The following is a 57,671-nucleotide window of genomic DNA, read 5'->3' as shown; positions in this document are numbered from 1 at the left end:
TAATGGGCCAATAAATTCAAAAGAAACAGCAATACCCAAAGGTAGACGTTTAATCGATAAATAAAATAGGACATTCATTCCAGCTAAAGCGATGCCATAACTGATAATCGCTGCCCATCTCACTTGTTTAAAATTGGCCTGCCAAATTTTGAAAATAACAGCCAAAATCAATGAACCTAGTAAAAGACGCATAGCGGAAATGGTCAATACAGGAAAATGATCAAAGAGGGTTTTGGCAAGCGCACCGCTACTCTGGATACTGATCATCGCAATGAAAAGTAAAATTAAAGCTTGAAGATGAGGTGCAACTTTTAAATTTGGCATTCTTTCAGCAATTTAGAGTAAGGACTTGTAGAAAAATATTGGCAATGGACTTTATTTTATAAAACAATTTTAGTGAAAAGTCATGTGATTTTGATGCCGTTCAGCTTTAGACTCTACATTGTTTTATATAGGAGCACGGGTGAAGATGTTTAAATCGATTATTTATTAACAAGTTCTAATTTAACTGAAAAATATGATATTTGAAGGAAGCTGACTATATTGTTAAACCCAATAAAAAACCACAGGCATATGCCTGTGGTTTTTCAAATCAGAAATGCTTAGAACAATACACGAACGCGGATTGTACCTTCAACATCGCTAAGCGTATCAAGTGCTTCTTTAGATGCAGTTGCATCAACATCCATCACTAAATAGCCAACATCGCCTTTGGTCATTAAAGACTGACCAGAAATGTTGATGCCATGTTCAGCGAACAAGTTGTTGATCTTAGAAAGAACACCTGGCACGTTTTTATGAATGTGAAGTAAACGATGTTTACCTTCAGTCAATGGAAGTGCGATTTCAGGGAAGTTTACAGCAGATAAAGTCATGCCTTTATCTGAGTAAGCAACGAATTTCTCAGCAACTTCTAAACCAATGTTGGCTTGCGCTTCCATGGTAGAACCACCCACGTGAGGCGTTAAGATCACGTTGTCTAAACCACGAAGTGCAGAAACAAATTCTTCACCATTGGCTTTAGGTTCTTTCGGGAATACGTCAACCGCAGCACCCGCGATGTGACCAGATTTGATCGCATCAGCAAGGTCTTCAATGATCACACATGTACCACGTGCAGCATTGATGAAGATTGAACCTTCTTTCATTTTCGCAAATTGTTCTTTAGTGAAGAAATTACGCGTAGAAGGAACATCTGGAACGTGTAAACTTACAACATCAGCATTGGCAAGAAGTTCATCTAAAGAACCGACTTGACGTGCATTACCCATCGGTAATTTAGTTACTGCATCATAATAAATGACGTGCATACCCAAGCTTTCAGCTAAAACTGAAAGTTGAGAACCGATTGAGCCATAACCCACGATACCTAGCGTTTTACCACGTGTTTCAAACGAACCTACAGCAGATTTGTTCCAACCACCACGGTGAGTAGAAGCAGATTTAGCAGGTACGCCACGAAGTAAAAGAATAGCTTCAGCAAGTACAAGTTCAGCAACTGAACGCGTATTTGAGTAAGGTGCGTTAAATACAGGAATACCACGAATCATCGCTGCATTTAAATTCACTTGGTTTGTCCCGATACAGAAACAACCCACTGCGATCAATTTATTCGCAGCTTCAAAGATTTCTTCAGTTAATTGTGTACGGGAACGAATACCAATGAAGTGCGCATCTTTAACCGCTTCTTTCAACGCTTCACCCTCAAGCGCAGTTTTACGGGAATCGATATTGGTATATCCAGCAGCATTTAGAGTGTCGATCGCGTTTTGATGAACGCCTTCTAACAACAAGAAACGAATTTTATCTTTAGGTAGTGAAAGATGTTGGCTCATTACGGCTCCGCTACAAAGGCCAAATTTAGTCGCAGTATGATACCATAGACACTGTTCTATAGATATTTCGTTTGTCATAGTAAAGCGGATATTTTATCTACGATTTCTGATAAGCATTATATATAAATCAAATAGATCGCTAATTTATTGATTTTTATAGTGCTTGAATAATGCTTTGGATATGACGTATGGGTCACGCAATGTAAAACTATGCTTTATCCATCGCCATCAACTCGGTAAAATACTGCTGAAATCAGGATTATTGATGATTTTGGTATTGAAAAAATGCTGAAAAATTTTCACTGACTGATTTAAAATTTTGCATGTTGTAGTACCACAACCTTATTTTCTACTTGCTAGGCCCGCAAAACGATGAATGCTCCAGTAACGATAGCACCTGAATTATTGACCCAATTGACGGAAATTGTTGGTGAAAACCGCATTAAAACCGATGCTGATAGCTTAGAAAATTGGGGTAAAGACCATACTAAGCATTTCGACCCAAATCCGTCAGTGATTGTTTTTCCATCGTCTACTGAACAAGTACAAGCGATTGTGAAACTTGCCAATCAGTTTAATGTGGCGATTACCCCATCTGGTGGTCGTACAGGTTTATCTGCGGGTGCTGTGGCTGCCGATGGTGAAATTGTCATTAGCTTCGACAAAATGAATCAAATTTTAGAGTTCTATCCTGCTGACCGTATGGTACGTATTCAAGCAGGTGTAGTGACTGAGCAACTACAAAATTATGCCGAAGAACAAGGCATGTATTATCCAGTCGATTTTGCCTCTTCTGGTTCGTCACAAATGGGCGGCAACATTGGTACCAATGCTGGTGGTATTAAAGTCATTAAGTACGGCATGACACGTAACTGGGTGTTGGGTCTGACTGTTGTGACAGGTAAAGGTGATGTACTGCGTTTAAACAAAGGCATGATTAAAAATGCGACTGGTTATGCGCTGCAACATTTATTTATCGGTGGTGAAGGGACATTAGGTCTCGTGACTGAAGCTGAAATTAAGCTTGAACGTCAACCGCACGATTTACAAGTATTGGTCTTGGGCGTTCCTGATTTTGATGCGATTATGCCTGTATTACATGCTTTCCAAAGTAAAATTGATCTGACTGCATTTGAGTTCTTTGGTGAATTGGCAATGCAGAAAGTCTTGGCTCGTGGACATGTACCACGTCCATTTGAAACAGAATGTCCGTTCTATGTATTGCTTGAATTTGAAGCGCCGTATGAACCAATCATTGATGCTGCGATGGAAATCTTCGAGCATTGTATGGAGCAAGGCTGGGTACTTGATGGTGTGATGAGCCAAAGTCTTGAGCAAGTACAGAGCTTATGGCGTTTACGTGAAGATATTTCTGAAACGATTGCTCCATTCACACCGTATAAAAATGATATCTCAGTATTGATCACGCACGTTCCAGCTTTTATTAAAGAAATTGATAGTATTGTTGCTGAAAACTATCCTGATTTTGAAATTTGCTGGTTTGGTCATATTGGTGACGGTAATTTACATTTAAATATTTTAAAACCTGAAAATTTATCTAAAGATGAATTCTTTGCAAAATGTCAGGTTGTAAATAAGTATGTATTTGAAACTGTGAAGAAATATGATGGTTCGATTTCAGCCGAGCATGGTGTAGGCATGACGAAAAAGCCTTATCTTGAATACACACGTACTGCCGAAGAAATTGAATATATGAAAGCGTTGAAAAAAGTGTTCGATCCAAACGGTATTATGAACCCGGGTAAATTGTTTGATTTGTAAAATTTAATCTGTCATAGAAACATAGTTTCAATAGTGTAAAGCGAAAAGGTATTGCATGATATGTGTAATACCTTTTTCTTGTTATAGGGGAATAATAACAATGAATCGTTTGATTTTAACTTCTGCTTTATGTGTAGCAGTATTGTCAGGTTGTGCAACGACACAGAATTTAGTGAGTAAAGTGAGTGGTGGTTCTGAAACGCCTTTGGCTCAAGTGTTAAGTGAGCGTAGTGATCTGCGCAAAGATTTGTCTACTTTAGAAATTCGTCAGTATTTTAATAATGTTGAATCACCGACTGTGGCAGAAGTGAAGTTGACTGAAACAGGTTTAATGGATGATTCTGTAAAGTCGATTCGCACCGTATATAGTTTTAAAAAGGTTGATGATGATTGGAAGCGTGTCGATACGCAAAAAGAATATCAATGTTTACGTGGTAAAAATACCAAGGCTTTTCAGAAGGCAATGTGTCCTTGATCAAACTTTGATTTTGAGTTGAAAAATAAAGAAAAATGCTTCATAAAACGTATCATACTTGGTGCGTTTTTTATTTGGGAAATAACAATAAATGAATATTTTAATTGTAGGTAATGGATTTGATCTTTCACATTATTTACCGACAAAGTATGACCATTTTATGGATGTCATGAAGGCAATAGAAGAAAAGCAAACAGGAGGTAAAATAAATGATTTATCTATTCATACAGTTGATGAATGGATTTTTGAATTAGATAAAATGTTTGAGAAAAGAAAAGAACATAATGAACCAAATTATCAGATGAATTTTGATGAGTTATTTTCTAGAACACGAGATCCCAACTTCATTGAAAAAACTAAAGAATTTTATTTGACTGAGCAAATACAATTATCTGCAAAGGATGTTCTCAAATTACAATATCGTTTAGAACTGAATTGTTGGTATCAGTATTTTAAAAAGCATGTAAATGATGTTAAAACGTGGATTGATTTTGAACAAAAAATTGAAAATGCTCTAACTTTGGCTTTTAAAGTTATCAAGAAAATTCATTTAAAATTTGAGAAATATGGAAAAATAGATACAACAGTTAGAAACCTAACAAAAACAACGTCTGATAAAGAAGATGAAAAGATTTATATTTCAGAATTAGATATAGATCTACTTATTAAATTGGGCTTATTCAAGCTAAACAATGATTATGGAAAAGTTGCAAATTCTGATTTTGGGAGTATAGCTGATAGTAGAAAAGGTTTTATAAATGATAACTGGTTTTATGTTAAAGGAAAAACTGAGTATGGTTTTTCTAGTGAAAAATATATTTCTTATTTAAATGGGCAACTTGATGAATTTATTGAGATTTTTAATCAATATTTAGAATTGATTGTAAGCCAGCTTGAATCTAAAAATCAATTTAAAATTGATGCTGATGATTGGATATTTCCTAAAATAATTTATTCTTTTAATTATACCAATACCTACAAAAAAGTTTATCAGCATAAAAAAGCTGAAATTGAATTTTTACATGGTAGTCATGGCGATAAACAAAATATTGTTTTAGGTATATCAGACATAGAGGATAATTCGCTTAAAAACTTAAAAGCCTATGGTTTTACTAAATATCATCAGAAACTTTTCAAAGATACGGATTATTTATTTTTAGATAATTTTATTAAAGAGTCTAAAATACGTCATGAAAATTATGATATTAAAAAAGATTTACCTGACAGTGAATTTCAGCCGTCAAATGGCTTTAGTTCTACTGCCAAGAAAGATGCATTGAGTAAATTGCGTTCAGAGTTAAATCCAGAAATGAATATTAGCATTTGGGGACATTCACTAGATGTTTCAGATAAAGACTATATTAAAGATTTATTTTCTTTAAATGATGATATAGATCGAAATGTTCGAGTAGTGATTTATTTTTTTGATAAAAATGCAAAATTTGCCTTATTAAACAATTTATTGGCAATTTTAGGTAAAAATAAAGTTGAAGACTGGATGAAGAGTAAATGGCTCAAATTTAAAGAAAATCCAAAAATTGTAATGGAAAATGCTATAACTCTAGAAGATTTACCGAAAATGTGAACACAATGAACATTCAACAAGAAATTCAAAACTTATTTAAAGATCGAGATGACCATCCACTGTTTTATATCGAAAGTGGCAGTCGTTTATGGGGTATGGCAAGTCCAGACAGCGACTACGATGTACGTGGCTTTCACCTACCTTCAAAAGCACAATATTATGACTATCGAAAACACCGTGATTTAATTGAAATCATGGATGGTGATTTCGACTTTGTATCCTTTGACTTGAATAAAATGTTTGGATTACTTGCGAAAAGCAATCCTACTGTTTTGGAATGGGTTCGTGCGCATATCGTCTATTTAAATGAATTTCCTGAATGGGAAAAATTTAGAGATGGTTTGTTGGAACGAATAGATTATAAAGCATTGTATTATCATTACTTATCACTTGCGAAAGGCGGTATGGATGTCATGCAAACCGCTGATAATTTTACCTATAAAAAAGTGTTTTATTCGATTCGTGGTTTGATGTCAGCAGAATTGGCAACACAGCAAATCATGCCTGAATTACTGATTACGCAGCTATTTGAACAAATCAATGCCAATGATCCATTACGACATTGGGCAGAAGATTATTTAGAAATTAAAAAACGACAGAAAGAAAAAGCACAATTGCCTGAAATTGAACAAGCTAAGATTTTAAAATTATTGAATGATAAAATTGAAGCTTTAAATTTACGAGCGATTCAACCGACCAACGATATTGAAAAGTTACAGCGTTATTTAACAGAATATAGTTTTAGCCTAAAACAACATTTTTATGGTTAATATTTTTCTGAGTAAGAGAATAAGTTCAGTATGAAAACCCTCGCCTTTATCCACCGAAATGACACATTGTTTTCTGTTGGGGATTTTCATCCTGTAAAAACCATTTTTTCACATCATGAGTTAGGAAATACGGTTTCACCTTTTTTACTGCTCGATCATTTAGGCCCAGGAATTTTAAAACCGACTAACTTACGTAAAGGTGTGACAGAGCATCCGCATCGAGGTTTTGAAACTGTCACGATGATGTTTAAAGGTGAATTGGAACATCGTGATTCTACTGGCGGAGGTGGCATCATTGCTGAAGGTGATGTGCAATGGATGACGGCTGCATCAGGTGTGATGCATAAAGAACTGTTTAGTGAGGAGTTTTCTAAACAAGGCGGTGCTTTTGAAATTGTACAGTTGTGGGTCAATTTACCTGCAAAAGATAAACTCAAGCCTGCCCGTTATCAAAGCTTAAAAAAAGCGACTATTCCAACGGTTCAGCTAGAACATGACGTAGGTTCTGTTCGAGTCATTGCAGGTGAATATGCAGGACAGATAGGACCAGCTAAAACGCATAGCCCAATTTTGCTGTTAGATATTCATTTAAAAGCAGGGCAAAGCGCTGTATTTCCTGCCAAAGAAGCTGACAGTACTTTAATTTTCTTACGCACAGGACGTTTACAATTTACTCCTGAAGATGAACAACTCGATGACCAAGCGCTTGCAGTGATGTCGAGTCATGGTGATCAAGTTGAAATCACAGCACTTCGAGAAAGTCATTTTTTATTCATGAGCGCTGCGCCACTGAATGAGCCGATCAATGCCAAAGGTTTCTTTGTGATGAATACTTATGCTGAAATTTTACAAGCCTATGAGGATTTAAAGGCTGGAAAATTTATTCAGCCTGTCGAATCTGATTAAGTAAAATCGTTCTTTTTGTTTAAATTTGCTTATATTATGATCTTTGCAAATCCTTACTCGTCTTTGTAATTAAACTTTGTTAGAATCTCGCCAATCAGCAAGATGGGTGTATTTTGCTGAACTTAAAATCTCACAAATATTGTTTTATTATCGCTTTTTATTCATTGATTTAGACACCTTGTGAATACGGTGTTGAACGTTTTATTTCAAAGCAAATCCCACAACTTATTATTTAAAATCTCAGTGCTTGTCATTGGGCTGTCGCTTATCTCCCAAAACAGGGTGTATTGGTATTTTATAAAATGAATGATCAATAACCCTAAGTGACGGCCAAACAAGCCAAAAAATATATGTAGAAAACAATGCAAAATTTAATGCAAAAAGAACAGACTACGACACTCAGTCGTGCCACGCTGATGTTTCCATTAGCTTTGGTATTGTTCGAATTTTCAGTTTATATCGGCAATGACTTGGTACAACCTGCCATGCTTGCGATTACCAAAGACTTTGGTGTAAGCAGTGTTTGGGCGCCGTCTTCCATGTCCTTCTATTTATTGGGAGGGGCGTGTGTTGCATGGCTCATGGGCCCATTGTCTGACCGATTCGGTCGTAAAAAAGTTCTATTAACAGGCGTAGCATTCTTTGTCATCACCTGTTTATTGATTCTATTCACACACACCATTGAAAGCTTCTTGGCTTTAAGATTTTTACAAGGCTTTGGTTTATCGGTGATTTCTGCTGTTGGTTATGCTGCAATTCAAGAAACTTTTGAAGAGCGTGATGCCATTAAAGTCATGGCGCTGATGGCCAATATTTCCTTACTTGCGCCCTTATTAGGGCCTGTATTAGGGGCATTCCTCATCGACCATGTGTCATGGCATTGGGGCTTTATTGGGATTGCATTTCTAGCTTTTCTCAGTTGGTTTGGGCTAAAAGCCAAAATGCCAGATCGTAAAGTGAGTATTCCCAAACAACCTTTAAGTTATATTTGGGATGACTATAAACAAGTCTTTAAGAATAAGACCTTTATTGGGATGACTTTCGGTTTACCGATGCTCGCCATGCCTTTAATGCTATGGATTGCATTATCGCCTGTGATGTTAGTAGAGGAATTAGGGTTAAGCAGCGTGCAATATGGATTGGCACAATTTCCAGTTTTAGGTGGGTTGATTGTCGGTAATATCGTGCTCATCAAAGTGATTGATCGCTATGCCTTAGGTAAAACCGTGTCGATCGGTCTACCACTGATGTTATTGGGTACGCTGATTGTGTTTTTAGGTGTGATTTGGCGAGAATACTTTCTACACTGTGTCATTCTTGGGATGACTTTAGTCAGTTTTGGTGAAGGAATTAGTTTTTCTGTACTGTACCGTTTTGCATTGATGTCTTCTGAAATATCGAAAGGCACAGTTGCCGCAGCTGTTTCAGTATTGATGATGTTTACTTTTTTCTTTGTAATTGAGTTGGTTCGTGTGTTGTATGAGCATTTTCATCTTTGGGCTTATGCGTTGTCATGCTTAACACTGATTGTTCTATGGTTTACCTTCCCACGAGCAACCTTGAAAAAAATTATGCTGGGTAGAAAGGAACGAGGTGAGTTCTAAGTTTTTAGATGCTTGCTTCATTCCTATAGCATATTTGCTGTTAAAACAGAGGGAGATATTTATCTCCCTTTGTTTCACGATCATATTCAAAAATAAAACTTTATAGGCGACAAAATTGAATTTTAATTTTGTGCAAACTTCTTCAATTTATGATCAAAAACAAATGGCCCAAACGGCAAAATGGATGCAATTAGACCGAGGATAAACATTTTAATCGACCATTTCTGTTTTTCACACACCACAAATAAAACAGCAAGAAATGCAATAAAAAGTACGCCGTGTCCCATGCCGACATATTTGACTAAAATAGGATTGCCCCAAATGTATTTCATTGGCATAGCAACAAACAGGAGAAGAAGGAAGGAAATACCTTCGAGAAAACCAACAATACGTAAAGATTTGATATTCATGGTCACTATTTAAAAATGAGAATGAGTTGCGAGTGTAACGTAATTCGATGAAAAGTTGGGCGAAATTATAAAAATTGCTGAAACTGAATGCTCCACAAACCCAAATAAAAACCGATTGTGAACTACTTAATTTCTAGTTCAAGTAATATCGTTTTCAACCTTAACAACTCTGGTAAGGTTTCCAATAACAAACTGATTTGTTTTAAAGCCAGTAATAAATCATCAGACAAATTTTCTTGCTCACTCAACTGTTTAATTTCCAATAACTTGTGTTGAATCGATGCTTCATCTAAAGACACATGGTGGAGTAAAACATTGTTCAGTGTTTGTTTACACCACAGCATTAAATCTAAAATCTGCTGATCATGTACGTGCTGACGATGGCTGCCCAAAGCAGACACATAGCTGAGTTGACTGTGGCTATAGACCAAATAGCGAAAAGCATGATGAATTAAATCCTGTTGAGGGTTGGGTTCAGTACTTAAACTTGAAATCATGCTCGACAATTCAATTTGCGCATTATGTGCCGAACGACGAGCCTTGCGATAATCAACACTGTTGTTTTTGCCGTGTTGATATTGCTCAACAATTGCATCGAAATAATCCAAAGTGGCTTGTGTGCTTTTACGAATATTGTTGGAAATGTTGCGAAAGTTCCAATCAGGCCAAATAAAACTCACGGCAAATAGGGCAATTAAACAGCCTAAAATCGTATCAATAATTCGAGGTAAAATAATGGCATAACCTGCACCTTTTAAATTAAAGATCAATAAAACCACTAAGGTAGCCATCAGCGTTGCCATGGCATATTTTTTTGAGCGTAAATAGAAAAAGCACACCCCAAAAATAATGGTCAAGACCAACTGACCTTCTACGTTGGGTACAAAGTAGAGAATAGGAATCCCTAAAACCACTCCTAAAATCGTTCCTAAAGTTCGTAACTTTAAGCGGCTCTTGGTTGCAAAATAACTGATTTGGCAGACAAATAAACTGGTGAGTAATATCCAATACCCATTTTTAGCAAAGGGCAATAGCGAGATGCTATAGCCCACCGCAAATACAAAGGCAATCCGTACAGCATGGCGGAATAATGCAGATTTAGGCGTTAAATGTTGTTTGATTTTAAGCCATAAGTCCTGCACACCATGAATATCGTCATCCAACAGATTCAAATTATCATGATGTTGACTATAACTTTGTTGATAGCTGTCTTGTTCGATACTGAGGTTAATAAATTGTTGTTGTACATTTTTTAGATTATTTAAAACCAATAATAAATTCTTCACTTCTAAATTATAGGGGTTCTGTTGAATCCACGCTTGCATCGAGTGTTCTAAATTTTCTAGGACTGCTGAATTCTCTGGATTGGTTTGAAAAGTATGTTGTTTTAAAATACTTTCAGCGAGTTTTTGACAATTGATGGCTTGTAAGCGCACATTTTTTTGAATGCGATAAATTAAATCTGTACGACTAAAATTTTTATGAATATTTTCATAATGTAAGTAATTTGAAGTGACTTGTTCGTGAATGTCTTGGGCTAAGAAGTATAAATTTAGCCAGTAAATCGTATTTTTATTGGCACGAGATGCCTTTAAGCGCGTCAGTAAAGACGCTTTAGTGGTATTTAAAGTTTGTACGACAGCACTGTTTTGTAAAGATAATTCATATAAAAGTCGTTCGACATTATCGGTATTGTCAGGGTCAAAGAGTCGTGCTTTGCTCATTAATAATTGTGCTAATGAATCAAAACTTTGCGATAAATTGTCTTGAACGGCTTGAGTTGGTTTAAGTACATAGAACAGAATTGAAGTGAGGCCATACCACAGTGTGCCCATAACGAAATATGTGGGTTGTTGGTACCAATCACTGTATTCACCCAAACCAAACATGGTGTAAATAGACAACAATACTGTGCCGAATGAAATCGTGGCATAACGCTGCCCAAGTGCGCCCATTAAAATAAAGGCAGCGCTTGAAAGTGATAAATAGATTAAAAATAATAACTTATAAGGATAGAGGAATTCTAGAATGCTACTTACACTGAAAAATAACACACAAACAAAGGCAAGATTACGCAAACGAATGGTCAGTCGATCATCAAAATCTGTCAGTGCTGTTGCAATTGCACCTAAGGTGATCGGGACAATTAAGTATTCATAATCAAGAAAATAAAGCCCCAGTGTCGTTCCAGTCAGAACGATAAAAATTTGTAAGCAATAGATCAGTGTCGAATTGGATTTGAAACTCAGAAACAGATCTTTGAAACTATTCACAGAGATTCTCTAGGTTGAAAAATCAACCAATTATAGCTTGATCAATAGATAAGTGAATGAGCAAATAGGCAGTTTTGAAAATAAAAATGTGGATAAGTCTTTTCTTATCCACATCAAATAAATCCTTCAATTCAGCGCTGTTTTAAGCATATTGAGTGATGTTGTTCTACTTAAAGTACATCCACAATACAATCACTGATTAAATAACGCCACAGGCAATACGGTCACCGCCACCGCCCAACGGTTTTGGATGATCTGAATAATTATCACCACCTGCATGGATCATAATGGCAAGTCCTTGAACATCTGAAAGTTTAAGGCGAGGGGCGATCACAGTGGTATTGGCATTGCCATTCGAGTCGACATTCAACACAGGCAAATCACCCATGTGTCCTTCATTTGGTGTGCCATGTCCCGTATGATTTGGATTGAAATGGCTTCCTGCTGCTAAAGCTGCCCCCATTTTTCCATCTTTTTCAGCAGGATCGCATGAGCCTTTTTCATGGATATGGAAACCATGAAAACCTGAAGGTAATTCCGATAATTTTGAAGTGATACTTAAACCTTTCGCCGTATCTTGAAAACTAATAGTTCCAATTTTATTGCCAATTCCTTGTGCTGAGACGCTACGAATGTCTACAACCTGTTGTGGTGATTTTGAGGATTCGGTATTGTTTGGATTAGAAGTACAACCCACTGAAATTAAAGCGAACAAAGAACAAAATATAGACGTTTTAAAAAGTTTAGATGACATTTGAAGCATCCTAATCATTTTGAAATTATTGCGTCTATTGCAACAAAACTTAGACTACGAAACAATGTGCTTTAAATATTTGATTGTATAAGTTTATTAAATAAGTTTTATTTTATTAAAATAAGTCTTTATTAAAACTTACCAATTCATGTGAATTGATAAGTTTTTAAATTGAGTAAACTGAGAATTAACTGACATTTAAAACATCAAACTTAATGTTTTAAAGCTGTTTTGATTCATCATCAATATCATATGCCATGGTTGTTTTAGGCATAGGTTCAGGATCAAAGGTTTCATGCAACCATTCACGCCAGATGGCGAGTAGAATAGCCAAGATCACTGGGCCGATAAATAAACCGACCAATCCAAAACTTGCTAAACCCCCTAAAACTCCGAACATGATCAATAAGAACGGAATCTTAGTCGCACCTGAAATCACCAATGGACGAATCACATTATCCGCAGTGCTGACAATACAAACGCCCCACGCCATAACGCCAATCGCTTCCACAGTTTGACCTTGTGAAAATAGCCACAGTGAAATAGCAGTATAGGCAACAGGAGGGCCGAAGGGGATTAATGCCATGAGGAAGGTGATAATGGTCAACACCATTGGATTGGGTACGCCTGCCACAAAATAACTCACGCCTGCAAGAAAAGCTTGAGCCACAGCAGTTAATCCAACACCATAAACAACAGCACGAGTCGTTTCTGAAATGGTGTCTAAATAATGATGAATACGTGGGCCAATCAGCATTTCTAAGGCTTTACTGACTTGCCCTAAAATGGTTTGTCCATCACGATAGAAAAAGAACAATGACATGACTGCAAAACATAGCTTAATGATATTTTTAGTAATTTCATTGAGAACCAATTTGCCGTAATTTAAATGCCCCTGAATCCAATTGCCAATGTTTTGGGAAAGACTGGTTGGGTCTGTGTTTATTTCACGAACAGTACGGCTAATTTCTTTACCAATAATCGGTAATTCACGAATAAAATCTGGAACAGTTAAATGACCAGAAGACAATTGACGTTGTAAGTCAAAATAAAGGTTTCGACCTTCATGTTGTAAAATAAAAATCGCAAATGTTAAGGGAACGCCAACCACTAACACGACGAGCGTAATCATAATAGATGCACTAAGCGTAGGGCGATGTGTTCCGAATATTCTTAAGATGCGTTTATACATTGGCCAAGTCATATAGGCGATAATACAGGCCCATAAAACAGGAACAATAAAGTATTTTAGAATATCATAACCCAAGAAAATCAGGATGAATAATAAACTAAACAATAAGATACGTTGTATGTTCGAAGAAAATTCTTGCACTAATTACTCTGAATAAAATGCTGAGTTAATCACCCAATATTAACTGAAAAATGTAATGTGGCAAATTCTAAGCGACATTCACATGATCTTTTATAAAAACAGTTTTAAAACCAATCGCTTGGGTCATCGATTAAGGCATCTAAAAGTGGCTGCCATTGTTGTTGAATGGAGATGAAATTCTTTTGAGTTTTATCGAAAATGGTTAAACCGTGCATTGCCAATTGACCATAGGCACTGCGTTCAGATATCCATGCGACAGGCTTCTGCTCAATTTTATCAAAAAACTGTTGAATATCTTTAGCACTGGCACTATTCGGTTTCATACGGTTTGCAACTAAATGTACAGCAACTTTGCCTTTGCGTATCTTCTTAATATCTTGAATATGTTTGAGAAAACGTTTGGTACTGTCGATATCGAAAAATGAAGGTTGTAATGGGGTAACAACAGCATGACATTCACTAATCAATTGTTCCGCATGCTCACCAGTCAATGCGCCAGGTGCATCAATCACTAAATAATCTAAATTTTTAGGTGCATCACCTATCGATTTCTCATGTCGCCAATCTAAACTTTGAATTCGAGCAGCATCTTCAGGACGATGTTTTACCCATTGCATTGCTGATTTTTGTGTATCGGCATCGGCTAGAGCGACTTTATAACCTTTCTGTGCAAGTGCAGAAGCCAATGTTATTGCTGTAATTGTTTTACCGCAGCCACCTTTCAAATTTGCAATGAGGATCGTTTTCATGATTAGACAATTTTTAAGCAAGTGATCGTTTGCCCTAGCTTAGCATTAATTTGTCATGTGTAGGTTACACATGACAAAAGTCTAGTAGTTGTTTACATTGTGCAGTGTGTTGTTTTTGGAAGAAAAGCATGTCCATTTGGATGGCAATGTTAATTGGTGCATGTATAGGCATCGTTTTAACCACAATTGTTTTGTCGAGTACACGTAACGGCAAAATTAAAGCTGAATATGAGCAATATATTGCTGAATTAGAGCTAGAGCATCAGCAGACGTTGGCCAGTGCGCAAAAGCGCAGTGTAAATACCAGTCGTGCAGTTCTAAAAGGCAAAATGGCAGAGCAAATGGCACCGATCATGCCTGAATTTCGCTATTTACCCAGTGATGCTAAGTTTTTAGGCGATCCTATTGATTATGTTGTCTTTGATGGCTACACCGATTTTCGTGATGGTGACGGCTTGGCAGAGGATATTGAAGTGGTGTTAATCGATATTAAAAGTGGTGGTGCACGTTTAACCAAAGGTCAGCAAGCGATTGCTCAGGCGATTCATGAAGGGCGAGTGCGCTTTGAAACTATTCGAATCGATTTTGAGGGGTAGGGTTGCTAGGGATGTATTGATTTGAGAAATTCGTTGTCTAAAAAGGTTCACCAGTTTCAGTGCTAGACAGTATTTTATAAAAATTGAAAAGCCCCTTATTCAAAGGTAATGCTGATCAGTTAAGTCATTTAAAATCCTCCCCTTACGGAGCATGCTCCTCACCTTTGATAAAGGAGGGATAAGCAGCACAGCAGTGCAAGAGAATCTAAAATTAGTTTAAATTCTCGATAGTCCCCCTCTTTTTCCTTGCGCCATATGTGGCTCAGGGTTAGGGGGGATTCTTAGATGAGTAACGACTAAATTGCTCTTAACTGACTAGCATTACTTATCTAAAAGGGCTCAAATTGATTTAATGCTATGTTTAGACGGTCATTTCAACCTTTTGCGCTCTTGCCATAAACATTCGTCGAGCGACTTTGGGAAGATCCTCGGCATCAAAATAGTATTTTTCAGAAAATTTGAAATTTGCATTCAATAGCTCAAGTTCAATATTTCGATTGAGGTGGCAACCATCTGCAATCACTTTTTGTACAGGGGTGAGTACATCCTGTAACTTTTTCAATAACTTATTGTCTTGATATTGCACATGCTCAATCAAATGCAATGTACCATTGGGCTTTAAAACACGATGGATTTCTTGAAGGGCTTTGCCTAATTCGGCAATACTACACAGCGTCCATGTGCTGACAATACTATCCACTGAATTGTCCGCAAAGGGCAGTTTTTCAGCACTGGCTTGAATATGTTGCACATGAAAGGGTGCATCTAAAACACGTTTTTTAGCCAAATCATAAACATCACGATTAGGTTCAAGTGCATAAATTTGATCAACTTCTTGATAAAAAGGCAGATTAAGCCCCGTTCCAAAACCAATTTCGAGCACATCACCACGAACTTTGCTGAGTAATTCTGCGCGACCTTGCATCAAACTTGGTGTTTGCATGATTTGATTGAGTAGATGTGGAAAAACCCGTTGTTGATAAAATTTATAAATCATATTTCTAGGCTGTTGTTTTGCTATTGCTTTGATTTTAACGAAAGTGAGTACTAAACATAAGACAAAAATATGACGAAATATCTGTATTTTGTTACTGAAACTCGATTTTTATTTCATCCAGTATTGTTAATAATAAACATGAATATTGAGCCTATTTGATGTGTGATTTGTTCAAGGTTTACATTTAAAGTGATAACAGAGAAGGGCATGTGATGACCAAAAAATTTATTTATGCCGCAGCGTTGATTCTGAGTGCATTTCAGGTCAATGCTACTCAATTTACTGATCTATCTCCAGAATTCAATATTGCCAAGGGTTTAGCACCTATTGATCAACATCAAACAATTTCCGTCTTAGAGCCATTTAATGGTGAGTTTCGGATTTTAGGTTCTAAAGAATACAGTCATGATGAACAGGCAAAATTTTCTCCAATTGATTATGCAGTGACACGAGGTTTATTTACTGCACCTGATATTGCTCGCCAAATTTCGATTAATCAGTATGATCGTTATTTAAATTGGCAAATGGCAAAACCACCGATTCCTGCTCAATATGCCACTCAATTAGTCAGTAATATGCATATTATCCCTGCTAATCCAGATATTGCCAAAGCCATCAAAAAAGTGAAACGTGGTGATTTGGTACGCTTAAAAGGTGATTTGGTTCAGGTGAACGATAAAAACCTAGTTTGGAAATCTGCTTTGGATTGGAATGGTGTCGGTGATGGCGCATGTAAACTTATTCGAGTGAGTTCGATTCAATGGATCGAAAAGCAAAACATCTAAATTCACATTTGAGCCTTGTATAAGAAGGTGGTATGGTGTTTGCTGAAATGATAAGCAAATACTGTCAAAAAGAGTGGATAAATGAAAGGTTTAGTGTGCTTTGGCTTGGTTTTTTTGAGTTTGGGAATGAGTGCTTGTCATGCGCCTTCAGCTCCCGTTGTTCAAACACATGAATACACCATAAAGCAAAAGTGCCCCACTCTAAAGAATATGAAGGTAGGTGAAGTATTAATATTTAATGCCCCTGAGAATCCAAGTACAGGTTATCAGTGGCAATTACTACAACCTCTAAAAATTTTTAAAACAGAAGAAACATATTTACAAAACCACGCCGATGAAAAAGCAGTTGGTGTTGCTGGAACTAAAACCTTCCGCTTTACTGCTGAAAAGCCTGGACAGGACTATATTCAATTGGTTCATGTTCGTGCTTGGGAATCATCTAAAGAACCTGATCAAAAATGGTTATGTCGTATACGTGTGTCTTAATCAATAATCGGTTTGTGAATGTGAAAAGTACCTTGCTGATCAGGTACTTTTTTATTTGGAATGTATAAAAGATGAATCCGCTAAAATTATTTTTTCGGCTGAGTCCCTTTCCAATGCTCAAGCTGCTCATCCGCAGTGAGCATATCGCCCATCCCTTTTAAAGTATCACTCGGATGATCTCGCTCAGGGGTGGTCGGTGTAGTCGATGGTTTTTTCTCATCATAGATTTTGGCTTGGTTTTCCCAGTATTGATAATACAAACCTTGAATATAGCGACCTTGTTCAGTTTTTAAATCCAATTCTTTTAACATGGTTAATGCCGACTCAATACCATCTCGTTTAAGTTGATGATTAATTTCGGCTGTTAAATTACCCTCAACGCTACGTTTCTTTAAATCAGCTTCAAGCGCATTGTTATTCTCAGCCAACTTTTGCTGATATTCTTCCAATACGGCAATGTCATGAGCATCATCTGGAGTGTTTGGAAATGCTTTAATGGGCTTGGTTTTCAGTTGATCCATCACTTCTTGTGAAGTATTTTTTGTTTCTGAATCATTATTTTGTTGCACATCATTTTTTGGTGTACAAGCCGTAGTCAAAATAAGTGTAGCCAACAATCCAGAGAGGAGTATTGGGCGGAAAAATGGATTGATCATATTATTCACCATATCGCTTTCAAATTATGGGTTAAGGTTCTAACTTTTTAAAGTTGTATGCATAGGTGACATAAGGAAAGTCAATTTCATCTTGAGGTCGTTTGCCAGTATATTCAAAAATAATCTGTTCAAACTGCTGTTTTAATTTGAGCTGTTCAGTTTCAGGCAGCGCAGCAATAAAACTGATCGAAAGGAATCGTTTACTCACCACATTTTCTACTGTACCTGTTTGTACTTGTGAGAAAATCTGAGTGTTTTCCAGTTGGAACAAGAATTGGTTTTCAAAGACCTGTTTCCATTGTCCACTGTGATAACGAGGAGTGTCTCCTTCAATCGGTAAGAGCACATTGGTCAATGCTTTGACCCAATCGGTCTGCTCATCTCTTTGATTCCAAATCAGTCCTAAATGTCCATTTGGTTTTAAGATTTGATGGATTTCATTCAAGGTTTCAATGTTGGCAAACCAGTGGAAAGATTGGGCGCATAGAACTGCATCAATACTTGCGGAATTTAGTGGAATTTGGTCACTCTTGGCTTGTACTGTTTGTACGTCAGGATGTACTATTTTCAATTGTTCCAACATTTCTGTGACAGGTTCGACAGCTGTGATATGTGGCGTAATTTGTTTTAAATAAGGTAGGAATTTTCCAGTACCCGCGCCCAAGTCAACGACATTGGAATGGGCATTGAGTTCTAAATCTTCTTTGAGCCAGTTGACCACGTCTTGTGGATAATCGGGACGCGCTTGTTGATAAAGTTCAGCGGCAGAACTGAAACCTTTTTGAGCAGCAGGATGTAAGGAATGTGTCATATTTTGCGCTTTTTAATCTGCTTAGATTCTATAAAATATGACACTTGATGCAATGAATAGGCAAGTCGTCTGTTTATTTAATTTTAGCTAAAATCAGAGAGCCTAAGCTCGGTGTTGCGAATGGATAAGCAAATAATTTTTGAAGATGATCATATTAGAGCGATCTATTTACAAGGCAATTCAAATACTTTAGTTCTCTCATTTGGTGATTTGATCACGCGTGCCAAAGGGCTTTCGATCAATGCTGAAAAGTCATTGATGAAATATGACTACGCTGTGGTTGGTATTATGCCAAAACAAAAGTCATGGTTTCCTGCTGCGAGTATGGCTGGATTGCTAGAACAGCTACAGCCGATCTTAACTCAATTTAAAAATATTGTGGGCTATGGCGGTTCAATGGGTGGTTATGCTGCCATTAAATACGCTAAATCTTTGCAAATGAATCGTGTCGTGGCAATGGTTCCTCAGTATTCGATCGATCCTACTGAGGTTGAAGATAAACGCTATACCGATTTTTATGATGCTGAACTGAATGCAGAGATGCGTATTCAGGCGCAGGATATCGTTGCAGATTGTGAATATATTATTGTTTATGATCCTTATTTTGAAAATGACAAAGAACATTATTTAAAAATTAAGCCATTGATTCCCCAATTACATACTTTGCATTTGCCTTATACAGGACATGATGCAATTGCAGTTTTAGCTAACTCCGCTTTATTACATGATTTTATTGAACGTCCTTATGAGCAAACTTATTTTTATAAGCAAATTCGTGAGGTAAAGAAAAACAGTAAATTCTACTATCGTAGTGTGATTGCGCATTTGCTTGGAACACATAACGAGGCACTTGGAAAAATACTGAAAGGGATTGATATTCAACTGGATAGTACCTTTTTTGATGCCAGTTTAAAGCAGACTATTACCCGAATTTTATTGACCAATAAACGCGTGGATGAACAAGATTTACAGAAATTAGGTATTCAAGTTAACTTTGCTTTTGAAGATAAAAATCAACTCAAAGACTATTATGGAAATATCTTAGTTTTTAATGTGATTACGCAAAAGTTAGAAAGTTATGATCAACAAGTCATTGATGTGAATGGAAAATACATTATCCCATTGCATATTGAAAATAGTGGCTTGGCACAGGTTGAAATTAAAAAACAAACCTATTTGATTTGTATGAATGACCGCCGTGTGACCAAGCTATTTAAGCAAGATGATGCTTTATCTTTAGATATGAACCCGATTGTGATTCGAAAATGTACGGACTTTTATGTACTTTCTTATAAAGACTTATATATGAGTTGTGATGTACAAGGGCAGGTCGCATTTGATGATGAAAGTTTAAATGAATTTTGCCATTTTAAAATTTCTTAAAGTGATCAAACCGATGCTTTAAGAAATTTTTATATTAAATACATCGGTTTAAATAAGTTGATGGGAATAAGGCTTTATAGTTTTTAAAGTCTTGTTGAACTTGAGAATCATCTAATTTCAATACATGACTTGCATCTTGATAGATATCGGTGACATGCAATAATGAACCTTTTTCACCCTTTTTATAGTGATATTTAAATATTTTATGGCTTGCTTTATACAACTTTCCATAAGTAAAAAAGTAATGATATAAATGATTTTGATTGGATAAATAGAAACGAGCATCTATACGACAGCCCTGATCTAATTGGACAAGTTTAAAATAATTGCCATCATGTGATGAATATTCTTCAATATTTTCAATAGACTGTAATAGGGTTTCTTTTGCAGAAATCTGTGTATTGAAAATCGTTAGGCTTATTGCCAGTATGAATATTGTTATTTTTTGCATAGTGTTACCAAAGGAGTCTCAGTCAATACTCGAGATTTAAAGTGTGAATTTTTAAATTAAAATAAACAATGTTTTGATCTCATTTTAAGTGAAAAGTTATTTCTTTTAATTAATATCAGTTATGATGATAAAGATAAGGATATCATTTTATAAGGCTTGTCAGCATTCGTAGGATTTTATAATGCAAAAAAAAATGACGAAAAAGGTCAATCAGCCAAAACAAGAACGTACTCAAAAACGTATGGAAAAGGTGATTGCGACCACACAAGAGTTGCTTTTAACGATAGGAATTGAACAGATTTCTATTCCTGAAATTGCCAATGCATCTGGTGTTCCTCGTACCAGTATTTATCAGTTTTTTCCGAGTAAATACGATATCTTGCGTCACATTGCGCTGATGCATTTAAATGTTTTGATTAAACAACTAGGGCAAGCAGCAGTACGTGTATTAACTGAAAACCCCAAAGCCTCAGTTGAAGAAAATGGCAAACTATTAACAGCCAGTTTGATTCGAACAACAGCCAATTATTTTAATGAATCAGACGTTGCGAGTCTTATTATTCTGAGTGGGCCATTTACTCGACAAGCTTATTTAGAATATCAAGTCGAATTACAAAAGCTGAGTGAGGGTGTTCGTAAAGCTTTGGAAATGATCAAAGTAGAGAGTTATGTACCTGAGAGTCCGGATATTTTAACCATTATCATGGAGCTGATTTTCACTTATATGAAGCATGGTTATTACAATGATAATTATATTTCTGAAGACATTATTCAAGAGGCATATCGGATGGCGATCGCTTACTTGGGAGCATTAAAAAACAACTCATATCCTATTTCACAAGTGTGATATTTACGGTAATTTTACTATAAATGAAAAGTAGTAAACTGAAATCAACCCTTCATATTGCAAATGGATAAGTGAGTATATAGATGAAAGCTGTATTTTTAGATTATGAATCTTTAGATAAAAATGACTTGGATTTTTCTCAGTTAAAAACTGCTTTTGACGAACTTATTCTTTTTCCATCGACAACACCTGAGCAAGTTGCAGAACGTGTTCAAAATGCTGATGTTGTCATCACCAATAAAGTGATGATCGATGCAAACATCATTAAGCAGTGTCATCGTTTGAAGCTGATCCTGATTTCTGCAACAGGTACCAATAATGTCGATTTAGAGCAAGCTAAATCCAGTGGTGTCGTGGTGTGTAATTGTCAAGGTTATGGCACTTCAGCAGTTGCACAGCATACGATTTCGTTAATGCTAGCATTATCCACATCCTTGTTAAAATATGATCAAGCTGTAAGGCAAGGGCAGTGGAACAAGTCGCCAATTTTCTGTTTATTGGACTTTCCAATTATTGAATTGTCTGGAAAAACACTGGGTATTATTGGTTATGGTGAGTTAGGCAGAGCCGTTGCTAAACTTGCCGAAGCTTTTGGTATGAAGATACTTATCGGTGCTTTACCAAACCGTGCAAGTGATGAAAAACGCGTACCATTTGTCGAGCTACTTTCTCAAGTGGATTTTCTAAGCTTACATTGTCCATTAACAGCAGAAACCAAAGATTTAATCAGCATTCCGCAATTTGATTTGATGAAAAATTCTGCATTTTTAATCAATTGCGCACGGGGCGGTATTGTCAATGAGCAGGCTTTAGCAGATGCATTAAGACAAGGTAAAATCGCAGGTGCAGCAACAGATGTGCTTTCTGTAGAACCGCCAAAAGAGGGCAATGTGCTATTGGCTGAGGATATTCCCAATTTAATTATTACCCCACATAGTGCATGGGGCAGTGTGGAAGCACGGCAACGTATGGTCGATCAGTTGTTCGAAAATGCTGTAGCCTTTAAAAATGGACAAGTCATTCGCCAAGTGAATGGTTAAAATAGGCTTTTAAAAAACCAATCACTCATTGGACAATGACGAATCTATTCTGATTAACGTGGAATGCCTGTTTCATCATTTGATGGATTATTTGCCTTTGAATTATTCGGGCTATTTGAATTGCTGCTGTTTGAATTGGTAGAACTTGAATTATTTTCGATCGGTAAGGATTGTGTCTTTATTTCAGGTTCTTCTGGCGCTGTATTTTGAACTTGTTGAGCTGTTTGTTGAACAGGCTGAGCAATGATTTGAGCTTCAGCAACGACCGGAGCTGTTGCAACATTGGCATTATTCACGACATTGGCGTTATTCACAACATTTGCATTATTCATCGTGCTGCTTGGCACAGTTGAAGATTGGCTTAAGCGACCTTGTTCAATGGGTACGTTTGTCGTAGTTTTACCCATCACTCTATCCTTGGTTTGCTCCACTTTTTTGACTGCCGTATCAATACCTTGGCGAGTATTATCACGTGCAGTAATGGCTTTTTCCGTGGTATAGGTTTTGGTATCTTCTATCGTTTCATCAAACTGTGGTTTGATTTTCTGAATACCTTTTTCAGTGGCATTCCCAACTTTTTCAGCAGTATTTTGAACGGCTGTACCTGTTTTATGTGCCAATACTTTGAAAATATTAGGGTTATCACCATAAGGTTGAGTTTGATTGGTATTTTCTGCCTGTGCGTATAATGATGGCGCCGTTAAAATAGCAGTGGCTACACATATACCCTTGATTATATTCATTAACACACTCATCTCTCGGTGCTGATTTTGGTTGAGTCAGCAAAATTAAAAATATTCTAAATATCCTATCGTTTTATTAATTCAATAGATTGATTATTAAGAAAATTCCTACAGAAAAACACATATTTCTACATTGGAAAGATTAAAAAATTCATTTTGCATAAAAGCCCACCGAAGTGAGCTTTTCTGTATATAAATTCAATGAGACGACGCTTATTTTGTTGCTACTTTTGCTTCAGTAGATACGCCAACTTTGGCATTACCTACAGGTGTTTTTACTTGAGCTTGTGAATTCACGTTAACATTTGCAGGTTTCGGCTTCACAACATCTTTGGTTTTTTGCCAAGTTTTGCTTGTTGCTGCTTTGGTTTTGTCTTTGGCTTTCACTGCTGTTTCTTTGGTGTTTTTAGCAGCTTTAGAACTCAATTCCTTGGTGTTTTTCCAAGCACCTTTTGTCGCTGTTTTACCTTTATCTACACCGTTTTCGATACCATCACCTACTTTGTCGGCAGCATTTTTAGTACCATCCCATGCATCTTTTGACACTTCACGAGTTTTATCTACACCTTTTTCAATGCCATGACCTGCTTTATCAGCAACATTTTTAGTGCCGTCCCATGCGTCTTTAGATACATCAACAGTTTTATCTACACCTTTTTCAATGCCATTGCCTACTTTACCCGCAACATTTTTTGTACCGTCCCATGCATTTTTAGATACATCAACGGTTTTATCGGCGCCTTTTTCAATGCCATTACCGACTTTGTCTGCAACATTTTTAGTGCCATCCCAAGCATCTTTAGACACATCACGGGTTTTATCAACGCCTTTTTCAATACCACTACCCACTTTATTGGCAGTATTTTGAATACCTTGACCAAGATTATGTATAAGACCGCCTTGTGCATTGGTATTCGCTTCAGCAGAAGCACTCACACTGCCATTTACGGCTGTGTTGGCAAAAAGAGGAGAACTCGCAATCAGTGCGGTTGCGATAACTGTTGTTTTAAGCATTTTCATAATTGCTTTTATCCTGTGCTTGAATCACATCTAGTTTGAGTTAGCGCCATCTTAATCGGAAATGTTGTGGAAAACAGGTTTTGAGATAAAACATCAACAGCTTATCTACAGAGTTTTAACAAAAATGAAAGAATTGTGAATGAAATTTACACAGTGAGCATTTTTAACTCATTGATTTATAGGTTTTCAATTCATTTTATTCTTTTTTAAAGTTACAACGATCGAAGAGGTTGTTTAGAAATTCTTGAATGAATAGGTGGTACGTGAATAGTCAGAGTCCAAAAGAATCACTTAATCATGGTGATCATGTCTAAGTGATTCTTGCTGTTTTTAATTACATTTTTCTAAATTTGGCATCTTAAAATTATTTTTTAGTGAATTGAAATTTTTGATCTTTTCAGGGTTTTGTACATCAAACACAGTTTGTTTATTTTCGATTTCAGCTTTTACATTGGAGAATGCTGAAATCAGTTGATCACCTTTGAAGATCCAGTATTCAGTGGCTGTGCCTGTTTCAAAGTTACCTGTAAATTCAATGAGGCAGTTGTCTTTTTGTTTAATGAGACGAGCTAAGTTGTGTTTTGTTGCAGGTTCAGCAGAGATGTTTTTATGCTGCTCTAAAACTATGGGGGCGTTGGGATTGGTCGGTGTAGTTGAGCAAGCGGTGAGGGTGATGATAGTCACACAAATAGGTAAAAGTACTTTTAAAAACATTGATATCATCTTTTTCGGAAAATTTTATTAAAAATAACATTTAGTTAATTGGATTAATGTAAAAAATTATTGGTCTAACGGTAATAAATCTGATAATTCATTTACAATTTCTTCAATACTCAGAATAGCTGTATTTAATGCAACTTTATCTGCAAGATTTGGACTAAAATTAAGAATGTCATCTTTTGTGACACCATGCCAAATTGGTAATATTTTTTTACTACCATCATTCATTTCACGAGCTACTAAACTCTTTAATTCATAGTTAGTCCAGTTTTTAATTAAAAAGGTTTTTGATAACACAACTATTCCAAACCTAGAGTGAATTAATCCTTCATTAATTTTAGCCATTAGACTATCGCCAACTTTAAGGGTCATCTCATCAAACCAAACTTTATATCCTCGACTAACTAAAACGTCATAAAGAGTTCTTACTAATTCTTCTTTATCTTCAGATGCATGAGAAATAAAAAAGTCAAATTCTTGAGGAGTAGATTTTAGTTTATTGTCTATTCCAACATTAGTAATTATCTGAGTTAATGATGTTTTATATTGGCTTTGTTGAGCAGCTAATTTTTTTTCTAATAGCATGGTTTTTTTAAAATCGGCTTCTTGTTCCTTTGCTAATTTTTGTTTTTCACGCAAAAGATAATTTTCTGAATTCGTAAGTTTTTTTTGTAATTCAGCTTTTCTTTGCTGACATTTAGCTATATCAGTTTGCTTTCGAGCTATATCAGCCATTTTGCTATTCAGAGTGGAGAGGCTGAGGTTACTTGAATTTAAAGTCTTTTGAATTTGATTTATCTTAGTTGATAATTCAGCCTCTTTTTTTGTTTCGAGGCTAATCTTCAAATGCAAGTCTGCGACTTCTTTGTTATAGCGATTAATATTTTGGATAATTGTATTACTAACCATAAATTATTCTGCGTTAAAGTTTAATATTTAGCCGATGATACCGCTATTAAAGCTAATTTTTTAATATTTTTCCAATAAAAAAAACCGGCATTTAACGGTTTTTTATTTTAATTAAAACTTAATGCTGCAATATCAAAATACGTACAACACTTGAAAACAAGCCACGTAATTAAGCCAGTAAACACAAACAATTTAATTTTACTGTTTTGTTCGTTATAGAAAATCGAATATTTACAGCGAAATTATTGAACTCTTACAATTTTTTCGACACGGTCTAAAGAATCATATGTAACTTCAAAGGCCATTTTATCCCCTCTAACTGCTGAGTTTGAAACTTTCTCTTTCTTTGAAGAATCGGATGGAGTGTAACTTGCTACTATACCTTTAAATAAAGCTTGCCCAAATATTTTGGCCATATTACCTTTTTGGTAGAAGAAAAAAGTATCTATCCTTTTATCACCGAGGAATCTGCTTGAAGCAGGGCCATTGACCTTCGCTAGAAAGTCACTTCGAGGCATTCCAACGACACTAGAGCTTTGAGTTTTTTGCTGGTTCACTGTTGTTGATTGTGAAGTGGAAGTTGGACTTGAAGAACAACCAAATTGCATCATTGATGAAGTACAAATAAAAAATACGAATAAACTTTTTTTCATGCTTTTGTAGCTCTAGATAGAGTTTTTATTAAAAAACCCCGCTATTACTAGCAGGGTTCTCATTTTATTTCAAATATTTACTTAATGCTGTAACACAGAAATATCCGCAATACTTGTAAACAAGTCACGTAACTGAGCCAGTAAACGTAAACGGTTTGCTTTCAATTCAGCATCTTCTGCCATGACCATTACACCTTCAAAGAAGGCATCAATTGGTGCACGTAGCGCAGCCAACTTAGAAAGTGCTTCTGTGTAGTCTTTTGCGGCCAAAAGCGGTTGAACTACAGGCAGAATAGCTTGAATTTCTGCATAAAGTGCTTTTTCAGCATCTTCAAGCAATTTAGATTCAATAATCTCACCCGTAGGCGCAGCTTCTTTCGCTAAAATATTGGCAACACGTTTATTCGCAGCAGCCAAAGCAGCAGCTTCAGGCAAACTACGGAAATGATTCACCGCAGTTACACGCTTATCAAAATCAAGAGGTGATTTTGGAGAAAGTGCTTGAACCGCTTGAATCACATCAACAGCAACGCCTTGGTCTTCATATTTCGCACGGTAACGACCTTCAAGAAACGCAACAGCATCTGCCAAAGTTTTGTCATGGTCTTTCAATACATCACCGTAGGCAGCCAAAGCAAGCTTGATTAGTTCTTCAATTGAAACATCAAGATTATTTTCAGTGACTAAACGCAAGATACCAATCGCAGAACGACGTAAAGCAAACGGGTCTTTCGAACCTGTAGGCGCTTGACCAATACCGAAAATACCTGTCAGCGTATCTAAACGATCTGCAAGGGCAATCGTTGTACCTGTCTTGGTTTGCGGTAAAACATCACCTGCAAATTTAGGTAAATATTGCTCACCTAAAGCTTCAGCAACTTCATCATTTTCGCCTTCAATACGTGCATAGTAAGTGCCCGCAATACCTTGAAGTTCAGGGAATTCACCGACCAATTCAGAGGTTAAATCACATTTTGCAAGCAGTGCTGCTTTTTCAGCATCCGCAGGGTTTGCACCTGTGATAGCAGATAAAGCCACAGCCAATTTAGCAATACGTTCAGATTTATTCCAAAGCGTACCCAACTGTGCTTGGAAAACCATATTGGCGAGTTTTTCTTTACGAGATGCAAGCGGTTGCTTTTGATCTTGTAAGAAGAAGAATTCTGCATCAGACAAACGAGGACGTACAACTTTCTCATTCCCTTCAATAATTTGAGTCGGATCTTTCGACTCAATATTTGAAACAGTAATGAAATAAGGTTGAAGTTTATTGTCAGCATTCACCAAACAGAAATATTTCTGATTGTCTTGCATGGTGGTGATTAACGCTTCTTGAGGCACAGCAAGGAAGCGTTCTTCAAAGCTTGCACGAAGCGCAACAGGCCATTCAACCAATGCAGTCACTTCATCACGAAGGTCGCTTGGGACGATGGCAATTGCATTCACTTCATCAGCAAGTGCTTTAACTTGTTGGTCAATGATGGCTTGACGTTCTTCAAAATTTGCGACAACTTTTGCAGCACGAAGCGCATCTAAGTAAGCATCTGCATTGGCTAATGTAATCGCTTCAGGTGCATGGAAACGATGACCATAAGTCACATTGCCTGCTTTGTGATCCTGAATGGTTGCATCAACAACATCATTGTCTTTTAACAATACAACCCATTTTACAGGACGTACAAATTCAGTACGGCTTGCCGCAGAACGCATACGTTTTGCAATTGGAAGGTTATCCAAAGCAGTTTGTAAAATTTGTGGTAATAAAACGTCAAGGCTTTGACCTTTCACATCTTTTAGGTAGCAAACTTTTTCAACTTTACCCGCTTGGAAAGTTGAAACTTGATCCGCAGTAATGCCTTGACCACGCATAAAGCCTTCAAGTGCTTTGGTTGGCTTACCTTCTGCATCATAAGCAGCTTGTACAGCAGGGCCATCAAAACGTTTTTGAGTATCTGCTTGTGCAGCATCTACATTGATGATTTTCAATGCCAAACGACGTGGTGCTGCATAAGCTTCAATGGCTTCAAAAGCCAAACCTGCATCTTTTAAGCCTTTTACGGTTTCAGCTTGTAATGCATCACGTAAAGTTTTTAAGCTTTTTGGAGGAAGTTCTTCACAGCCAAGTTCAAATAAAACGGTATGTTTAGACATTATTTGTTCTCCGCTGATTTTTCTGCTTGAGCCGCTTCCGCTTCAACCTGAGCTTTCAGTTGCGCTAAAACTTCATCACGTAAATGCGGTTCTGCCATTGGGAAACCAAGCTTGGCACGAGCAGCCACATAACTTTGCGCAATTGAACGTGCCAAAGTACGTACACGTAAAATATAGCGTTGACGCTCAGTCACAGAAATCGCACCACGTGCATCGAGCAAGTTAAAGCTGTGTGATGCTTTAATCACTTGTTCATACGCAGGCAGTGGAAGTTCAGCTTCAATTAAGCGAGTTGCTTCAGCTTCATAGAAATCGAATAATTCAAACATTTTTTCAACGTTGGCATATTCAAAGTTATAGGTCGATTGCTCCACTTCATTTTGATGGAATACATCACCATAAGTCACTGTACCAAACTGACCTTTGGTCCAAACAAGATCGTAAACAGAGTCGACACCTTGTAGGTACATTGCCAAACGTTCAAGACCGTAAGTGATTTCACCTGTTACTGGGTAACATTCAACACCACCGACTTGTTGGAAGTAAGTAAACTGAGTCACTTCCATACCGTTTAACCAAACTTCCCAACCTAAGCCCCAAGCACCGAGTGTTGGAGATTCCCAGTTGTCTTCTACGAAACGAATATCGTGAGTGAGGGTATCGATACCAATCGCTTCTAATGAGTCTAGGTAAAGTTGTTGGATATTGTCTGGGTTTGGTTTGAGTACCACTTGGAACTGGTAGTAGTGCTGTAAACGGTTTGGGTTTTCACCATAACGACCATCTTTAGGACGGCGTGAGGGTTGAACGTATGCTGCGTTCCAAGTTTCAGGCCCAAGTGCGCGTAAGAATGTTGCAGTGTGGAATGTCCCTGCACCCATTTCCATATCGTAAGGTTGTAAAATGACACAACCTTGTTCAGCCCAGTAGTTTTGTAAGGCAAGAATTAAGCCTTGGAATGTATCAATATGCGATATGGCGCGACTCATGCAGCATCCATTATAAATATAAGAAAAAATTGGTTCTAAGTATAAGGATTTTGCGAGTGAGTGGCAAAGGAGTTATGAGAATATCTTTTATTGTTTTCTATAACTTTGTAACGATGATTTATCAACTAGCTCGATCATTAATATATCTGAATTTTTTAAGTAATCTTGTTTTGCTAAATTTACTTTTGGAATTTTTGCAATTAGGCATACCCTTTGATGTGTATTCGTATAATTTACTTCACCAATAACGGTTGATCTTGTCGTGGTTTGAGGCGGGATGTACAACGAATATTGTCCATAATAATCTAAGTCAAAAATTAAGTCGTATGGATTATCTTTGATTTTTTCCATGCCAAACACATAGTGAGTAGCAACTTGCTGACCGCAAATTTTTTTAAATATAAATTCATAATTGGAATCAATATATTCTATATCCAGAAGATCATTAATTCTATTTGGGTTATATATGTTGACGTTCACATGTAAGCAAACGGGTTGGTTATTTTTTAAGGTATTTAAATTCAAATATTTAGAGCTTTCGAATTTGTAGTGGATCATTTTAGTATCGTTAATATAATAACTATATGTTCCATATCCATCTAATAAAAAATTGAATTTATAACGGCCTTTTCCTCTTGTTGATGGTTCGTAAATGTTATTTTGATATATTCCACAAATTTTTTTATAGCTATTAATATTAGGTAGTTGATTTTTAATAAGATGATGACAAGTTACAGACATTAAACAAAAACTTAAAAAGATTAGAAATAAGCCTAGTTTAAGAGTTTTTGGTTTGCTCAATAGAACGATAAGAAAAATACACCAAAATGTTATGAGAGAAGCGAAAATTTCAGATTGGTATTCTATGCCGAGTTGAGCAAACATATTTGTTATTTATAAATTTATTCGTTTTGAAGTTTAACAAGCATTCCCCAATAACAACACCCTGCAAATGCAATTTTGTTTTTCTGTAAATGTTATGTTATAACATTTCAATTATAAGAATGATCATTCTATAGGAGAATTAAAATGATGATTCCTCAAAAATTGTTGATGGGGCTACTGTTTAGCAGCGTTTTACTGGCAGGGTGTGGGGATGATGATTCCGATACTCAGCGTTCCGTCACTCAGCCATCCGTTCCTAAAACAGAGCATCAAGGACGTTTGGTGATTGCAAATGCCGATACTGAAAGGCCATTGCTTTCTGTATATGATTTAAATGATAAAAAGAATATCAATACAATCGCACTCAGCACAGCACCTGTGGCGATGTATAGCAGTCCACAATCGCGTTTTGCTGTTTTATTAAGTCGTAATGAAGGTATTGTACAGTTTGCAGATAGTGGTATTTTCCTCAAAGATAATAAGTTGCAGATCAATACGCCTAATTTACTGACCTATCAGTTTAAAGGCGCTAAACCTACACATTTCCGTAGTTTTAATGGGCAAGCTGCGATTTTTTATGATGGTAGTGAAACAGAAACTTCTAAATTTGATTATTTTAATGATCTTGCCATTGAGAAACAGTCAATCGCCACTCAGCAACTGCCTGTAAAACATCACGGTGTTGCAGAGCCTCGTGGGAATTATGTTTTAAGTACATATTTACCCAAAGATTCTAATATTTTAAGTATGGTCAAAAGCTATGAACTGCATGGAGACCATTTTCATGAAGAACAAACTTTGCTTAATCCATGTGACAAATTACATGGTGCAGGATCAATTGCAAATTATACGGCCTTTGGGTGTCTAGATGGCGTATTGGTGGTTGAGCAAAATGGTAATCGATTTAACGACAAAAAAATCTCAATCGATCAACGTATTACAACGATCGTTGGACATGAAAAGCTAAATCAATTGGTTGGATTTGCGACGGGCACAGGGGATATGTTTATCATTGACCCTAAAAATTTAAATGCAATGAATTTTGACTGGGCTAAAGGTACTAAAGAAAGTGATGGCATAACACCAGTTAAGCGTCTACAGCATGTGATGAATGCGACTGGGAAATATTTTGTTATTTTAGATAGTGCAGGAACATTACATATTATAGATACAGGGAATTGGAGTGTGGTTGGGAAACTCAATGTGATTGAAAACCCAGTCGCTACTGAGTTAGTCAAAAGCCGTTTGGTGGTCAATGCTGCCTCTGAAAGCATTTTTATTAATGATACAAATGCAAAGAAAATTCTTGAAATTGATTTGAAAACACCAAAAATCCTACAAAGCATTCAACTCACAGATGTCCCCAATACATTCACTTGGGTTGGTAATCCAAGCAAGTAAAATAACCTTGTTGAGTTAAATGATGATTTAAAAACCTATGAAATTTCGTAGGTTTTTATTTTATTGCTTGGTCTTTATTGTTTGGTAGAATAGGGCGTGAAAATAATTTTAAACTTGACCAATAACAACAGCCTACAAATACTGCAAAGCCATACAAATACCAAGCTGAAACAAGTGCCGATATTGAGGGAGGAAATGAGCCAGTAAAAACGAAATAAGCAATCAGCATAACTATGAGCCACATCAATAGTGAACCGATCATAATTGTAAAAAAGTTGAGCCAATATCGGCGTGAAAGTAAGACTGAAATAGCATAAGCAATTGGAATCACAATCACACAATAAAGCATATAAATGATCAGGCTAATCCCACACACAGTGAGGATAGATTGCATACTATATACATGATTTATCAAAATAAATAAAATGGCGAGGAAGAGCTGAATAAAAATCGGTGCAAAAAATAAGGCTTTTAAAATGATTTTGTTATTATATTGACGCATGGCTTAAAACAACAAAGAGATAAAACATGATGAAAGCATGCATGACAACGATTATTTTAGCTACACTTATTTGTTCCACATTTGCTTATGCAGATCCTCAAAATAGTTCACCTGATGCTTATAGCCAATGTGTTGACCAAACCATTCAAAAATTAGATTTGGGCAATATTAATAATGCGGTGGTGGAATTTTGCAGTCAGAAAACCAAAGCCACGTATGAAAAACAGATAGTCGCTTTGTTAGATCAAATCAAGCAACACAGTGAAAAGTATCAACAGCCTGAACGCTACAAAGATATTATGAAATCACAACAACTTTGGAAAAACTATGTTGATCAAGAGTGCAAAAATGCAGGTACTTATATTGGTTCTCCGATGTATGCATTTTGTCCAATGAAAGAATATGGTACAAGAGTAGAACAATTGACTGAATATGCGCAGTAAAAATCAATAGATGAGAAATTTAGTAGAAATACTTATACATTTAAGATGGATAATAAATACACCTTACTAGAACAACATCGTATAATTGCGCACTTCAAAAGTGCAAAAGCGAAGGACTGTCGTGTTTCATACGCAACTTGAATGGTTAAATACCTTAAAGCCAAATTTTAAAGTTTTACCCCTAAAAGACCGTTTACTTTGTGGTATTGGGGCTTTACTTGGTTTAGCAATATCATCATTAATCAGCTGGTATGTTCTCGGTGATTTAAATGCATGGTATATCGCACCAATGGGCGCTTCATCTGTCTTGCTATTTGCAGTGCCAGCCAGTCCTTTAGCACAGCCGTGGAATATGGTGGTTGGAAATACAATTGCAGGCATTATTGGTGTTACCTGTGCCATGTATATCCCTAATTTAACCGAAGCGTTTAGTGTTGCTGTTGCATTGGCAATCTTTTTGATGATGACCACTGACTCATTGCATCCACCTAGTGGTGCTGTGGCGATTACAGCGGTACTGGGTGGGGAATCTGTTCATCAACTGGGTTATCACTTTATTTTTTATCCAGTGCTTTTAAACTCAGTCTTACTTTTAGTGATTGCGATTATTTTTAACCGCTTATTGGGTAAACAGTATCCACAAGTTGCACAGCTGAATACGCGTTCTAAAGATCCAACGCCTACACAGAAAGTCACGATCCAACCACAAGATATTCACGATGTTTTAGAGCATCAAACAGAGTTGTTAGATATCAGTGAATATGACTTACAAAAAATCATTTTAGAAGCGCAAGAAAAGGCCAATGCGAGAGCAGTGAACCAATATCTTTGCCAAGACATTATGACTAAGGATGTGATTTGCTTACAAGAACAAGAAGAAATTCAGGATGCATTGGTTAAATTTAAGCATGTCAATTTAATGAGTCTCCCCGTGATCAATACAGAGCATCAATTGGTGGGCACACTGGCACTTTATGAAGTAGTGGAGTGGTTTAAGCGAGCAGCAGACCCGAGAGCTTCATGGGAACATCTTGTGAAACAAATTATGGATCGTAAAGTCGTAACGGCACAGCCTACTCAACCGATACAGGATTTGGTGCCTTACTTTGTTGAGCGTTCATTTAATTATATTCCAGTGGTTGAAAACCAAAAACTGGTGGGAATTATTAGTCGAGCAGACATGATTGCGGTGATGCAACAACAGCTCAATCGAGCAACGCATCCGATTTAATTTTTAGTTTATTTCATACATAGAAAACATAAAAAATTCAAACATAAAAAAAGCTACGTCAGTTTGGGGGAACTGGCGTAGCAGAAAAAGAAAAGCTAAATTGGTGTTAAATCAGTTATCTTATTTTTTCATCAATCACTGTTCGAACCTGATGTTGCTGATAGCTTTGTGGGCCATCTAATCGAAGCTCTTGCTTTGGAATAAGTAACCAAAGCACTAAATACACAATAATTCCAGGGAAAGCGGCACTCAAACACGATACCAAAATGAAGATGATACGTAATAATGTGACATTCCAACCAAAACGTTCAGCAATACCGCCCATTACACCGGCGATCATGTTATGTCGGCTAGAACGATATAAACCAGCATTGGCCATCAAAGTCTCCTTAAGCATTAAAAATAAGCTGTAACATCATTATTGATGTTTATCGCATATTTATTAAATGGTGATCGTGTGAATTTATTAAAGGGGAATCCGCTATTTATTTGTAAATATTGTGTAAACTTTTGTGAATTCATGGGCTTGTTTAAAACATTAATCTTCAATATAGGCTGTACTTTTTTATACTTTTGTAAAAAATGAATTGAGATGATTTCGTCAATTGAAACAACACAATAATATACTCATATTCACAATCAAAATTTGATATGTATTTACTCAGTATAATGTGGTTTTTGATTCATGTACTTAAATTTAAATAAAGTAGGATTTTGCAGAATACTAAGCATGAGTATTTGTTTGGTATTGGGTGCGTGTGATTCACAAAGTTCTATGGATCAAGAAGAGTCTGCGATGAGTCAGCGTTCAGCAAATGAAGCAGAGCAAGATCATCCTTCACAACGTACAAATACAGCAAAAAAACTGACTGAGGTCGCAGGACAAGCGACTTTACCTGTTACTTCAGACCCTAAAGATGTAGACCAACAAGCAAAACAGCTCCCGACAAAAGCAGAATCATTTGTTGGGCGTTACTATACTCAAATTAGTTGTGAGGATCGTTTTGTACATTGTACAAAGGGCAATGCAGAATTTATTGTCAATCTACTTCCAGATGGAACTGCACACCGCAACATTATTCATATGGGTAAAATGACTTATGAAAATAATGTCATCAAACCAAATCGTGCGTATCAAAAAAATACATGGGTTTATGATGAGGTGAATCATCAAATTATTATCAACCGTATAGAGGGGGTGCAATTTTTCTATAAAATTGATGCAGATCATAATTTGGTTATGGATTTGGACAAAATTTTAAATAGTAGTGAAAGCAATAGACGTTATTTTAACCAAAATAATCCTGCACCAGCGAAAGCTTATGTTTTGAAAAAATTGGATAATTAGGTTTTCTGTTTAGATTGATCTAACACATATTATAGAAGTTAATTATTCTTGAGTTTCTATTTTCCTTATGATTTCGCGCTTTGTTCTTTGGGGTTATGTAAGCAGATTCGAAGTACTGTTGTAATTGAACTATAAAAACAATTAAAAATGAATAAATTATGGTTTTTTATTGGTTTCAGCAAATCACTCATTTCTGGTGCTAGTATCACTTCAATTTTACTCATGTGATTTTACTGTATGCAAAATCAGACGCCTGAGAAGGCAAGTACTTCAGTATTGACTCTAGCCGCATTGGGTGTGGTTTTTGGTGATATTGGAACGAGTCCACTCTATGCACTCAAAGAAAGTTTTCATGCAACACATGGTATGCCTATTAATGAAATCAATATCTTGGGGATTTTGTCATTAATTTTTTGGACCATTACGCTTATTGTTTCGCTTAAATATGTCATGGTGATCATGCGAGCGGACAATAATGGCGAAGGTGGAATCATGGCATTGCTGGCTTTGAATCTTCGTCAAAAAGGCTTATCGAATAGAACAAAAATAATTATTACCGCTTTAGGATTTATCGGAGCATCTTTGTTTTTTGGAGATGGAATCATTACTCCAGCAATGTCAGTGTTATCTGCAGTTGAAGGTCTGTCTGTTGCTACGCCAACCCTTTCAAAATTTATTCTGCCCATTAGTATTGGTATTTTAACGGCTTTGTTTTTAGTGCAAAGACATGGCTCTGCCATCATGGGGAAATTTTTCGGTCCAGTTACTTTAGTGTGGTTTTTAGCTATAGGTGGTTTAGGGGTAATGAGTATTATCCAAAGCCCTTCAATTTTGGCCTTCTTAAGTCCACATTGGGGACTTTCGTTTATTCTTACAAATCCGATCATTTCTTTTTTTGTGATGGGTGCTGTTGTATTGACAGTCACAGGCGGTGAGGCGCTTTATGCGGATATGGGGCATTTTGGTGTCCTGCCGATTCGTCTGGGTTGGTTTTTTATAGTGTTGCCTTGTTTGGTTTTAAATTATGCAGGGCAGGGTGCTTTACTCCTCAGAGATCCTTCTGCGATTTCTAACCCATTTTATTTATTGGTTCCTGCATTATTACTCTACCCAATGATTGTACTTGCGACTGCTGCTGCAGTGATCGCATCACAAGCGTTAATCAGTGGTGTGTTCTCAATGGCAAAGCAAGCCATTCAATTGGGATATTTACCGCGTTTAACGGTGCTACATACCTCCGAATCAGAAGTGGGGCAAATTTATATTCCACTACTCAACTGGCTGTTATTTATCTCGATTATCGTGGTGGTTCTACTCTTTAAAACCAGTAGTCATTTAGCTGGAGCATATGGGTTGGCTGTTACGGTTACGATGTTCTGTGACACGCTTTTAGTCGGTTTTCTGGCTTATAGTTATTGGAAATGGCAGACATGGAAACTGGTCTTATTTATTGTCCCATTCATTTTAATTGACTTGGTGCTTTTAAGCTCTAACATGCTCAAATTCTTTATTGGCGGATGGATGCCAGTATTGGTTGCGACTGTCGTCTTCACTTTGATGATGATTTGGAAGAATGGTAAAGCAGCATTACAAGAGAAATTGCAAAGTGATACATTGCAGTTAGAGACTTTTATTCAATATTTGGGTGATGATTTAAATAAAGTTGCTGGAACAGCCGTATTCCTGACAGGCTCACCAAATGTTGTACCTCATGCGCTTCTACATAATTTAAAACACAATAAAATTCTTCACGAACGTAACATATTGGTTACGGTTGATGTGCAAGACATACCTTATGTGCCTAGTGAAGCAAGATATGATGTAGAAATACTCGATAAAAATTTCTATCGTATTCATCTGAAATATGGTTTTAAAGAACAACCCAATATTCCAGCTGTACTTGAAACCATTTTTAATGCATATGGTTATGAATTTAATTTGATGGAAATTAGCTTCTTTGTTTCACGTGAAAGAATCATTTCTAAACAGCAAAAGCTTTTAGCAAAATGGAGAGAGCAGGTATTTTCGACTATGCATAAGAATACCAGTCCGATTAGTGATTTTTATCAAATTCCTTCCAATCGGGTGGTTGAAATTGGTAGCCAAATAGAAATTTAAAAATGTAGTTTTGAAATGAAAAATGTCGGATTTAATACTCCGACATTAAATTTGAGTTTATATTTTGGTTATATGGAATTTGAGTGTAAATTTAGAAAAATAGATTAATTTCAGTATTTCAAATATATGGTGGGTTGTGTGGGGTTCGAACCCACGACCAATAGATTAAGAGCCTACTGCTCTCCCAACTGAGCTAACAACCCACAACAGGCTTCAGATATTAAAAAAGCATTTAAATAGGTATAAGATTTAGCAAAATTTTGAGAATGGAGAATTATCTAAAATTAGATGTTTAGTTTTGGTCGGAACATTTACAGATACGCTTCTATTATAGTACGAATAGTGAACATAAAGAAGGTTTAAGAATAAATGGTGGGTCGTCCGCGATTCGAACGCGGGACCAACGGATTAAAAGTCCGCTGCTCTACCAGCTGAGCTAACGACCCTGAGCGAGGTATAACGAAAAATATTCGCTGAAGTTTTAAAAAAGGGATTTTCTAAAACGTTCGACCTGTGCAGGTATGTAAAATTAGATTTTACAAAATGATGGTGGGTCGTCCGCGATTCGAACGCGGGACCAACGGATTAAAAGTCCGCTGCTCTACCAGCTGAGCTAACGACCCATCAAGGAATCAAAATAAGTGGTGGGTCGTCCGCGATTCGAACGCGGGACCAACGGATTAAAAGTCCGCTGCTCTACCAGCTGAGCTAACGACCCACATATATTTAAGCTTTCACTTAAATACGCAGTGTAAAAAGACTTTAAACACTACTTTGTTTTGATGGAGCGTATTTTAGCAAGTTATTGATAGAGCGCAAGCAAAAATTCATAAAGTTTGCAACGTTCGGTTATAAATAACACAATTCAAGCCATTTCTCAGGTGAAATGGCTTGAATCTGCCTTAGAAACGGTATTGATAAGTTTCAATATTGGCAATAATTTCAGCATTAACATCACAATAAGCTGTTTTGCTTGGTAATAGAACCAATAAGCGATCAGTGGTTTTATTTGGGTCGAAAGCTTGCTCTTTCAACTTATTTTTCTGATATTTAAAAGTACCTGTAGTTTCAACAGTTTGTTGTACCCGTAAAAAGACTGGGACAGCATAAGCAGGTAAGTGCTTTTTAAACTCTGCGACCATTTGCTGTAAGTCTTCACTCGTTAAATTTTCACCGTCATGCAATGTAATCGCAGCCATACCCGCGCGACCATTGGTATTTGGGATCTCAACGCCATAGACGACCGCTTCTGTGATCTTTGAATATTCGCTGACAATATTTTCAACTTCTGTAGTCGAGACATTTTCACCTTTCCAGCGGAAAGTATCACCTAGGCGATCGATAAATTGTGCATGGCGGAAGCCAATATCTCGAACTAAATCACCCGTGATAAAGTAAGAATCTCCTTTTTGGAAGACATCTTTCATGATCACGGATTTATTTTTTTCAGGATCAGTATAGCCATCAAAAGGAGAGCGGCTGGTAATTTTACCAATTAACAGACCGACGTCGCCTTTTTTAACTTTACAACAGTTGCCTTTTAGATCACGAATAGCTTCATTTTTATCTTTATCAAATTGAATAATTGCATACGGCGTTGGAGAGAAGCCGACAGTATTATCAAAGTTAAAAATATTACTAAAGCCTACATTGCCTTCACTAGATGCATAGAGCTCTAAAATTTCTTTTACACCAAAACGTTGTTTGAATTTGCCCCAAATATTTGGGCGCATACCATTTCCGATCATTTTGGTGACACGGTGAGAGCGATCCAGCTCTGATGGTGGGGCATCGATCAAATAACGACACAGCTCGCCGACATAGCCAATTGCAGATGCATTGAATTTTTTAACATCTGACCAGAATGATGAGGTTGAGAATTTGCGACGAATAGCAAGTGCAGAGCCACCTGCGATTACACCACACCAACACACCACCATGCCAGTGGCATGATAAAGCGGTAGGGTGCAATACATTACATCATCTTCACCAAGGTTTAAAATATGGCCGTATGTTCCATAAGCGAGTGTCCAGCGGCTATTGGTGAAGATCACGGCTTTAGGTAACCCCGTTGTTCCAGAGGTATAAATATAAAATAAACCGTCTTTGCCTTTTACACTTTGAGTTGTAGGCGGGTTAAATTTAGGAAATTGATCCGTTTGTTCTGCAAGATTAATAAAACCTTGTGGCGCAGTCCCAGGTTGCTTGAAAGTGTCTTGATCAGCGAACCAATGAAAGCGATCTTGGGCAATATTTAAATCTTGGCGTATTTCATCAACAGCAGCACGACATTCTTCACCAGTAATAATGGCAACAGGTTTAACCAGGTTAATGCTATGCGTTAGCACTTTGCCTGTTTGTGATGTATTGACTAATGCTGTCGTTACACCAATTTTTGCAAGAGCAATAACCGAAACAATAAGCTCAGGGCGGTTTTCGATCATAACGGTGATGACATCACCTTTCTTAACACCTTTAGCTAGGTAAAAGTGAGCAATTTGGTTTGCCCAGTTGTTCAGTTCTTGATAGCTGTAACGTTGATTTTCAAATAATAACGCATCTCCATATGGATTACGTTTTACAGCACGTTCAAAAGCTAAACCTAGACCTGTTGGTGTTTTGGGTGTCCTGATATACGCTTGTTTAAGGCCGGTCAGTATGTTGGGAAGTTTGCTTATTAACTGTGGTAAACGTTCTGCTACATCAGCAAATCCGATGAGGTCGGTCTGTGTTGTTTGACTCATATCAATCCTATTTATTTTTCGTAATCCGATACAATTTTTAGAGCATTATAAACTCAATGTGCTTATTTCATATTTTACGGTTAAGTAAAATATGGAAATAAAATAATCCAATTTACATGTGTCTTTTTAATGGTTTTGGTCTAGTGCAATCAACCTAATCTGACAAATGTATTTATAATTCTTCCAAAATAACAAAAAAACCTAGCCATCGAAATGACTAGGTTCTTTTTTCTAGCTATATTTTATGCAAATTATAGCCAATTACTCTGCTGTCGGTGGCGTAATTTTCTTTGGTGGACGTCCACGAGGGCGACGAGGGCGAGCTGGTTTCTCATCAGTTGAAACTTCTGACTCATCTTTGTCGTCTGCTTTTTCTTTTGTGTCCAAAGCTAAAGATTGTTGAGCTTCTTCTTTTGGACTCGAAGTTTCAGCTTGAACATCTACTTCTTCTGGCTGTACTTCGATCGCTGTCGCTTGAACTTCAACAATTTCAACAGGTGCTATTTCAGCTGGTGTTTGAATTGTTGTTTCAGCAATTACAGTTTCAGCTTGAACTTCAACTACAGTACTTTCTGTTTGAGGTGCTTTCGCTTCATCTGCAATGACTTCAACAGACTCTGCTTGAGCTTGGCTATTGTCTAGTTCAGCTTGATGCTCTTGCTTTGCTTGTACCGCAGCTTGTTTTGCTAAACGGCGACGTTCACGTGGATCATTTGCAACACGTTGATCGTTCACAGCTTTAGGCGGTGTTAAATCAAGTATTTCAGCAGGTTGTGCTTCAGGAGCGGCCTTGGTAATGGCAACATCACGTGTCACAGGTTGCTTTTCTTGCACGTCAGGGCTTGCAGCAACAGTCAACGTTGCAGCATATTCTTCAGTGAATTTAAGCAATGCACGGTTGAATGTTGGAATTAAACCAAATTGCTCGATAAGAACTGCACAATCATCGCCGTAAACAGCACGGATTAGTGTGCCCACAGTGTACTGATTTAACGTCGGTACTTGTGAAGGGGTGATTTTAGGCGTTTCAGCTTTTGCTTGAGCGGCAGCACGTTGTTCACGACGTTTCTGACGTGGATCATTGCTTGCACGTTTTACAGGCTCTTGAACATGTTCAACTTGCTCAACAACAACGGGTTCAATTTTAGCTTCAACAACAACCGGTGCAGTGACTTCAACTGTTTTATCAGTTTTAGTTTCTACTGACGCAGGTTTTTTCGTTTTTGCAGGTGCTTTAGGCTGTGGTTGATTCAGCGCTAAAATTTCACTTTGGGCTTGATCAACATTTACCACTAACGCTGTTGTTAATGGCGCATGTTGTGGAGCATCAATCACTTCAACCTTTAGCTGTTTTTCAGCAGGTGCTTTGATTGGTTCAGCCACTACATTTGTATTTGCAGATACAGCTTGCTGCTCATCATTAAAGACATTGTGATCGCGATGGCGATTTGGTCGGTTCGGTCGTTGATTATTGTGACGATCACGACGAGGAACAGACTGTTCTGCATTTACTTCAGGTTGTTGATCATGCTGTGTACGTTGCTTTTGCTGACGTCTTTGATCACGTTGTTCCTGACGCTGTTCTTGGCGTTGCTCTTGATGTGATACTTGAACAACTTCTTCAATCAACTGATTTTGTTCAGGAGATTGTTCACGCGGCTCTTTGTGCTTATTGCGTTTTTTATTGTTGTTATTATTGCGCTGTGTTTTTTCTTCTTTCTCAGCTGACTTTTCATATTCACGCTGTTCTTGTTTTTGAACAGGGTTTTGTGAAAGGTAAGCATTGGTTTCAGGAACAACACGAGTTTCAATAACATTGGTCGATGTATTAACTTGACCAAATTGACCACGACTTACTGCTCCGCCATTCACCATTTGCTCAATTGCAGCAGCGGCATTGTTTGCAGAACGTGATTGATCAACAGTAGAAGCTTGTTTTTGTACAAACAAGTTTTCTAACCAAGCACATGGGCTTGATGATGCTTGTGCAACTTGAGCTTGAACAGCGGTTTGTTTAGCTTGCTGTTGTTGGTTTTGAGGCTTTCTTTGAGGCTTGTTATTTTGAGCTGGAGCGCCTTGAGTTGAAGCACCAATTTGTTGCGTTGGTTCTTCTTCTAAATGCCATTCAGATGACTCATAACCCAATTCTTTTTCACTTGAACGTGTTGCTTCAGTACGTTCATAGCTCGTTGGAGCAAAACCTTCTGGATTATAAGAAATTTCGTAATGTGGTGTTTCCAAATGTGGATGTGGCAATACAGTCACACGTACATTTGAAGTTTGTTCTAAGTAAACAAGACTGTGACGCTTTTCATTCAATAAGAATGCAGCGATTTCAACAGGAACTTCAACTTGAACTTCACCTTGACGTTCACGAAGTGCAATCTCTTCCACTTTACGCATAATTGAAAGTGATAAAGAGCGTAAGTCACGTACCATACCTGTGCCATGACAGCGAGGGCAGACATAACCTGTTGCTTCTTCAAGAGATGGACGTAAGCGTTGACGACTCATTTCCATTAAACCAAAACGAGACAGTTGTCCAAATTGGATACGTGCACGGTCACTTTGCGTTGATTCACGAAGTTTTGCTTCAACCATACGCTGGTTGCGCTCTTTGGTCATATCGATGAAGTCGATGACCACTAAGCCGCCAATATCACGTAAACGTAATTGGCGTGAAATTTCTTCTGCAGCTTCTAAGTTCGTACTTAAAGCCGTTTCTTCTACATCATGACCACGAGTTGATTTTGCAGAGTTAATATCAATTGACACTAACGCTTCAGTTTGGTCAATGACAATAGAACCACCAGAAGGAAGTTTTACTTCACGTTCATAAGCCGTTTGAATTTGGCTTTCGATACCAAAATGAGCAAAAAGTGGTTCATTTAAAGTATAGGTTTTAAGCTTATCAACTTGATTCGGCATCACTGCTTTTACGAAGTTATAGGCTTCGTTATACGCTTGTTCAGAATCAATTAAAATTTCAGTCACGTCATCACGTAAATAATCACGGATAGCACGAGTAACTACACCCGCTTCTTGATGTACAAGCATTGGCGATGGGCCAGAGCTTGCAGTATTTTGGATTTGAGCCCAAAGGTCTAACAAATGCTGTAAATCAAGTTGTAATTCTTCTTGAGAACGACCAATACCCGCAGTACGGACAATAACGCTCATACCACGTGGTGTGTTTAATGACGCCAACATTTCTTTCAATTCTTCACGAACTGAGCCTGAAATTTGACGACTAATACCACCACCTTTAGGGTTGTTTGGCATTAAAACTAAATAGCGACCTGCTAAAGAAATATAAGTAGAAAGGGCTGCGCCTTTATTACCGCGTTCTTCTTTTTCAACTTGAACTAAAAGTTCAGTGCCTTCAGTGATTAACTCACGGATATTTGAAGTTTGGCGAGGGTCAGCTTTGTAATAGGTATTGGCAATTTCACGCATCGACAAGAAACCTTGGCGACCTGCTCCATATTCTACAAATACTGCTTCTAATGAAGGTTCAACACGCGTAACGTGACCTTTATAGATGTTGGCTTTCTTTTGCTCACGCGTACGATTTTCTAAGTCAAAATCGTAAAGGCGGTGACCAGTGATGAGTGCAACGCGAACTTCTTCGGCATGTGTTGCATTGATCAACATACGTTTCATGGGTGTAACACCTAGTAGTGATTCACACCAACAACTCGCTATCTTTAAGTGATGCGAACATCTAAAAGCTTGGATCAATATTCAAAAACATGGATACATCTACATGTCTTGAGTATTTACCAACCTGTTTTCAAAAGGCTTGGATTTAATACCTATTTGATGTTGCAATACTTCTTTAATCTTTGCACAATTAAAGTTTTGAGCTTTTCACTGGCACTTAAAGTGGTGCATTGGATGACTTATTTTGTTCGTCTTTCACCGTCATATTGCTCGAAGATCAACTCTACTCATGGGTAGGAGCGTCTTGATACGGAATGATCATCGTATCTTTACAAACTATGCAGTTCCAATGCCTCAAACACTTATGTCCTGAATAATACTCTAAAAGCGACTTGTCTGGCGTGTATCAGTTTATGTTTAAAAACCAACGTCTCGGTTGGCGACATATATTTTTAAACAAACCGATTTCTGTACTTTAAGTACAATTAAACGCAACAGTTTGTCTTTTTGCCGATATAATAAAGCCTTCGGCGTCGGCATATTCTTTTGGGACCTTTCCGAGCTAGTGGTGAATTTTTACAATGTATTTTGCTTTTCAAGTTTTTGAAAAGTGCACAGTAAATTTCACTTACGGCGGTATCCGTGCGCTGACTATAGCAAACCTTGCATCATCTGCCTATGGGCTATACGCTTATTTTGTATGAAAAGCATAGTCTAAATGATCAGTTTTTAATCAAATTTTCGTTTTTTATTGGATCACGTAACTGTATGAATTCTACGCAACAATGGCAAAGTGTAACTTGGTTTGAAGTTGATGAGCATCAAGAAGGTCAACGTATTGATAACTTCTTATTTACTCGCTTAAAAGGCGTGCCTAAAAGTCGTATCTATCGTCTGATCCGAGAAGGTCAAGTTCGTGTCAATAAAAAGCGCATTAAGGCCGAAACTAAATTGGCAATTGGTGATCAAATTCGTGTTGCGCCAATTCGCTTTGAGCAAAAAGATGAAAGCGATGCACCTGTATCCGATAAAGTTGCACAAAGCTTGCTTAGCCGTGTGGTCTATGAAGATGAAGGCTTAATGGTTGTGAATAAACCTTCGGGGATCGCAGTGCATGGTGGTAGTGGTGTCGCCTATGGTCTGATCGAAGGTTTACGTGCTGCTACTGGTAAAAAATATTTAGAATTAATTCACCGTATTGACCGTGATACTTCTGGTCTAGTGATGATCAGTAAAAAACGTAGCGTTTTAAAAACATTACAAGATTTATTGCGTGAACATAAAATTCGTAAAACTTACGCCGCTATTGTCAAAGGGCAGGTGAGTTTGGATCAACAGTTAATTGATCAACCTTTGTTGCGTTATGAATTGTCCAATGGTGAACGACGTGTTCGTGTGTCAAATGAAGGTAAAGAATCTAAGACACAATGGAAAGTCGCAGAGCGTTTTATGCATGCAACATTGGTGTATGCATCGCCACTTTCAGGGCGTACTCATCAAATTCGTGTGCATGGTTTAAGTATTGGTCATCCGCTTGTTGGTGATGATAAATACGGTCATGAAACCGAGTATAGAGGGCCAAACCCACGTCGTTTATGTTTACATGCGATGCGTTTGGAAATCCCTGGTTATGCGATGATTGAAGCGCCTTTGCCTGAGGATATGCAAAGTTTGGTCGCGCAGTTAAGAGCGCAGAAGAAAGATTGAGTTTTTTTACCTCTCCCTAACCCTCTCCTGAAAGGAGAGGGAATTATGAAAAGATAGAATTTAATTTTTGAATCTTTCCCTTGGGACGAAGGTTTGAATGATTTGAATGAGAGGGTATTTACTAAAAACCTCTCCCTAACCCTCTGCTGAAAGGAGAGAGGATCTTATAGAGGAAATTCATGCAAAAGCCTGTAGAACTGATTGTCTTTGATTGGGATGGAACATTATTTGATTCTGTGGGACAAATCGTAACGAGTTTATTGTTTGCAGCAGAACGGTATGAACAACCTTTAACTTCAGAAACTGCAAAAAGTATTATTGGATTAGGCTTACCTGAAGTCGCGCAAGTTTTATTTCCAAATGTTCCAGAGTTACATACAGATATTCTAAAATGCTATGGTGATCATTATGTTGAGCATTCAAAAGATGATCAGTGGTTTTCAGGTATTGCAGATATGTTGTATGGTTTGAAAAATCAGAACGTTAAGCTGGCTGTTGCAACAGGGAAAAGTCGTAGAGGTTTAGATCGTGTTTTAGCTCAAACCAACAGTCGTGATTTATTTGAAATTACACGAGCTGCGAGTGAAACAAAGTCTAAACCTGATCCGCTCATGCTTGCAGAAATTTTAGATTTTACAGGTGTAAATGCTGAACGTGCGATTATGGTCGGTGATACATCGTATGATTTAGAAATGGCGCAAAATATTGCGATGCCACGTGTAGGCGTGAGTTATGGTGTGCATAGTGTGGATGTATTGCAACGCTTTAGTCCGTTAACCATAGCCAATGATGTAAACACCTTGCATCAGTTCTTAAATGCGCAGATCAATACATCTGAAGTTGCTTGAATAACTAGAGGTGTATAAGGATATATACCTCACTTAAAATACGAATCGTAATCGTGCAAACAATTACATAATAAGAATATACCTTATGAGCCGTTCTATTCGATTGTTAAATTTATTACAACTTTTACGTGAACAACGTTATCCAATCACAGCGCAACATTTAGCTGAACATTTAGAGATAAGTGTGCGAAGTGTTTACCGAGATATTGAAAGCTTACGTGAACAAGGTGTGAATATTGAAGGCAGTGCAGGACTAGGTTTTCAACTGAAAGAAAACTTTCTATTGCCGCCTATGAGTTTGAATGAGACTGAGGTTGAAGCTGTATATTTGGCTTTGCAATGGGTGAAATCGATACCAGACCAAGCGTTGCAACATGCTTCACATTCGGTATTGTCCAAACTTAAAGCTGTGATGCCACAGCAGAAACAAGCATTTTTAAACAATACCTATTTAAGGTCGATTCACTCTTGGGTAGAGGTGGATCAATCTATTGTGCAGCAAGTTCGTATTGCGATTCGTATGCAATTTAAGCTACAAATTGATTATGTAGATGAACAGCAACAGGTTTCGAAACGGCAATTATGGCCGTTTGCACTGGGGTACTTTAACGACAAAATGTTAGTGGCTGCATGGTGTGAATTACGTGAAGATTTTCGTAACTTTCGTTTAGATCGAATCCAAAAAATAGATTTAACAGAACAGCATTATCCACAATTTAAACGCCATCTTTATGAACAATGGTGTCAAAAAGAAAATTTAACAATGGTCAATACTGAGGATCACGAAAAAGAAAACACTACTGACAAAAACTGACACAGCATCGCTCTACACTCGGTTTAGAACAAAACAACAGAGGGTAAAACAATGGCTTTAACATTATATACAAATATGCAATCTCGTGGTGTTGTCGTGGATTGGCTCGTTTTAGATTTAGGGATTGAGCTTGAGCGTATAGAAGTGGCTTATGGTGCAGAGATGAAATCGGCAGAATTTCTAAAATTGAATCCTTTCGGTAAAGTTCCTGTTTTAGTGGATGATGATGTCGTTATTTATGAGCTTGATGCAATTTGCACTTATTTAGCAGATAAATTTTTTGAAAAAGGCTTAGCGCCTGCGCTTGATGATCCTAAACGTGGTTTGTACTATCGTTGGTTATTCTTTGGTGCAGGGCCTTTGGCAGCTGCTTCAGATAATGAATATTTAAATATTAAAGTTACGCCAGAGCAAAAAATGCATGTGGGTTATGGTGATTATGCAGATGTGTATAACGCTTTGATTCAGGGCTTAGAACAAGCTAACCCTTATTTATGTGGTGAGCAGTTTACAGTCGCAGATATCAGTGTGGGAGCGATGATTTTGTGGCAATTGAAAATGGGTAAATTGCAATCACATCCAACCATTGAACGTTATGTCACCGCATTGCAACAGCGAGAAAGTTTGCAAAAACATCAGGCAATTTTTGCATCATAATTGATGTTTTGATTATTATTTTAAGCTAAAGATAAGTTGCTGATGAAAGTGGCTTATTTGGGTTTTATGTAAAGTGTTTTGTATTGATATTCAAAATACGTTAATGCTTTTAAATTGCTAAGTCATAATAAAACTCGCTGCAACATTAATACAGATGGCTAAGATTGTGGTATTAAAACCATAGGCTAAAAGAATATGTAAGATATTGAGAACGCGCATTGAACGAGAGGTAATGGATACATCGGCGGTTTGCGCAGAAGTCCCAATGACATAACTAAAATAGATAAAATCAGGATAGGTGGGTTCTGGTGTTTTGGGGAAATCTAAACCACCATCTTGATGTTTTGCCACAGCCAAATAGTAGTCATGTGCATAATGAATTGCAAAGACCGTATGCATAAATAACCATGCAAAAATAATGGTCAAAATTGATAGTGCCAAATGTCCATATTTTACCATTGTGATATTGGGTAAGTGACTGAGTTCGACAATAATTGCAATAAAACACATGATTAAGGTCATCACGACCAGTAATAAGATAAACCACTTACTGGCATCTTGCTGTTGAGCGCGTTTTAAAATATGAGCATGATCAATCGTCCATAACACTCGCATCGTCAAGATCAGATAAATAAAGATTGAAATATTCCAACCGAGTAGTAGTTGTGTCGACCATGTCCAATCAGTGAAGAAGTCAATTACGACATATAAAATGGCAGTGAATAGAAAAGCGATAAAAAAATAGGGACGAGATTGAAGGCTAGATTGAAGGCGTTGCAGTATGTGTATAAGCATAAAATCCTCACCTGTTAGAATTTTTTGACTTTCTAAGCCTCTTTTTGTTGACCAACAAAGAGATCAGTTTTTGAATCAAGGCTAGGTTAAAGTTAGCCGTCCTTTAGCTTTTATTTTTTGTATTAACATTAGATATATTTTCTCAACGTCATACATTATTTTAAAAATGAATGATGCTGAGAAAAATCAATATAGCACTTAAATATCATAAATATCTGTACGATTTATATCTAAATAGAAGACTTTATCTAATTGTTCAATAAACTTTTGAACAGCGATAGAGGTGAACTTTTTACGATAACTGACATACAAGTCAAGATGAGGCAGCTCAATATCTAAAGGTCGAATAACCGTATTGTTCATGGTTAAAGGTGCAATATAAGCAGGTAAAATCGTGCAGCTTAATCCCATACCAATGGAGCTAATATTGAACAAGATATTATCCACTTTTTGTACGATATTAAATTCAATACCTTGTGCTTTGGCAAAGTCTAAAATAATGTCATGCAATGTACCCGATTGCTCTTCTACAGGAAGAATAAAGTCTATTCCATTTAAAGCTTTCACTGGGATTCGTTCATATTTTGCTAGAGGGTGATCTTTGGGTAAAATGAAGATGAGAGGATCACGTAAAACAAATTTACTTTCAATTTCATTGCTATGGAAATTATGACGCGTAAAAGAAATATCGAGCTCACCCTTTTTAATCGCTCGCATTTGTTCAAGGTTATTTAAGCTAAGCAACTCAATTTTAAGCTCAGGATCTTGTACCCGTAAATTCGGCAGTACGTAAGGAAAGACTTTTATCTCGGCAACGGGAACAAAGCCAATACGTAATAATTGTTGTTTGGCTTGAGATACTTGTCTTGCCATCGCAACAGCTTTTTCAGCTTGCGCTAAGGTTAAGCGCGCTTGTTCCAGAAATACAGCACCTTCTTCGGTCAGTTCGACTTTACGCTTTGTACGATTTAACAGTCTGACGCCAACGTCTTCTTCAAGATCCTTAATTTGCTGACTGAGTGAAGGCTGCGCGGTATACAGTTTCAATGCAGCCCTACTAAAATTAAGTTCTTCAGCAACAGCAATGAAGTATCTAAGGTGTCGTAATTCCATATAACCTTTCCAAAGAGTAATCCAAAAAATGTCTTACTGTGAATTCACTTGAGTATAATCTATAAACAATGGCAGCGTGAAGATGATGTAATATTTAAAAAATAAATGGTTAAGTTTCAGTTATCACGATTTTCATATAAAAAACTGTGTATGAATAATCTATAAAAAATATTAGTTACAAATGATATTTACGGTGAATTACATCAGTTTACTTACTAAGTTAATTGATTCAGCTTGATTCAATTAAGTTTGCAAACTGATTTATAAAATACAAGCTTCTAATGACATGACTGCAAATTTGGCTGTGATTCATTTTCATTTGACAAAGAGAGTCCTGTTTTTTTACGTTTTAAATGTAAAATTGGAAAAGGATTACCTTCCGCATCAAATGCCGAACGAGCGACTTGCTCAAAGCCATGTTTTTTATAAAAACTTAAAGCATTTGGATTTTGTTCATTTACATCGACTTCGTATGCACCCAAAGCCAATGCATGTAGCATCAATTGTGAACCGATACCTTGGTTAAAAAATTGAGGATCAATAAAAAGCATTTCTATCTTGTTATATGCAAGCCCCATAAAACCGACAATTTGTTGATTGCGTTCTACATGAAACAGTTGTACATGGTCAAAATAATGATGTTGAATAATCAATTCTTTGATTTGTACAATATGTTGTTCATTGAGAAAGGCATGAGTCGCACGCACAGAAGCTTCCCAGATTGTTAATAGCTGGGAATGGGATTTCGAATGAGTATTTAAAATATTGGTTAAAACAGGTTCCATATCAAATTCATTCAGTTGTGAAAAACAACAAAAAAATAAAGAAAAATCACATCTTATTTGGCTAATATGAATGAAGACTGGGATGAAAATCAAATCTATGTATTTGATTATAAAAAATAGGACAATAAATGTCAGATTCCAACAAAATTGTCGTTTATGCAGCACTTTTGGGTAACTTAGCCATCGCCTGTGTGAAATTTATTGCTGCATATATCACAAATAGTTCGGCGATGCTCAGTGAAGCTGTGCATTCAGTTGTTGATACGCTCAATGAAGTTTTATTGTTATATGGATTAAAAAAGTCACAGCAACCTGCAAATCATAAGCATCCTTTTGGTTATGGACGCGAACTCTATTTTTGGGCATTTATTGTTGCTTTATTGGTTTTTGCATTGGGTTCTGTGGTATCCATTTATCAAGGGATTCAGCATATTCGACAACTTGAGGAAATGAAATCACCATTGGTGAATTATGTCGTGCTTGGATTTGCGATTCTCTGTGAAGGGATCTCATGGTTTGTTGCGTTGAAGTTGTTTAAGAAAATGAAAGGCGATATGGGATATTTTGAAGCATTTCGACGCAGTAAAGACCCGACGACATTCACCGTATTATTTGAAGATTCAGCTGCACTGATTGGCTTGTTGATTGCGCTCATTGGTATTTTCAGTGCACATCAATTGAATATGCCAGTATTGGATGGTGTTGCTTCGATTCTGATTGGTGTGGTTTTAGCAATTTCCGCTTTACTTTTAGCAAGAGAAACCAAAGGATTATTACTAGGAGAAACGGCAGATCCTCAATTGCGGCATAATATTTTAAAAGTCGCTCAAGAAGATCCTGCGGTTTATTCTGCGAATGGTGTACTCACTGAACAAATGGGTGCGCATCAAGTGATAGCATCTTTAAGTTTAGAATTTAAAGATCATCTCACTTCAGACGAAATAGAAACCTGCGTCAATCGGATTGAAACCAAAATTAGGAGCATTCATCCCGAAATCGTGGCATTATTTATCAAACCACAAACCAAGCTAGTTTGGCTCGAAAGAATGAAAGGGCGTTTAGAGTAACCATGTCGAAGCAAACGGAAACTGTTGGTATTGAAGATAAAACAATACATGACAAAGAAGTTCTATCAGAGAATCTTAAACAATTACATTATCGTCTAGTGACTGAAAACTGTATGTCACATACATGGTTTAAGCCTTTTTTTAAGGTGATTGCTTCCAATCATCACAATGGTGAACGTTTTTATAATGAAACACCTAGACCAGAAGGGCATAGTCGTTGGGGTTTATTAAAATGGCTTGGCACTCGAAAATCAAATACGTGGAATGTCGATAGCAAAAAAGAATCAGCAGAATTCTATGCGACAAAGCGAGTATTACCACAAGATCGTCCTGATGCGGATTTAAATGATTGGCAAGTTTGGTTTGTCAGTCATGCTACTGTCTTGGTTCAGATCGGGCCGTACAACTTTTTAACGGATCCCGTTTGGGCAGACTATGTTAGTCCGAAAGATGGACGAGGGCCTAAACGTGTGATTCCCGCAGGGATTGCTCTAGAGCAATTACCACAAATTCATGCTGTTTTACTCAGTCATAACCATTATGACCATATGGATTTAGCTTCACTGCGTTGGTTGCATAATAAATTTGCAATGCCGATTTATACTGGTTTGGGTAATTCACATTACTTGCCAAAAGAATTTCATATCATTGAAATGGACTGGTGGCAGTCTGCATTATTTAAAGACCTTAAAATTATTTACACACCTGCACAGCATGGTTCAGGTCGTGGTCTACGTGATCAAAATGTTGCATTGTGGGGCGGTTTTTCTGTCGTTTCACAATATGGTCACTTCTTCTTTGCGGGAGATACGGGTTATGCACCACATTTTAAAGAAATTCATAAACGCTTAGGTGCTCCACGTATTGCATTGTTACCCATCGGTGCTTATGAACCACGTGCATTGATGAAATATATGCATATGAATCCACAAGATGCTTTTCAAGCACATTTGGATTTGCAAGCTAAGCGTTCATTGGCGATACATTATCGAACCTACCAACTGACCGATGAAGATCGTGAGCAACCCGAGCATGACTTACATAAAGCGATGAAACATTCTTCGAAAATGGTCAATCCATTTTATTGTATTAAAGAAGGTCGTAAATTGGTGGTGTAATTTTTAATCAGCAATGATGGTGGTTTATTCAGACTTTTGGGTATTCGTGTTTTGAGACATGAGTTGGATAGCAACCACGGAGAGCCCCATCATGGCAAAATTCATCACAAATGGGTTAAATGCCTGAACAAAATAGTGTGGGTAAATGAGACCAACCACAAACCAAAAGAACAACATGGCGATGATATTTAAATAATGAATATTTTTTGATGGTCTAAAAATAAGAAACGATATACCAAATATAATTTCAATTAGACCTGAAAGTTCAATAAGTCTTGGAATGGAAAGGAGTTGAATTCCTGTAAATTGCCAAAACTGTTGTTCTTCTATGACTTTATAAATGATTTTAGGCACTAAACCTTGATAAATCCATAAGATCGCTAAAAAGCTGTGGATGGTGAATAGAACATGACGAAGCGATTTAGCTATTTGCATAAACGACATTTTCCAAAAAATGCTTTTTATTTTGTACAGATGGCAGTAAGCAGTGATCCGTTTTACCAAATAGACGATATCGGTTTAGCGCAACACGACGATATAAAAAATCACGAATAAACTTGGGAATTACATAGCCTATTTTAAGTATCGAAAATGGAAATTTGATCTCTTGAATGACTTTTAGAAATGCTGTTGATTCTGAATAAAGTTGAGCATTTTTAATCACGAACATCGTGTCAAAATGATCAGTGGGAAGCGCATAATATTTTAAAATTTCTTGTCCAAGTGCTGATTGTACTGAGGCTAATTTGAATCGTGCATGTGTGTCATGCTGAATTAGAAATTTTGTCCAACCGTTGCAAAGTACACAAATTTCATCGAATAGCACAATGTCATGTTGTTGAATGATATTCACGATATGATCTTGCATGATTGACTCACTTGCTAAAGGAGTTTCTTACAATTTAGCAGTTTAGTGGACAAATAAAAACCACCCGAAGGTGGTTTTATAGCAGGTTTATATTTTAAAGAAAGCTTGGTAGGCCTTTGGCTGGATCAGTTTCACGTGCCGCTTGAGCATCTGCAACAGTCATGCCTAAAGCCTTAGCGACGCCTTCACCATAAGCGGGATCACATGAATAACAATTACGGATATGACGGTACTTAATGAAATCTAAAGCATCACCCATTGCAGCAGCGGTATTGCTGAACAGTGCTTGTTTTTGTGAATCATTCATTAAATTAAACAAAGCACGTGGTTGACTGAAATAGTCAGAATCATCTTCACGGAAATCCCAAAAATCAGCATCACCGGTGATTTTCAAAGGGGGCTCTTTGTACTGCGGTTGTTCATGCCATTGACCAAAACTATTCGGCTCATAGTGTGGCAAGCTACCATAATTATCATCACTGCGGCCTTGACCATCACGATGATTTGAATGTACAGGGCAACGAGCAGCATTCACTGGAATTTGTTGATAATTTGACCCTAAGCGGTAACGTTGCGCATCTGTATAGTTAAACAAACGTGCTTGCAACATACGGTCAGGTGAAACACTGATCCCAGGGACGAGATTGCTTGGAGCAAAAGCAGATTGTTCAACATCTAAGAAGAAGTTTTCAGGATTTTTATTCAGTTCAAATTCACCCACTTCGATCAGTGGATAGTCACCATGTGGCCACACTTTGGTTAAATCAAAAGGATGATAAGGTACTTTTTCTGCATCAGTTTCAGGCATGATTTGCACGTACATTTTCCACTTTGGAAAGTCTTGACGTTCAATCGCTTCATACAAATCACGTTGATTGCTTTCACGATCATCGGCGACAACTTGAGCAGCTTCACTATTGGTTAAATTTTCAATGCCTTGTTGAGTGCGGAAATGAAATTTGACCCAAAAACGTTCATTATTCGCATTAATAAAACTATAGGTATGGCTACTAAAACCATGCATATGACGATAGCTTTTTGGAATACCACGATCTGACATGACAATCGTCACTTGATGCAGCGCTTCAGGAAGCAGTGTCCAGAAATCCCAGTTATAAGTTGCACTACGTAAGTTGGTTCGTGGATCACGTTTTACTGCTTTATTCAGGTCTGGAAATTTACGAGGGTCACGTAAGAAAAAGACAGGGGTATTATTTCCGACCATATCCCAGTTGCCTTCTTCGGTATAAAACTTGAGGGCAAAACCACGGATATCTCGTTCAGCATCGGCAGCACCACGTTCACCTGCAACTGTGGTAAAGCGTGCAAACATAGGGGTTTGTTTACCAATTTTACTAAAAATTTTAGCGCAGCTATATTGGGTAATATCATGTGTAACCGTAAAGGTACCAAATGCGCCAGAACCTTTGGCATGCATACGGCGTTCAGGAATCACTTCTCGAACAAAGTTGGCAAGCTTTTCATTTAACCATACATCTTGAGCGAGGAGGGGGCCGCGTGCACCTGCCGTCATACTATTTTGGTTGTCTACTACAGGAGCGCCAAAATCAGTTGTTAGGTGGGTGACGGGACACTTTTTGCTATTATCTTGGCTCATCTTAATTCTCCATTATTTTCATCAGGTATTGTGAGCAATATTCCATCATCAATATGGATAACACGCTTTTTTTCGCATGACATTAATTGTTTTGTTAACATCTTTTTAGGCTAACAATCTAACAATGCGACATTGTTTCCAGTTAATACTCGTAGCTTGAATATAAGTTCAATTTTATGAATCTTTAAAATTTAATGACTCAAAAATTGTACCTACACTCTTAATCTATCGTTTGAATGCTTATTTGACCAATGGAATAAAAATGTATGTTTTAAAGGGAAAAACGATTGATTGATTTTTAATTTGAGCAATTAAAACAGGTCGTAGATTTAGAGATACTTTCAATATAAATGTAGATCTGTACAAGAAATAACCTGTTTCTATTCTAATATTTTTCAATGTGTGGATGGTGTGTGTTTTATCCTTAGTTGGAGGAAGTGTAGTTTTTAGATGATCCCCTTGTTTGTCGCCGTCACGAGACGCATTCTGTATCATTTACAGTTACTTAAACTGAAAACTTAGAAACTCTTGCCATACATAATGACACGACACCACTAATGATAATTTATGAGTGAGGCGGCACATCTACTGTCATTTTTAATATAAAAATAAATTAAAGAAAAACAATTTAATTTTATGTAAAATAAATTTTAATTATTATTAAGTTTTTGTTAACAAATCACCTCTATGTAACTAAGATAGAAAGCTATTGAAATTGCAAGTTTGTTTTTTGTACGACAAATTTTGTCGTGAGACTAGTACTTTGATCTATTCAACAACACACATAATGCTAATATTTCATAACTAATTTTACTATAACTTTAAAGAGAGAAAACTATGTCTAATAATGTATGGACAACAACGATCATGTTTGATGAAAACTATCGGGTATTTGAGTTAACTTTTCCTGGGCTATTTGACTATCCTGAGTTTAATAAACTAAACAGAGTGGAAGCAACGGCAGAGGAAAAAGAGAAAAAAAATGAAATGACTCAAAAGAGCATAGAAATAATTAAAAGCTACCATAAAGGAGAAAGGCTAAACCCAGAAAATGCTCCAACCATTTTATATACTCATGGATTTGGAAAAACCGTAAAATTACCAAGTTTTTTTCGTACACGAGATGGCTTTGTCATTGTCACTGAACAGTGCGCTAATGTACTGAAAAAGTTTCGCTTAGGAAACAGTGCCCTTTACCCTTTATCTTTTTTTGATATCCAACTCAATGAGCTGGTAAATGATCAAACCTATTATTTTTTCAATATTACTGAATTACGTAACTATTTATGCCCTGAATATAGTTCTTCTGATTTAAAAAAGTTGACCTACACGAAACATGAGGGCTTTCAGTTTTATAAGTTATATCATGCAAATTATAAAGATTATGCTATCACAGTTTCTCAGAAGGCAATTACATGTGATGTAGATTTATGGCAAGACCCAGAATTGAGTCATTCAATTTTCATGTCTAATGAATTAAAAAAAGCTTTAGATGAAGAAAATATAAGTGAAGCTTGGCAATTATTTTTATGCGAACTTAAATAAAAACAATTAGAAATTAAATAAAATTAGGAACAAAAAAATGGCTAATTCTCCTTTCCAAGTCCATCATATATTACCTGTTGAACTTTTTAATAGTGACATACAGCAAGAATTAAATATTCTTTTAGGAAGTGATACTTCACAAATTTCAGAAAAAACTTATAAAAATACAGCTTTGCAGTCGTTTAATAATCGTATTGCCTTATATTCAGATGCAGATCGTGCAACAATGGCAAAAGCTTTACAAGACAGTGGGCACCCTATATCTGAGATCCCAATTGGTGCATCACAGCATTATACACAGCACCCTGCTTATAATGAGGAAGTTATAACGAGAGTCGAATCTATTATTAATAATGATAGTTTAACAGTTAGTCAAAAAAAACTAGCAATTATTGATTTACAGGCAACATTGAAGGAAGGATTAGCTGCTGGTGAGATTATCTTACATGGTGATAAAGATATTGCTAAACAAAGTATCAATCATTATTTGGATCAACATGCAATAACTGCTGAACAAATTACTAAAGCAGATTCAGAAAGATTCAAACAAGCGGAAGCACGATTAGAAACATATGCAGAAAATGACATTAAATATGCAAATGTCGCAAATGAAACTGTGACAGTTACTGACGGTAAAACAAGTGCTGGAAATGTAGAATTTACGGTGGTGTTTTAAAAAGTATGCTGA

Annotated in this window: 54 protein-coding genes and 4 tRNA genes (1 of these 58 running past the window's edge); 25 read left to right on the top strand and 33 right to left on the bottom strand. The window is 36.9% G+C overall.

The features are described from left to right. On the bottom strand, positions 1–324 hold the 5' end (the start) of the coding sequence (locus tag CDA10_RS12185; protein ID WP_089605874.1) for an EamA family transporter. 543 nt of this gene lie to the left of the window's left edge; the window shows 324 of its 867 coding nt (coding positions 1–324); its start codon is at positions 322–324; the stop codon falls past the left edge of the window. 278 nt (positions 325–602) lie between these two features. Beyond that, a complete protein-coding gene (serA, locus tag CDA10_RS12180; protein WP_089605873.1) occupies positions 603–1,835 on the bottom strand; it encodes a phosphoglycerate dehydrogenase in 1,233 nt (410 codons plus the stop codon). Between the two features lie 372 nt (positions 1,836–2,207). Here serA and CDA10_RS12175 point away from each other — a divergent pair, with 372 nt between their 5' ends. The 6 genes from CDA10_RS12175 to craA all read left to right on the top strand — a co-directional run bounded on the left by CDA10_RS12175 (position 2,208) and on the right by craA (position 8,957). Then, the gene (locus CDA10_RS12175) at positions 2,208–3,617 is read left to right on the top strand and encodes an FAD-binding oxidoreductase (RefSeq protein ID WP_089605872.1); all 1,410 of its coding nucleotides are present in this window, start codon (positions 2,208–2,210) and stop codon (positions 3,615–3,617) included. 100 nt (positions 3,618–3,717) lie between these two features. Next, complete coding sequence (locus CDA10_RS12170; RefSeq protein ID WP_089605871.1) at positions 3,718–4,092, top strand: hypothetical protein; 375 nt, start codon at positions 3,718–3,720, stop codon at positions 4,090–4,092. 91 nt (positions 4,093–4,183) lie between these two features. Beyond that, complete coding sequence (locus CDA10_RS12165; RefSeq protein WP_089605870.1) at positions 4,184–5,677, top strand: AbiH family protein; 1,494 nt, start codon at positions 4,184–4,186, stop codon at positions 5,675–5,677. 5 nt (positions 5,678–5,682) lie between these two features. Then, on the top strand, positions 5,683–6,447 hold the full coding sequence (locus CDA10_RS12160; protein ID WP_089605869.1) for a nucleotidyltransferase domain-containing protein: 765 nt from the start codon (positions 5,683–5,685) through the stop codon (positions 6,445–6,447). Between the two features lie 30 nt (positions 6,448–6,477). Continuing rightward, positions 6,478–7,353, top strand: coding sequence for a pirin family protein (locus CDA10_RS12155; protein WP_089605868.1), 876 nt, complete (start codon positions 6,478–6,480; stop codon positions 7,351–7,353). A 374-nt stretch (positions 7,354–7,727) separates the two neighbouring features. After that, positions 7,728–8,957: a chloramphenicol efflux MFS transporter CraA gene (gene craA, locus CDA10_RS12150; RefSeq protein ID WP_171333993.1), complete on the top strand. Its 1,230-nt coding sequence runs from the start codon at positions 7,728–7,730 to the stop codon at positions 8,955–8,957. 122 nt (positions 8,958–9,079) lie between these two features. Here the strand turns inward: craA and CDA10_RS12145 are convergent, their stop codons facing one another. The 5 genes from CDA10_RS12145 to CDA10_RS12125 all read right to left on the bottom strand — a co-directional run bounded on the left by CDA10_RS12145 (position 9,080) and on the right by CDA10_RS12125 (position 14,476). After that, positions 9,080–9,367, bottom strand: coding sequence for a DUF3817 domain-containing protein (locus tag CDA10_RS12145; RefSeq protein WP_089605866.1), 288 nt, complete (start codon positions 9,365–9,367; stop codon positions 9,080–9,082). A 122-nt stretch (positions 9,368–9,489) separates the two neighbouring features. Beyond that, positions 9,490–11,640, bottom strand: coding sequence for a YccS family putative transporter (gene yccS / locus CDA10_RS12140; protein WP_089605865.1), 2,151 nt, complete (start codon positions 11,638–11,640; stop codon positions 9,490–9,492). Positions 11,641–11,839: 199 nt separating this feature from the next. Then, positions 11,840–12,394, bottom strand: a complete 555-nt coding sequence (gene sodC / locus CDA10_RS12135) for a superoxide dismutase family protein (RefSeq protein ID WP_089605864.1) — start codon at positions 12,392–12,394, stop codon at positions 11,840–11,842. Positions 12,395–12,614: 220 nt separating this feature from the next. After that, positions 12,615–13,727: an AI-2E family transporter gene (locus tag CDA10_RS12130; RefSeq protein ID WP_089605863.1), complete on the bottom strand. Its 1,113-nt coding sequence runs from the start codon at positions 13,725–13,727 to the stop codon at positions 12,615–12,617. A 104-nt stretch (positions 13,728–13,831) separates the two neighbouring features. Further along, complete coding sequence (locus tag CDA10_RS12125; protein WP_089605862.1) at positions 13,832–14,476, bottom strand: ParA family protein; 645 nt, start codon at positions 14,474–14,476, stop codon at positions 13,832–13,834. Between the two features lie 128 nt (positions 14,477–14,604). Between CDA10_RS12125 and CDA10_RS12120 the strand changes: the two genes are divergently transcribed. Next, positions 14,605–15,072 carry a Holliday junction resolvase-like protein gene (locus CDA10_RS12120; protein WP_089605861.1) on the top strand — a complete coding sequence of 156 codons (468 nt, stop codon included), beginning with the start codon at positions 14,605–14,607 and terminating at the stop codon, positions 15,070–15,072. Between the two features lie 361 nt (positions 15,073–15,433). Here CDA10_RS12120 and CDA10_RS12115 read toward each other — a convergent pair whose 3' ends face one another. Next, on the bottom strand, positions 15,434–16,069 hold the full coding sequence (locus CDA10_RS12115; protein ID WP_089605860.1) for a class I SAM-dependent methyltransferase: 636 nt from the start codon (positions 16,067–16,069) through the stop codon (positions 15,434–15,436). A gap of 212 nt (positions 16,070–16,281) precedes the next feature. Here CDA10_RS12115 and CDA10_RS12110 point away from each other — a divergent pair, with 212 nt between their 5' ends. Both CDA10_RS12110 and CDA10_RS12105 read left to right on the top strand, forming a co-directional pair. Further along, entirely contained in the window at positions 16,282–16,854 is a 573-nt protein-coding gene (locus CDA10_RS12110) for a hypothetical protein (RefSeq protein ID WP_089605859.1), read from the top strand. A gap of 81 nt (positions 16,855–16,935) precedes the next feature. After that, the gene (locus CDA10_RS12105; protein ID WP_089605858.1) at positions 16,936–17,340 is read left to right on the top strand and encodes a protease inhibitor I42 family protein; all 405 of its coding nucleotides are present in this window, start codon (positions 16,936–16,938) and stop codon (positions 17,338–17,340) included. Between the two features lie 86 nt (positions 17,341–17,426). Here CDA10_RS12105 and CDA10_RS12100 read toward each other — a convergent pair whose 3' ends face one another. Together CDA10_RS12100 and CDA10_RS12095 are read right to left on the bottom strand one after the other, a co-directional pair. Continuing rightward, a complete protein-coding gene (locus CDA10_RS12100) occupies positions 17,427–17,996 on the bottom strand; it encodes a hypothetical protein (protein ID WP_228704632.1) in 570 nt (189 codons plus the stop codon). Positions 17,997–18,027: 31 nt separating this feature from the next. Then, positions 18,028–18,807 carry a class I SAM-dependent methyltransferase gene (locus CDA10_RS12095; RefSeq protein WP_089605857.1) on the bottom strand — a complete coding sequence of 260 codons (780 nt, stop codon included), beginning with the start codon at positions 18,805–18,807 and terminating at the stop codon, positions 18,028–18,030. Positions 18,808–18,927: 120 nt separating this feature from the next. On the opposite strand from CDA10_RS12095, the gene CDA10_RS12090 reads away from it, so the two are divergent. Further along, positions 18,928–20,190 carry a hypothetical protein gene (locus CDA10_RS12090; protein WP_089605856.1) on the top strand — a complete coding sequence of 421 codons (1,263 nt, stop codon included), beginning with the start codon at positions 18,928–18,930 and terminating at the stop codon, positions 20,188–20,190. Between the two features lie 34 nt (positions 20,191–20,224). Here the strand turns inward: CDA10_RS12090 and CDA10_RS12085 are convergent, their stop codons facing one another. Beyond that, on the bottom strand, positions 20,225–20,641 hold the full coding sequence (locus tag CDA10_RS12085) for a hypothetical protein (RefSeq protein ID WP_089605855.1): 417 nt from the start codon (positions 20,639–20,641) through the stop codon (positions 20,225–20,227). A gap of 181 nt (positions 20,642–20,822) precedes the next feature. Between CDA10_RS12085 and CDA10_RS12080 the strand changes: the two genes are divergently transcribed. Both CDA10_RS12080 and CDA10_RS12075 read left to right on the top strand, forming a co-directional pair. Continuing rightward, a complete protein-coding gene (locus tag CDA10_RS12080) occupies positions 20,823–21,488 on the top strand; it encodes a TetR/AcrR family transcriptional regulator (protein ID WP_089605854.1) in 666 nt (221 codons plus the stop codon). A gap of 83 nt (positions 21,489–21,571) precedes the next feature. After that, complete coding sequence (locus CDA10_RS12075; protein WP_089605853.1) at positions 21,572–22,528, top strand: 2-hydroxyacid dehydrogenase; 957 nt, start codon at positions 21,572–21,574, stop codon at positions 22,526–22,528. A gap of 53 nt (positions 22,529–22,581) precedes the next feature. Here the strand turns inward: CDA10_RS12075 and CDA10_RS12070 are convergent, their stop codons facing one another. From CDA10_RS12070 to CDA10_RS12035, 8 genes are all read right to left on the bottom strand, one after another. Beyond that, positions 22,582–23,271, bottom strand: coding sequence for a hypothetical protein (locus tag CDA10_RS12070; RefSeq protein ID WP_089605852.1), 690 nt, complete (start codon positions 23,269–23,271; stop codon positions 22,582–22,584). 213 nt (positions 23,272–23,484) lie between these two features. After that, positions 23,485–24,291 carry a hypothetical protein gene (locus CDA10_RS12065; protein ID WP_089605851.1) on the bottom strand — a complete coding sequence of 269 codons (807 nt, stop codon included), beginning with the start codon at positions 24,289–24,291 and terminating at the stop codon, positions 23,485–23,487. A 330-nt stretch (positions 24,292–24,621) separates the two neighbouring features. Then, on the bottom strand, positions 24,622–25,005 hold the full coding sequence (locus CDA10_RS12060) for a hypothetical protein (protein ID WP_089605850.1): 384 nt from the start codon (positions 25,003–25,005) through the stop codon (positions 24,622–24,624). Positions 25,006–25,071: 66 nt separating this feature from the next. After that, the gene (locus CDA10_RS12055; protein ID WP_089605849.1) at positions 25,072–25,920 is read right to left on the bottom strand and encodes a toll/interleukin-1 receptor domain-containing protein; all 849 of its coding nucleotides are present in this window, start codon (positions 25,918–25,920) and stop codon (positions 25,072–25,074) included. A 242-nt stretch (positions 25,921–26,162) separates the two neighbouring features. Further along, on the bottom strand, positions 26,163–26,573 hold the full coding sequence (locus CDA10_RS12050; RefSeq protein ID WP_089605848.1) for a hypothetical protein: 411 nt from the start codon (positions 26,571–26,573) through the stop codon (positions 26,163–26,165). Between the two features lie 81 nt (positions 26,574–26,654). Continuing rightward, positions 26,655–28,724, bottom strand: a complete 2,070-nt coding sequence (gene glyS / locus CDA10_RS12045; protein ID WP_089605847.1) for a glycine--tRNA ligase subunit beta — start codon at positions 28,722–28,724, stop codon at positions 26,655–26,657. Further along, complete coding sequence (gene glyQ, locus CDA10_RS12040; RefSeq protein ID WP_089605846.1) at positions 28,724–29,713, bottom strand: glycine--tRNA ligase subunit alpha; 990 nt, start codon at positions 29,711–29,713, stop codon at positions 28,724–28,726. The genes glyS and glyQ overlap by 1 nt, the downstream gene beginning before the upstream one ends. Before the next feature lie 87 nt (positions 29,714–29,800). After that, positions 29,801–30,598: a hypothetical protein gene (locus CDA10_RS12035; RefSeq protein ID WP_228704630.1), complete on the bottom strand. Its 798-nt coding sequence runs from the start codon at positions 30,596–30,598 to the stop codon at positions 29,801–29,803. A gap of 144 nt (positions 30,599–30,742) precedes the next feature. On the opposite strand from CDA10_RS12035, the gene CDA10_RS12030 reads away from it, so the two are divergent. Next, complete coding sequence (locus CDA10_RS12030) at positions 30,743–31,999, top strand: hypothetical protein (protein WP_089605845.1); 1,257 nt, start codon at positions 30,743–30,745, stop codon at positions 31,997–31,999. Between the two features lie 55 nt (positions 32,000–32,054). On the opposite strand, the gene CDA10_RS12025 is transcribed toward CDA10_RS12030, so the two are convergent. Beyond that, on the bottom strand, positions 32,055–32,393 hold the full coding sequence (locus tag CDA10_RS12025) for a hypothetical protein (RefSeq protein ID WP_228704629.1): 339 nt from the start codon (positions 32,391–32,393) through the stop codon (positions 32,055–32,057). A 134-nt stretch (positions 32,394–32,527) separates the two neighbouring features. On the opposite strand from CDA10_RS12025, the gene CDA10_RS12020 reads away from it, so the two are divergent. Both CDA10_RS12020 and CDA10_RS12015 read left to right on the top strand, forming a co-directional pair. After that, on the top strand, positions 32,528–32,944 hold the full coding sequence (locus tag CDA10_RS12020; protein WP_089605843.1) for a lysozyme inhibitor LprI family protein: 417 nt from the start codon (positions 32,528–32,530) through the stop codon (positions 32,942–32,944). Between the two features lie 121 nt (positions 32,945–33,065). Next, complete coding sequence (locus CDA10_RS12015; RefSeq protein WP_089605842.1) at positions 33,066–34,175, top strand: HPP family protein; 1,110 nt, start codon at positions 33,066–33,068, stop codon at positions 34,173–34,175. A gap of 115 nt (positions 34,176–34,290) precedes the next feature. Here CDA10_RS12015 and CDA10_RS12010 read toward each other — a convergent pair whose 3' ends face one another. Next, entirely contained in the window at positions 34,291–34,554 is a 264-nt protein-coding gene (locus tag CDA10_RS12010) for a PspC domain-containing protein (RefSeq protein ID WP_089605841.1), read from the bottom strand. 351 nt (positions 34,555–34,905) lie between these two features. On the opposite strand from CDA10_RS12010, the gene CDA10_RS12005 reads away from it, so the two are divergent. Both CDA10_RS12005 and CDA10_RS12000 read left to right on the top strand, forming a co-directional pair. Then, positions 34,906–35,523, top strand: a complete 618-nt coding sequence (locus CDA10_RS12005) for a hypothetical protein (RefSeq protein WP_228704628.1) — start codon at positions 34,906–34,908, stop codon at positions 35,521–35,523. Positions 35,524–35,760: 237 nt separating this feature from the next. Beyond that, a complete protein-coding gene (locus CDA10_RS12000; RefSeq protein ID WP_089605839.1) occupies positions 35,761–37,641 on the top strand; it encodes a potassium transporter Kup in 1,881 nt (626 codons plus the stop codon). Positions 37,642–37,768: 127 nt separating this feature from the next. Here CDA10_RS12000 and CDA10_RS11995 read toward each other — a convergent pair. The 6 genes from CDA10_RS11995 to CDA10_RS11970 all read right to left on the bottom strand — a co-directional run bounded on the left by CDA10_RS11995 (position 37,769) and on the right by CDA10_RS11970 (position 44,048). Then, positions 37,769–37,844: transfer RNA gene (locus tag CDA10_RS11995), tRNA-Lys, on the bottom strand. 167 nt (positions 37,845–38,011) lie between these two features. After that, a tRNA-Lys gene (locus CDA10_RS11990) sits at positions 38,012–38,087 on the bottom strand. Between the two features lie 101 nt (positions 38,088–38,188). Next, positions 38,189–38,264, bottom strand: a tRNA-Lys gene (locus CDA10_RS11985). Between the two features lie 19 nt (positions 38,265–38,283). Next, positions 38,284–38,359, bottom strand: a tRNA-Lys gene (locus CDA10_RS11980). A 184-nt stretch (positions 38,360–38,543) separates the two neighbouring features. Further along, positions 38,544–40,385, bottom strand: coding sequence for a long-chain-acyl-CoA synthetase (locus CDA10_RS11975; RefSeq protein ID WP_089605838.1), 1,842 nt, complete (start codon positions 40,383–40,385; stop codon positions 38,544–38,546). A 261-nt stretch (positions 40,386–40,646) separates the two neighbouring features. After that, positions 40,647–44,048 carry an Rne/Rng family ribonuclease gene (locus CDA10_RS11970; RefSeq protein WP_089605837.1) on the bottom strand — a complete coding sequence of 1,134 codons (3,402 nt, stop codon included), beginning with the start codon at positions 44,046–44,048 and terminating at the stop codon, positions 40,647–40,649. Positions 44,049–44,816: 768 nt separating this feature from the next. Here CDA10_RS11970 and CDA10_RS11965 point away from each other — a divergent pair. From CDA10_RS11965 to CDA10_RS11950, 4 genes are all read left to right on the top strand, one after another. Continuing rightward, the gene (locus tag CDA10_RS11965) at positions 44,817–45,755 is read left to right on the top strand and encodes an RluA family pseudouridine synthase (protein ID WP_089605957.1); all 939 of its coding nucleotides are present in this window, start codon (positions 44,817–44,819) and stop codon (positions 45,753–45,755) included. Between the two features lie 179 nt (positions 45,756–45,934). Continuing rightward, positions 45,935–46,603, top strand: a complete 669-nt coding sequence (locus tag CDA10_RS11960) for an HAD-IA family hydrolase (protein ID WP_089605836.1) — start codon at positions 45,935–45,937, stop codon at positions 46,601–46,603. 85 nt (positions 46,604–46,688) lie between these two features. Then, positions 46,689–47,417 carry a helix-turn-helix transcriptional regulator gene (locus tag CDA10_RS11955; RefSeq protein WP_089605835.1) on the top strand — a complete coding sequence of 243 codons (729 nt, stop codon included), beginning with the start codon at positions 46,689–46,691 and terminating at the stop codon, positions 47,415–47,417. A gap of 51 nt (positions 47,418–47,468) precedes the next feature. Beyond that, the gene (locus tag CDA10_RS11950) at positions 47,469–48,074 is read left to right on the top strand and encodes a glutathione S-transferase family protein (protein WP_089605834.1); all 606 of its coding nucleotides are present in this window, start codon (positions 47,469–47,471) and stop codon (positions 48,072–48,074) included. Positions 48,075–48,191: 117 nt separating this feature from the next. Here the strand turns inward: CDA10_RS11950 and CDA10_RS11945 are convergent, their stop codons facing one another. The 3 genes from CDA10_RS11945 to CDA10_RS11935 form a co-directional block, all read right to left on the bottom strand. Then, positions 48,192–48,869 (bottom strand): DUF1345 domain-containing protein, encoded by a 678-nt coding sequence (locus CDA10_RS11945; protein WP_089605833.1) that lies wholly within the window; start codon positions 48,867–48,869, stop codon positions 48,192–48,194. A gap of 198 nt (positions 48,870–49,067) precedes the next feature. Continuing rightward, entirely contained in the window at positions 49,068–49,982 is a 915-nt protein-coding gene (gene hcaR, locus CDA10_RS11940) for a DNA-binding transcriptional regulator HcaR (RefSeq protein ID WP_089605832.1), read from the bottom strand. Between the two features lie 278 nt (positions 49,983–50,260). After that, complete coding sequence (locus CDA10_RS11935; protein ID WP_089605831.1) at positions 50,261–50,767, bottom strand: GNAT family N-acetyltransferase; 507 nt, start codon at positions 50,765–50,767, stop codon at positions 50,261–50,263. A 128-nt stretch (positions 50,768–50,895) separates the two neighbouring features. Here CDA10_RS11935 and CDA10_RS11930 point away from each other — a divergent pair, with 128 nt between their 5' ends. Together CDA10_RS11930 and CDA10_RS11925 are read left to right on the top strand one after the other, a co-directional pair. After that, positions 50,896–51,834, top strand: a complete 939-nt coding sequence (locus CDA10_RS11930) for a cation diffusion facilitator family transporter (RefSeq protein WP_089605830.1) — start codon at positions 50,896–50,898, stop codon at positions 51,832–51,834. Positions 51,835–51,836: 2 nt separating this feature from the next. Then, positions 51,837–52,952 (top strand): MBL fold metallo-hydrolase, encoded by a 1,116-nt coding sequence (locus CDA10_RS11925; RefSeq protein WP_089605829.1) that lies wholly within the window; start codon positions 51,837–51,839, stop codon positions 52,950–52,952. A 24-nt stretch (positions 52,953–52,976) separates the two neighbouring features. Here CDA10_RS11925 and CDA10_RS11920 read toward each other — a convergent pair whose 3' ends face one another. The 3 genes from CDA10_RS11920 to CDA10_RS11910 all read right to left on the bottom strand — a co-directional run bounded on the left by CDA10_RS11920 (position 52,977) and on the right by CDA10_RS11910 (position 55,438). Next, positions 52,977–53,387 carry a DoxX-like family protein gene (locus CDA10_RS11920; RefSeq protein ID WP_089605828.1) on the bottom strand — a complete coding sequence of 137 codons (411 nt, stop codon included), beginning with the start codon at positions 53,385–53,387 and terminating at the stop codon, positions 52,977–52,979. Further along, the gene (locus tag CDA10_RS11915) at positions 53,374–53,820 is read right to left on the bottom strand and encodes a thiol-disulfide oxidoreductase DCC family protein (RefSeq protein WP_089605827.1); all 447 of its coding nucleotides are present in this window, start codon (positions 53,818–53,820) and stop codon (positions 53,374–53,376) included. Before CDA10_RS11915 ends, CDA10_RS11920 begins: the two co-directional genes overlap by 14 nt. Positions 53,821–53,914: 94 nt before the next feature. Further along, on the bottom strand, positions 53,915–55,438 hold the full coding sequence (locus CDA10_RS11910) for a catalase (protein ID WP_089605826.1): 1,524 nt from the start codon (positions 55,436–55,438) through the stop codon (positions 53,915–53,917). Between the two features lie 837 nt (positions 55,439–56,275). Between CDA10_RS11910 and CDA10_RS11900 the strand changes: the two genes are divergently transcribed. Together CDA10_RS11900 and CDA10_RS11895 are read left to right on the top strand one after the other, a co-directional pair. Next, a complete protein-coding gene (locus CDA10_RS11900; protein ID WP_089605824.1) occupies positions 56,276–56,983 on the top strand; it encodes a hypothetical protein in 708 nt (235 codons plus the stop codon). 22 nt (positions 56,984–57,005) lie between these two features. Continuing rightward, positions 57,006–57,659, top strand: a complete 654-nt coding sequence (locus CDA10_RS11895) for an AHH domain-containing protein (protein ID WP_228704634.1) — start codon at positions 57,006–57,008, stop codon at positions 57,657–57,659. The last annotated feature ends 12 nt before the right edge of the window (positions 57,660–57,671 follow it).

This window comes from Acinetobacter piscicola (assembly GCF_002233755.1).
Taxonomy (GTDB): domain Bacteria; phylum Pseudomonadota; class Gammaproteobacteria; order Pseudomonadales; family Moraxellaceae; genus Acinetobacter; species Acinetobacter piscicola.
This window is presented reverse-complemented; position numbering and strand designations above follow the sequence as displayed.

Excerpts from the sequence above, each read along its gene's own strand:
- CDA10_RS12025 (WP_228704629.1), bottom strand. The coding sequence starts at position 32,393 with ATGCAATCTATCCTCACTGTGTGTGGGATTAGCCTGATCATTTATATG.
- CDA10_RS12000 (WP_089605839.1), top strand. The coding sequence starts at position 35,761 with ATGCAAAATCAGACGCCTGAGAAGGCAAGTACTTCAGTATTGACTCTA.
- CDA10_RS12085 (WP_089605855.1), bottom strand. The coding sequence starts at position 20,641 with ATGCAAAAAATAACAATATTCATACTGGCAATAAGCCTAACGATTTTC.
- CDA10_RS11910 (WP_089605826.1), bottom strand. The coding sequence starts at position 55,438 with ATGAGCCAAGATAATAGCAAAAAGTGTCCCGTCACCCACCTAACAACT.
- sodC (WP_089605864.1), bottom strand. The coding sequence starts at position 12,394 with ATGTCATCTAAACTTTTTAAAACGTCTATATTTTGTTCTTTGTTCGCT.
- CDA10_RS12035 (WP_228704630.1), bottom strand. The coding sequence starts at position 30,598 with ATGTTTGCTCAACTCGGCATAGAATACCAATCTGAAATTTTCGCTTCT.
- CDA10_RS12055 (WP_089605849.1), bottom strand. The coding sequence starts at position 25,920 with ATGGTTAGTAATACAATTATCCAAAATATTAATCGCTATAACAAAGAA.
- CDA10_RS12120 (WP_089605861.1), top strand. The coding sequence starts at position 14,605 with ATGTCCATTTGGATGGCAATGTTAATTGGTGCATGTATAGGCATCGTT.
- CDA10_RS12145 (WP_089605866.1), bottom strand. The coding sequence starts at position 9,367 with ATGAATATCAAATCTTTACGTATTGTTGGTTTTCTCGAAGGTATTTCC.
- CDA10_RS11960 (WP_089605836.1), top strand. The coding sequence starts at position 45,935 with ATGCAAAAGCCTGTAGAACTGATTGTCTTTGATTGGGATGGAACATTA.
- CDA10_RS12080 (WP_089605854.1), top strand. The coding sequence starts at position 20,823 with ATGCAAAAAAAAATGACGAAAAAGGTCAATCAGCCAAAACAAGAACGT.
- CDA10_RS11935 (WP_089605831.1), bottom strand. The coding sequence starts at position 50,767 with ATGGAACCTGTTTTAACCAATATTTTAAATACTCATTCGAAATCCCAT.
- glyQ (WP_089605846.1), bottom strand. The coding sequence starts at position 29,713 with ATGAGTCGCGCCATATCGCATATTGATACATTCCAAGGCTTAATTCTT.
- CDA10_RS12105 (WP_089605858.1), top strand. The coding sequence starts at position 16,936 with ATGAAAGGTTTAGTGTGCTTTGGCTTGGTTTTTTTGAGTTTGGGAATG.
- CDA10_RS11955 (WP_089605835.1), top strand. The coding sequence starts at position 46,689 with ATGAGCCGTTCTATTCGATTGTTAAATTTATTACAACTTTTACGTGAA.
- CDA10_RS12090 (WP_089605856.1), top strand. The coding sequence starts at position 18,928 with ATGGATAAGCAAATAATTTTTGAAGATGATCATATTAGAGCGATCTAT.
- CDA10_RS11945 (WP_089605833.1), bottom strand. The coding sequence starts at position 48,869 with ATGCTTATACACATACTGCAACGCCTTCAATCTAGCCTTCAATCTCGT.
- CDA10_RS12050 (WP_089605848.1), bottom strand. The coding sequence starts at position 26,573 with ATGAAAAAAAGTTTATTCGTATTTTTTATTTGTACTTCATCAATGATG.
- CDA10_RS11975 (WP_089605838.1), bottom strand. The coding sequence starts at position 40,385 with ATGAGTCAAACAACACAGACCGACCTCATCGGATTTGCTGATGTAGCA.
- CDA10_RS11920 (WP_089605828.1), bottom strand. The coding sequence starts at position 53,387 with ATGCAAATAGCTAAATCGCTTCGTCATGTTCTATTCACCATCCACAGC.
- CDA10_RS11900 (WP_089605824.1), top strand. The coding sequence starts at position 56,276 with ATGTCTAATAATGTATGGACAACAACGATCATGTTTGATGAAAACTAT.
- CDA10_RS12005 (WP_228704628.1), top strand. The coding sequence starts at position 34,906 with ATGAGTATTTGTTTGGTATTGGGTGCGTGTGATTCACAAAGTTCTATG.
- CDA10_RS12030 (WP_089605845.1), top strand. The coding sequence starts at position 30,743 with ATGATGATTCCTCAAAAATTGTTGATGGGGCTACTGTTTAGCAGCGTT.
- CDA10_RS11965 (WP_089605957.1), top strand. The coding sequence starts at position 44,817 with ATGAATTCTACGCAACAATGGCAAAGTGTAACTTGGTTTGAAGTTGAT.
- CDA10_RS12060 (WP_089605850.1), bottom strand. The coding sequence starts at position 25,005 with ATGTTTTTAAAAGTACTTTTACCTATTTGTGTGACTATCATCACCCTC.
- CDA10_RS12125 (WP_089605862.1), bottom strand. The coding sequence starts at position 14,476 with ATGAAAACGATCCTCATTGCAAATTTGAAAGGTGGCTGCGGTAAAACA.
- CDA10_RS11930 (WP_089605830.1), top strand. The coding sequence starts at position 50,896 with ATGTCAGATTCCAACAAAATTGTCGTTTATGCAGCACTTTTGGGTAAC.
- CDA10_RS12165 (WP_089605870.1), top strand. The coding sequence starts at position 4,184 with ATGAATATTTTAATTGTAGGTAATGGATTTGATCTTTCACATTATTTA.
- CDA10_RS12075 (WP_089605853.1), top strand. The coding sequence starts at position 21,572 with ATGAAAGCTGTATTTTTAGATTATGAATCTTTAGATAAAAATGACTTG.
- CDA10_RS12160 (WP_089605869.1), top strand. The coding sequence starts at position 5,683 with ATGAACATTCAACAAGAAATTCAAAACTTATTTAAAGATCGAGATGAC.
- CDA10_RS12010 (WP_089605841.1), bottom strand. The coding sequence starts at position 34,554 with ATGGCCAATGCTGGTTTATATCGTTCTAGCCGACATAACATGATCGCC.
- CDA10_RS12175 (WP_089605872.1), top strand. The coding sequence starts at position 2,208 with ATGAATGCTCCAGTAACGATAGCACCTGAATTATTGACCCAATTGACG.
- CDA10_RS12170 (WP_089605871.1), top strand. The coding sequence starts at position 3,718 with ATGAATCGTTTGATTTTAACTTCTGCTTTATGTGTAGCAGTATTGTCA.
- CDA10_RS11925 (WP_089605829.1), top strand. The coding sequence starts at position 51,837 with ATGTCGAAGCAAACGGAAACTGTTGGTATTGAAGATAAAACAATACAT.
- serA (WP_089605873.1), bottom strand. The coding sequence starts at position 1,835 with ATGAGCCAACATCTTTCACTACCTAAAGATAAAATTCGTTTCTTGTTG.
- CDA10_RS12100 (WP_228704632.1), bottom strand. The coding sequence starts at position 17,996 with ATGATCAATCCATTTTTCCGCCCAATACTCCTCTCTGGATTGTTGGCT.
- CDA10_RS12070 (WP_089605852.1), bottom strand. The coding sequence starts at position 23,271 with ATGAATATAATCAAGGGTATATGTGTAGCCACTGCTATTTTAACGGCG.
- glyS (WP_089605847.1), bottom strand. The coding sequence starts at position 28,724 with ATGTCTAAACATACCGTTTTATTTGAACTTGGCTGTGAAGAACTTCCT.
- CDA10_RS12065 (WP_089605851.1), bottom strand. The coding sequence starts at position 24,291 with ATGAAAATGCTTAAAACAACAGTTATCGCAACCGCACTGATTGCGAGT.
- CDA10_RS12095 (WP_089605857.1), bottom strand. The coding sequence starts at position 18,807 with ATGACACATTCCTTACATCCTGCTGCTCAAAAAGGTTTCAGTTCTGCC.
- CDA10_RS11970 (WP_089605837.1), bottom strand. The coding sequence starts at position 44,048 with ATGAAACGTATGTTGATCAATGCAACACATGCCGAAGAAGTTCGCGTT.
- CDA10_RS12115 (WP_089605860.1), bottom strand. The coding sequence starts at position 16,069 with ATGATTTATAAATTTTATCAACAACGGGTTTTTCCACATCTACTCAAT.
- CDA10_RS11950 (WP_089605834.1), top strand. The coding sequence starts at position 47,469 with ATGGCTTTAACATTATATACAAATATGCAATCTCGTGGTGTTGTCGTG.
- CDA10_RS12020 (WP_089605843.1), top strand. The coding sequence starts at position 32,528 with ATGATGAAAGCATGCATGACAACGATTATTTTAGCTACACTTATTTGT.
- CDA10_RS11915 (WP_089605827.1), bottom strand. The coding sequence starts at position 53,820 with ATGCAAGATCATATCGTGAATATCATTCAACAACATGACATTGTGCTA.
- CDA10_RS12155 (WP_089605868.1), top strand. The coding sequence starts at position 6,478 with ATGAAAACCCTCGCCTTTATCCACCGAAATGACACATTGTTTTCTGTT.
- CDA10_RS12110 (WP_089605859.1), top strand. The coding sequence starts at position 16,282 with ATGACCAAAAAATTTATTTATGCCGCAGCGTTGATTCTGAGTGCATTT.
- craA (WP_171333993.1), top strand. The coding sequence starts at position 7,728 with ATGCAAAAAGAACAGACTACGACACTCAGTCGTGCCACGCTGATGTTT.
- hcaR (WP_089605832.1), bottom strand. The coding sequence starts at position 49,982 with ATGGAATTACGACACCTTAGATACTTCATTGCTGTTGCTGAAGAACTT.